The sequence below is a fragment of the Deltaproteobacteria bacterium IMCC39524 genome (assembly GCA_029667085.1).
Classification (GTDB): Bacteria; Desulfobacterota; Desulfuromonadia; order Desulfuromonadales; family BM103; genus M0040.
The window spans coordinates 57,672-114,784 of sequence record JARUHJ010000006.1 but is presented as its reverse complement, the minus strand read 5'-3'; the positions used below and the strand labels follow the sequence as shown (position 1 = coordinate 114,784).

The window sequence follows — 57,113 nt, the reverse complement described above, 5'->3', positions numbered from 1 at the left end:
TCTGTACCTGGCGTTGACGGGGCCCATCGAATTCACAGAAGTAAATCCCCTGCCAGGTGCCGAGCCGTAGTTCGCCGTTATTGATGATCAAGGTTTCACTGGCACCAAAAAGGCTGCTTTTCAGGTGAGCGGCGCTGTTGCCTTCGAGGTGACGATAAGCATCCTGCATCGGCACGATCTTATTGATCGCCATCACCAGATCGTGGCAAACCGCCGGGTCGGCATTTTCGTTGATTGTGATAGCTGCGGTTGTATGGTGAGTGAAGATAACGGCCAGACCCTCAGTCACTCCGGTCTCGCGTATGACTTTACAAACGTCCGCCGAGATGTCGATCATCTCAACCTGCCGGTTGCTTCTTACCTGAAGGGTTTTCATTAAGCTTTGCTGCTCAAAGCTTCGATAACCGTTTGTAACGCACGGGGGTGGAAGAGCAGGGCGGTATGCCCCATGCCATCGAGTTCAAAATGACGGGCACCCTCCATTTTGGCTGATTCCACGGGGAGGACAATATTGTCGTAGCGGGTAAAAATCGAAGTCGCAGGCGTTGCCTCGGGCCATGGGACGCTGTTGAACCTAGTGAGGAACTCGCATCCGGGCAAGAGGCTCTTTCCCATCGTCGAGAGAGCAAAAGGGGCCAGCTTCGAACCGTGATGAGGTGAACCGAGAGTCACCATCGCTTGTACATGAGCAGAGCCGCCACGGCTCTGTACGTAGTTGCGTGCGATCAGCCCTCCCATTGAGTGGCCGATCAGGATGACTTTTTCGACTTTAAGGTGGATGCGAAGTTCATCGACCTTTTTTGCCAACTGCTCTGACAAAGCCTCTATGTCGCGCCATGGGGGCGTATTAATGCTGATGACCTGCTGATATCCGGCCGCTTTTAGCCGGTGTTGCAGCCAGAGAAGACAACTACGGTTCTGAAACAGACCATGCAGGAGAATGACAGGCGGTTTCTCAGAATCTTTCGAATCGGGAATTTGTGGTTGTCGCCAACCGAGAGGCCGAAGCAGGATCGTCAGTAGCAGACAGCCTGTCTCCTGAATGAGCAACCAGAATGCGATACCGATTCCGCGCGTTGTAAAGCGTCGGTCAATCAGCGCTGGGCTTGAGTTCGCGCGCTCATACCAGGCAACGGTATAACTCAGCAGAACCGTCAGGGCCACCACGCAGATAGTTGTCTTCATCAAATAGAGCAGTAGAGAGAGTAATATTGTCATGGTGAAAAGATTATCTCACGCGGATATAGGACCGTCAATATGGATATAGCTATTAAGTATTAAGCTCAAGGGCTGTAAGCCTGTTAACTTTAGAGAGGATTGTCCTTACAGCTTTTTTTCTGAACACCACTGTTGTATTCTGACAGGAAAAAGGGTGTATCCACCGATGCAAAAGCTGATAGACAGTTTCACCACATATATATCTGATGAAAGAAACCTCTCGCCCCATACAAGAGCTGCTTACTTGCGTGATCTTGGCGAGTTTCGTGTTTTTCTAGAAGAGCATGGTGGCTCTGATCTGCAATCTCTGGCCCGGCTCGATAGCTTCCTCTTGCGGCGCTATCTCGCTGAGTTGCATAAACGCAACCAGCGGACTTCGATCGCCAGGAAACTTTCCACCTTGCGAACTTTTTTTCGTTATCTGGTCCGTGAGGGACGTCTGGCCAGCAATCCTGCCGAAGGTTTGTCGTCTCCCAAGTTGAATCGTTATCTGCCAAAAACCCTCTCGGTCGATGAAGCCACGGCTCTGATGGAGCGTGGTTATGGCAATACGCTTCTGGATTTGCGTGACCGGGCCATTGTTGAACTCTTTTACTCAAGTGGCTTACGTGTCAGTGAGTTGACCGGCCTGGATATCGGAGCTCTTGATTTGCGCGAGAAGCTTGTGCGTGTGCTGGGTAAAGGTCGCAAGGAACGGATCGTGCCGATCGGCCGTAAATCTCATGAGGCTCTGCTGGCTTACCTTGAAGCGCGAAACATGCCCGACACGGAGGAGCCGCTGTTCCTCAATGCACGGGGAGGTCGATTGACGCCGCGTAGTGTTCAGCGCAACCTGAAAACCCGCCTGATCAAAGCAGGTGTCATTAAAGACATCAGCCCACACGCTTTGCGACATTCTTTTGCCACGCACCTTCTGGATGGCGGAGCAGATCTTCGCGCCATACAGGAGTTGCTGGGTCACGCTTCTCTTTCAACCACGCAAAAATATACCCAGGTCAGCGTCGATCAACTGATGTCTGTCTACGATAAGGCTCACCCCCGCAGTAAGAAGAAATAGTCGGACTGGAAAAACACAGGAACTGTTCCAACCCTGTAAGTAGATGCCAAACTGGTTGTCTATGAAGCCAGTTTTTTTCTTTTTTGCATAAATGACCAGATTGGTCAGAATTGTCTTGACTGTTTGCACAGTCCGAGTAAAATAATCCCCAAATTGATGTTTGCCAATAATTCAATAACCTAAGGAGATAAACTGATGAGTGTTCTTGTGGGAAAACAAGCCCCTGATTTTACAGCAGCAGCTGTTCTGGCTGATGGTTCGATAAAAGCCGATTTCTCTCTTTCTGATTACGCGGGGAAATATGTTGTTTTGTTCTTTTATCCGCTTGATTTTACTTTTGTCTGTCCGACAGAATTGATTGCTTTCAGTAAGAGAATCAAAGAGTTTGAAGACCGTGACGTGCAGGTCATCGGTTGCTCAATCGACTCACAGTTCACACACGTAGCCTGGCGCAACACTCCGGTTGATGAGGGTGGTATCGGCGAGGTTAATTATCCTTTGGTTGCCGACATCAAGCACGAGATATGCCGGGCCTATGATGTCGAATTTACGGACGCCGGGGTCGCTTATCGTGGTTCCTTTTTGATCGACAAGGAAGGAAAAGTCCATCACCAGGTTGTCAATGATCTACCGCTTGGTCGTAACGTCGATGAGATGCTGCGCATGATTGATGCTCTGCAGTTTACTGAAAAGTATGGTGAAGTCTGCCCCGCTGGTTGGAACAAGGGTGATGATGGGATGAAGGCAGATAAGGACGGTGTTGCTTCTTATCTTAAAGACAAGGCTGTAAACCTTTAAATGTCCAGGACGTTTAAAGCGAAAAGAATAAAAGCAAAGGCCAAATGCATTTCGCATTTGGCCTTTGCTTTGTTTGCAGTATTAACTCTTCCGAGCCTGACTATCTATTGATCCACTTTGCTGCGTCCTTGACCGACTGTTGGTCATACTTGGCCCGGAAACGCATATACGCTCCCTGGGCGGTGTAGTGCGCTGCCGAGAAGTCTTCATCTTCAAAACCAACAAGATTGTAGCCTAGGCTGACCCAGGTGTTGGTGATCGGCGAGTAGCCAACATCTGCCCCCAGACTGTAGTCATACTGGTTGCTGTTCCATGAGTGAAGCATGCTGCCGTGCAGACCAATGTCCCATCGCTTGTTGATATTGTATCGAGTTTCGAATGCGATCAGGTCAGTGTAGCCGCTGTAGCTTCTGCCGTTATAGCTGTCGCGCACGTATTTTAAACCATAGTAGAAGGACATCTGTAGTTTGCGGTTAAGTCGGAAGTTAGCGTGTAGATTGTTGACGATACGCCAGTTGTCGTAATCACTGTCGCTGTCGTCCATTTTGTCGAAGTAGAAGTCGAGCCTGTTGAGGAGAATCCAGCGGCTCGAGGAAGGCCGATACGCGGCTCCCAGTCTGATGTTGCCATCGGTATGGCGTGCGCCTCCAGAGACTTTAGAAATAAAGGCAAGGGCCTTGGCTGAGACAGCCACGCCGTCTTTAGGCTCGCCGACAACACTGGTGCTGATGCCGTACTTGTCTTCGCTCTGCGCCTGACGGGTTTCGAGACGGTTCCACCAGGTCCACTTTGCCTTGCGATAGGTTGAGCCGACCGACACTGAGGTGAAATCGTCGTCTGCACCATGGGCGGGTGGTACATTGTTGTTGACTCTCTCGGAGTCCGGCGTCTTGATCGTGTAACCGCGATCGAGGCTGGCATCAAAACCCCACCGTTCATTCACCTGCCAACTCTGCCCGAGACCAAAGATGGCAAAGACCCTTTGGCCATTCTCGTTGGTCTGTTGTTCCACTGCCGTACGCAGGTCGCCACCCTTCCAGGGGGTCGACTTGAATCCGGCACGTGTTCCGTCTGTGTTCGCCTCGTCTCCCCAGGAAAATTCCTGCTCGGCAAAAAGGCTGATCTTCTCGGTAAGTTTGTAATCCGCACCAAGGGTAAGCAGGGTCGGGAAGTCGCTATTCTCGTTGTTATTACCGAGCGACTGCTCGTAATCACTTCGCAGATTCAACTTGCGATCTGCGGTCATCCAGTTACCACCTATCAACCATTGGTTACTCTGTTGAGTTTCACCATCCTCAAACTTATCACGGGCTCCACGTAGGCCCGTGTGTACGCCGAAACGATCTCTATCATAACGGCTCCCGAATTCGGCGACGTCTCGTTTAGCATCTGTTGAGAGGTTGTCTTCATGGTAGGCCTGACCAGACACTGATACTTGCGGAGAGAGTTGGTAAGAGCCATCTACGCCGTATTTGCGGGTGCTGGTTTCACTGTCATTCTGCTGACCAAGGCCAAAGGACCCCTGCTGTTCACGGTAGTAGGTGTTTCCTGTGATGCGGTTCGAGCTGTGTCTGACTTCTGCAAGGTAAGATTGACCATCGCGGTCAAGGTCGTAATTTTGAGTTTCGGTTGCGGCCATCTCGGCATGCAAAGTGGTCTGCGGGCTCAGTTCGACCGTGACATCAGTGCCGTAAAGGTCGCCGTCACCAGAGCCTTTATCCTCATGGATATAGGTTGCTCCGACCTCAATTTTCTTGTTGAGCAGTTTGACTGCGGCACGGCCACCGTAGTTAAAGTTCTCATCAGCAGAATCTAGGGTCTCGTAGCGGACAACAATAAAGTTCGGGTTAAAGCTCTGATCCTTGCTCGCTATCGGGCTCTTGAAGAAGAGGCTGCCATCGTCATAATCGATATCATAATCGGTGTGACGAGCCAGAGTTTGTAACTCGATTATCTGTTCACTGTGGAAGCGATCGCGGGTCTCGATGGTCACCGTCTCAGAATTTATGACGATATCTTGTTCTGAGAGGTAGTAACGACCTGAAGTGCCGTCGCCTTGAATCTCATCCTTAGCGAAAGCCTGCTTGGTGTCAGCAGCAAAGAGCGTGTAGCTAAAATTATTCGCCTGCATCTCGGACTTGAATCCACTCATGGTGCGGTTGTAGCGGGACAGTTCTGTTTGGCTGAGCCCTGTGCTCATGTCGCCAAAGAGGGCGTAGAACTGCTCACGTTCGATCTTGAGATAAATACCGTGCGCGCTTGAAGCTTCATAACCCTGCCTGGTTCCGTCGCCGTAGAGTGGGTAGTAAGTATCCGGGTCAATGATCTGGTACAGGCTGTCACCATCACGATTCGGTTTGTCGGAATCGTAGGCCATGGTCAAGAGCCACTCGCCCTTGATCGCGCCCTTGGCGAAGAACTTCACCTGACCGTCATCGTAGAAGTGCTCGTCAATTCCCGCTTCGTCGAGGCTGACCTGGTTGCCGGAGAAGGTATTGTAGCCAGCGGTGCCCTCGGCAAAACCGACCAGGATCCAGTCGCGCATGTGTGGGCGGACCCAAACACGCAGTTCTTCTTCACTTTCAGGCAGTTTGACCGAGAAGATAGCTTCGCTGGTTGTGGTGGTCGGCTCAAGTGTCAACAGGGCGATGCCATCGCGACCGACGAAATATTTCGGCTTCTGCGAGCTGAGGCTGTCATCTTCGCGCTCCAGTTCGGTATCAAAACGATCGGTATAGAATGGCGGGTGTACCTGAAATTCTCCTGTACTGCCAGTGCGTACGGGGTGACCGTCTTGATCCCGTAAGCGGATAGCCAGGCGTGGCTTGGTGACGCCGTCGGCGATCAGGTGGGTGTACTGATCAACGACTTCGATGGTGGTCGGCTCCGTAGAGAGGTGGATGTTGCGGGAGATTCGCTCGACCGGCTTGCCTGCGGCGTCCTGTACAATGACTTCAAACTGGTTGTCGCCGTCATCGAGGCCGAGGCCGCGCCACAGGCTGATCGCGACCTTGCCATCATCGCGGACCTGAATGCCCTCGAAGGTCAATGGATGAACGTCTTGGCCATCCTTGCGCAGTTGGAGCTTTTGTTTAGGATCGTGCTTGATCGCCACCTTGGTGGTGCCGATATCCGGGTAATGACCTTTTGTTGGCCAGATCCAAGCCAGGCCCGGTTCTGCAGTGGATAACCACTCCTTGTCGAGGGCCGGCATGGTCTCAGGCTTCATCGGTGGCGCTGGTATGCCAGCGTTGCCCGAACCTGTCGGGGCCAGCCCCCTGGTTTCGACAGACTGTCGACCACTCTCCGTCTTGACCGGCTCCAGACTGGCAGAACGTTCTTCCTTGATGGAATGAACCTGCAACTCGGCACGACGGTTGTTGGTCCGGCCCTCAGCTGTGAGGTTGTCGGCCACAGGTTCATCCTGGCTCCTGCCTGCGGTTTCAACGACGGCCTCAGAAACTTTCAGCTGGTCGGAGAGATATTCTGCGGCACGTTTGGCCCTCGCTTCCGAGAGCGCTTGGTTGTCGGCATGGATATGCTGGCTGTGCTTGCCGATCGGCACATTGTCAGTGTGACCAACCACCTTGATGCTGATGATGTTTTGTCCGGAAAGATTCTCCGCCAGTTTGCTGATTTCGGCCTTGTCTTGCTCCTGGATTTCCGCCGCGAAGGTCGGGTAGTGGGCCGTCAGGTTAACTTTGCTGGCCTCGGTAATTACCTCCTCTTCGATCCTGACCACTGTCTCGGCCAGAGGCGTCTTCTGGTTACTGGAGGCAGGTGAATCAAACAGGACCATCGCTTTGGTGGTTTTCTCACCGACCTGCTGGTCGACATCGGAATCGGCCTGGAAGCTGACGTTCACTCGCTTGTCTGCCGGGAGGTTGCCGAGGCGGAAGACGGCCGCCGGACCGGATACTGAAGGATCGGTCAGTGGCTGGCCGTCGATCTTGGCGCTGCCGGGTAGATACGTGCTGCCCTGGGGCAGGATGACCGTCAACCGTAGGTTGTCTGCCGGCACTGCTGCCGTGGCGATATCGATGCTGTGCGTGATGAGATGACCGTCAACTTGGCTGTTCATGCTCAGATCAACGGTGCCCACCGCAGGCGGTTTCGGGGCCACGTAGAAGTCAGAAACCCAGAGGGTCCCACCCTGGAGATCAACAAATTGCGAGAAGCTGCGGCCACTGAATTGTGTGTTTTGCTCGCAGGAGAGTGATTCATAGCCTGCCGGCAGGGTGTTGAGATCTAGTTGCACCACATGGACCCCCGGGGTGACGCCTTCGAAATGGTACATGCCGTTACTGTCAGTGACTGCGTAGGTTCCGTCTTCCAGGTATATCCGCGTCTGGCCGAGGCCGTCCTTGGCGGTGTCATCAATCTCGCAGGAACCCACCTTGACCCGGCCCATGATGAAGGCGTTGTTGCGGAAGAAATCGTCCCGGACCATGACCCGGGCGGTGGCCTGATTCGATTGTGTGGCCTGGGCGTCGCTGGCCATGGCGCGGTTGACCGCGTAGCCGAGTTGGGCGCCGGCACCGACTTCAACCACGTAGTTGAGGCTTACTTTCGCGGCAGCGGGAACTTCGCCCACGATGAGCTGCATCTGGCGGCCGTTCCGGGCTATGGCCGGATCTGCCACCTCGCGACCGGCAACCCTCAGCGAACCGCTCTGGTAGCGGAAGCCGAGTGGCAGGCGATCATCGATGACGACATCGTATGCGGCAACACTTTCGCTCAGGTTCTCGACCGTCAGCGTGTACATCAAGAAGTCGCCGACGGCGACGACATCATCGAGAGCTTCCTTCTGTAACCACAGGCCAACCGGAGCCGGGTCAACCGGAATGTCGATTTTGATGGCCGGTCCCAATTTGATAAAGAAAACTTCACCGTATGAGGCCAGATCGTCAATGGTGAACTGGTCGAATTGATCCCGCAGGATGTCTGGTTGGACGGATGACGGAGAGCCATAACCTGCAGGAGGGATGATGTCGAGGCGGTACTCGCTACCGGGCTCAATCAGCGGGAAGCGGAAGCCGCCAGATGGAAAGTTGAGATCCGGATCGCCGGTGGTCACCGTAGAGGGATACCCCGGCTGGCCGAAATCGTCAAAGACCTCGGCGGGAGCGCCCGCGGTCACGTCGAAGAGGGTCACCCGTGCCCCATCTAGAAGCTCACCGGTGACCGTGTCGAAGACGAAACCGTATGGATCGATCAGGGCGGCGTCCACGGACACATCCTGGCCATCGAAGGCGTCGGTGTAGCTGGCGGTCAGTGAACAGTCGGCGATTACTGACAGAATACCATTGCGGTTTGTGTCGCTGCTCGAAGCCGTAATCACATAACCATAGAAGAACCCGCTATTGTTACCGTCTTCGGTCAGTTGGAGGAGTTCATCGTCTCCGGTGTCCGGGCAGGTGATTCGCACATAGACAGTTTCAGCAACAGCGTTGTCGACATTTTGGTCCTTATCCTCAAGGCGAATGATAAGAGGTTGTCCACCATGGAAGATCTGTGCGGCGACGACCGGGATGGTGCCCGGCAGTTGGTAAGCGTCGTTGTAGCCATCGATCGGACCGAATGGTGCCGGGCTGGCTAGGTCTCCCGTGGTGCTGTAAGTCGTTGCCGGAATGGTGGCGGTATATGAGCCCTCCGGATTGGTCGGTGCATATTGCAGGAACGTGATTTCGGAAGGCGTTCGGCGAATCTCCGTGATGATGTCCACAGGGTTTGAATCCCGGGTGCCCGGTGAGCCGTTTGGAAGATCGTAGGTCGCCGAAGCAGTATTGCTGATCAAGGTGCCGGGAGGAACAGCGTCAGCTGTTGCTGCGATACCCAGCACCAGACAGCCTAAGACGCACACCTGCCTCAACATGCGATGACCCACCCAGCTGGCATTCGTATGCTCAGGCAGGCGGGTGGACCAACCCGCAAACGGACCGGTCCACCTGCCTGATTTCAAGCTCTGTTGTTGAAACAGAGGAAAAAGTTTATGAAATAGCTTTGCTGCCTTCTGTCTATTTCTGCCTAGTGTAACAAATTTCCCCGGCAGGAAAATCGACAGGAGTGACAGCAATTGCTGCCACAACGTCACTTGTCAGATAATTAAGGAATTGATGTTGATGTCGTAGAGACGTCAATTCCACTGATTTGGACGTTGTAGGTTATGATTATTGATTCGCCTTGCTTAAGCTCGCCTTCTAAATATCCAGCCTCAGTAGGAAGGAGAATAGTTGATGGGCCTGCGTCGAAGTCAACAGTCAGTGTGCTATTAGGGTCGCCGGCAGTAAGGCTTGCCGCATCACCATCGGAACTGTTGCCAGTTAGCCAATGACCTGCTGCCGATCTGCCAGTGCCACTCAGGTCCACGTAAATGGATTCTCCGGCATTATGCCCAACAATGTTCTTGCTACTGTCCACGTGATCAGGGTCAAACACAAAAGCATCTGTCGCCGATTGAGTTATGACATCATTGATGCTGGTCAAGAAAGCTGAAGTGGCACCCAAGGAGGTGTTTTCAATAGTTATCTCGTACTGTACATAGACGCCCGGAAGGTAGTAACTGAGACCATACGGATCATACAAAATGCTTTCTGTTTTGGATACGGTTACAGCTACGTTACGGAAATTGTAGGTGCCTTGGTCAGAGTGAATGCCGTCTGGATCAGAAGGAGTATTGTCTATGCCGCCAGTGTCGCTAACCGCCGTTCCTGCGTCATCAGCAAAGACAACATCTTGAAGGGTGGGGGTATTACTACCCGTCTCACTTAAGGCTGCAGCACCACTCCATGCCTGTGCCAGAAGGTCAAAGTTTTGTTTGTCCCCTTCCGTCAACAGAGACGTGTCGGCCACAGTGTTAGCAACAATGAATACAGTATAGGTCAAGTCTCGAGGAATGCTCAAAACATCACCTGCTGGCATTGCTAGCTCTGAGCCATCGTACACTGCGTTTGCGCTTGTCTTATAGACCATTGTTACGCTCGTAGAGTCGATGATATTGTTAGCAAGGGCTACTTGGTTGTAAGTGATTTTGAAATCACCATCTTTGTTACCATCATTCTTCACGTTGAAAGAAATGACTTGGACTGTCCCACCAGCAAAAACATCTGTAGGTGATGCCGGAGAGCCTGTTGCTACTTGGACATAAGGCCGAACCTTATGGTCAACAGTAAATGATGTGCTAGCGCCAGGACCAGTTGGATCGGAGTTCCCACCTGGGCTACTTTTAAGGTCAAAAGAGCCTCCTCCACTTAAGGTGTAGCTCAATGTTGCAATGTTGCTGACGGTTGTGCCAGCAGTGGTGTCTGTTGTGTCTGCCAGAGCGGATTGCGCTCCAGCCAACAAGACAGTCGCAGTCAGCAGCAAACTTAAAGCACTGACAATAAATCTTGACTTCATGGTTTTTGTCTCCTTTCGACGTTCAATTAATCGGGTTATTGAGTTTCTGGTTATGTTTGGTTTTTCCTTTGTTTTCATTGTGGTCTCCTTAAGTTTCTATGAGTTGAGTTTCGGTTTATATATTCACAAAAACGGTCTTCGTTTAAACATTCGAACCATTCGTTTTCTTTTCTCCACCCTTGCTATGTCGGTTCTCGAAATAATTTGCTTCATCTTCTTGATTTGTTTTTCTAGGTTTTTCTCATCCATGTCTTAACTCCTTTCGTAAAGCGTTTATTAAGTGAAAATGTGTCATTCAAGTTGAACACTGAATCCCGCATGAGCCTCCTCTCCTGGTTGAAGGGGGGCCGCTCGGACCCAGCGAATATGGGTATAGTCAGCAGCCGTTGCCGGTCGGGGCTTTCCATCCGGTCCGGGAACGGTTAGATTCTTCGGGTTTTCGAACAATTGGCCGCCATCGACAGAAAAGGTGATCTCGGTGTCTTCACCAAAGGCACTTCCGGCGACATAGACAGTGTGCTCGGGAATCGGATTGTCGAGCCGTATGTTCTCGGCCGGTTCTGCACCGATATTACTGAAGGTGTTGGTGTAGATTACCTCGGTGTCGGGCAGGACCTTGGTCGCCGGTTTGCGCACGATGATCTCCTTGCCGTCCGGGTCCTTGGTGGTCATTTCCACCTCGGCGGTCGATTTGAGCAGCACGTTGCCTTGGTTTTCAGCTAGCGCAGGGTTTGCGGCGATGCCGATCAGCAAGAGCAGGGTGGTTATCAGGGGGATAAATCGCATAGTCGAGCTCCTTTCGTTATGGCTCAGTCAATCGAGACCTGGAATTCAATCGTTTGGCTAGGGGACGCTGCGCTCATGTCTCCCAGCGAAACTGTAATGGTGTTTGCATCGGTGATGTTGAAATCACCGGCATCATCTGCAGGGGCATCGGTCAAAGTATTGCTGTTGAGTTTCATAGATTTGGCCACGTAAGTGGTGTTAGCTGGCACTAGATCTGTGACGAAGATGTTACTGAGGGTGCCGACTCCGATTACGTTGGCTTGGATTCGATAGGTAATCACTGCACCGGGAACCGGGTCGTTGGTGCCGTCCGGGTCAATGATCGTATACGACTTGTTCAGGTCAAGATGAAGGCCAGTTGCCTGGTAGCTGCCGCTGTCCTGAGCCAGTCCTCCTGAGTTGCCGAGGATAGCCGTGGTGTTGCCGTCACCCGTATTGGCTGCGAGCACAGTCCACGCCGCACCACTTCCCGTGGTTGATTTGGCTGTGAGCTGACTGCTGCCAGTCACTCCGGCGTTGATTGCAGCCGGTATGTCGTTCAGTACGAAAATGACCTGGTTGGCATCAGCAACCAGTGCCGGATCGTTCACGCCAAGGGTGTAAGCTGTATCCAAAGCGTCATCGAAGTTTTCATCGCCGTCGTCCAGATAGATTCCCACCGGAGTGCCCGGTAGCGGGTTGAAGTCGTTTCCGACAAGCAGGTTATCTATCGTCAGTTCGAAGGTTTCTGTGCCGTTGCCGGTATTGGTTAGCCGGAAGGCAATAGGAACATCAGATTCGCCCGGAAGCACACTGACTGGAGCCAGGTCGAGAGAGGCCAGGTCCAGGTCGATCAGTTCATCGATCTGGAAATTGGCAGTTGCCGATTGCTGCAGAGCCGGTCCGCCCATGTGATAACTTAAGGTTGCCAGGTTCGTGATGGTTGCACCGGCCGGAGCGCCGAGGGCGTGACTTTTTCCGGGAGTAACCACGGCCAAGCCACTTGCCAGGATGCTGAAGAACAGCAACTGGCAGAGTGGTTTTGCGAATTGGATTTTTAGACTCCTCGTTCTCATCGCTCTATTGCACCCTCACACTGAACTTCACTTCGAAGGTTGGAGTGTTGCCGCCACTCGCCCCGTTGATGGCGTTGCCAAAGTTGATGCGGAACGATTGGATATTGTTGTCGTAGCCGTCCGTATCTGGAGAGGGGACATAGTTCCAGGTCGTACCGTTGTAGAACTCGAGATCGTCCGACAGGCTCTCAAGATCGATAAAGTTGTAAGCGAGGCCACTGTCGGCTAAGGCCGGTGTCAGACTGTTGCCGTCACTAAAAGTCACTGGAGAGGTTGTGCCTCCGGCTGGCCCGACATAGATCGCAGTGTTCGCTGGAACCGGGTCAGACAGGGTTACGCTATTGCTGGCGGTGCCGGCAGAGCCCGTGTTGGTGGCCGTGATGGTGTACTCAACCAATGCACCTGGGATCGCATAGGGATTCAGACTACCGTTGACCGGATCGTAAGTGGTCTGCACGGTTTTGCGAAGATTGATGATCGGGGCCAGGACTGGGGTTATGTCGACACTGGAAATGTCGTTGGTGCTGTCGGTATCAATCTGGTCGAGAGCTGTGATCTCCGCAGTGTTGGTAATGGTTGTACTTGCTGTGCCGGGGTTGACAACGGCGGTGATTGTCAGCGTTGCCGATGAATTCCCGGCAATGTCACCGATCAGCCAGAGGCCGGCAGAATAGGCTCCTTGGCTGGGTGCCGATGTGACCAGGGTCAAACCTGCAGGCAGGATGTCATCGACTTCAACATTGCTTGCATCGTTGGTGCTATTGTTCGTGGTGGTTAGTGTGTAAGTTATCAGTGTGCCTTCATTCGGGACGTTGTTGTCGACGGTTTTGGTGATACTGAGGTCTGTTGCGTTCACAGTGATGTCAATAGCGGCAATGTTGTTACTGGTGTCTTGATCGGCTTCGGTGGCAGAGACTTCTGCCGTGTTGGTGATCTCTAGATTGTCGTCTTCGTTGAGGACAGTTGCAGTGATATCGAGAGTTGTGCTGCTGCCATTGTTTAGACTGCCGATGTCCCAAACACCTGTGGCGCTGTTGTAGTTGGTCGCAGTCGGGGTGTGTGAAACGTAATCTAACTCTGGGGGTAAAAGGTCGTTGACGATGACGTTGCTGGCATCCGATGGGCCGTTGTTGGTGACGGTCAGTGTGTAGACGATGTCTTGGCCAACGTTTGGTGTGATGTCGTTGACGGTTTTGGTGATTCCCAGGTCCGTACCGCCAACGGCAATGTATTCGCTGGCCACGTTGTTGGAGTCCTCTGGGTCGGCCTGGTCTGCTCCGGTGATAAAGGCGTTGTTGACAATTGTCTCCCCGGTTGTGCCAGTGTCAACCGTTGTGTCAAAAGTCAAGGTTGCGCTGTATGGAGTTGTCGGGGGCGTCTCGAGTGTGCCGACATCCCAGGTGCCAGCCGAATCATTAAACGTCCCCTGGGTGACAGTATGAACAACTTTCCCTTTTGAGGTGACATAGGTCACTCCGTCAGGCAGCAGGTCTGTTACCACGACACTTGTTGCCTGGTTGGGTCCGTTGTTCTGAATCGTGATCGTCCAGGTGATGGTGTCGCCGACATTCGGGGTCTGGTCACTCACTGACTTGGAGATTTTCAGGTCAGTGCCATCAACGGTCACCGACGCCGTATCGTATTCGTCACCGGGGGTGCTGTCCGGTTGATCGACGTCCGTGATCTCGGCTTCGTTGACCAGGGTTTGCCCTTCAGTACCTGTATCGACAGTCGCCTGGAAGACCAGGGTTGCGTCGTCCTTGTCGTTGAGGTTGCCTAACGTCCAGAGACCGGTCGCGCTGTTATAGATGCCGGTGCTGACACTGGCAGATGTGGCAACATATGTCAGGCCAACCGGGATGGTGTCCGTGACTTCAATACCAGTCGCATCGTGTGGGCCGTTATTGTTGACGGTGATGAGGAACTCGACGGTGTTATTGACGTCTGCTGCGACGCTGTCGCCGAAAGAGGAGGTCGTGGGCGAATACCTGCGAACCTCTTTCTCGAGAGTCAGATCGAGATATTCCACCTTGATCGAGGCGCTGTCGCTGTCGTTGGCAGAGTTCGTATCCGGTTGGTCGGTTACCGTCAAATTTGCTGTGTTGGTGATAACCTGACCTACGGTGCCCAAATCGACGGTTGCAGTGATTCGGAGCAAAGCACCGGCCCCGCTGTTGAGACTGCCGACATCCCATAAACCTGTTCCGCTCACGTAAGTACCCTGATTGGCAGTGTAGCTCACATAGGACACACCCGGTGGCAGTTGATCTGTCACCTGCACACCTGTTGTATTCGCCGGACCGAGGTTGAGAACTCGGACGGTGTAGACAATTGTGTCTCCTTCCAGAGGTAAAGGGTCATCGACGGATTTCGTGATGCGAAGATCGGTCCCTCCGACACGCACAGAGGCGCTGTCGGTGTTGTTCTCAGCGAAACCATCGTTCGGTGTGCTGGCTGTAAGGGTGGCGTTATTGGTCAGGGTTTTCCCATTGGTTCCGGGATCGACCGTGGCGCTGAGGCTTAGGGTTGCTGTCGCGCCATCTGCCAAGCTGGAAGAAATCGCCCAGACGCCGGTAGTGTCATCATAACTTTCCAGGCTGGGAGTGTGGCTACTGTAGGTGAGGCCAGTCGGTAGAACATCAGAGATAGTCAGGCTTGTGGCGTTACTGGGGCCGTTATTTGTTACTGAAATTGTGAATGTTATGATTTCATTCTCGATTGGGGCTTCGTTGTCAACTGTCTTGAGCACCTCAAGGTCAGTGCCGTTCGAAGCAAAGAGGATTGTAGCTGTATTGTCCCCACCGGTTACATTTTGATTCAGGTTGGCATCAATGGCTTCTTCGTAGACGACAGTAGCCGTTTGTCCGTCGAGGATATGCAGAGTGCCGTCGCTGTCAGTTGTGTTCGTAGAGAGCGAGCCTGTGTATTTGCCCTGGATACCTGTTGAGTAGAGGGTGACACGTTCCGTATCTCCAGTTGGGGAGGTTACGGTCACAACGATCTCGCCAATTGGAAGCGTATCGATGTTGAGGTCTAGATCGTCAACGCGGATATAAAGCGTGTCTCCGGGGGTGGCAAGGTTCATGTCGAAGGCACCGTTAAGGTCATCAACGAGGCGAACCTTGCCGTTGTAGAACGTCAAGCTTTGAGGTAGGGCCCCTGAAAGGGTTATGAAGTCGGACAGACCTGTGTACAGATCAGATCCTCCAACGAGATCAGCACCACTCTCCGTGAGGTTGTTGTCCGCGCTGGTGCTGCCAACAAAATAGCGGATTAAATTGTCGTCGGTGATGCCTGTAGCTGCCTTTAACACGGCCGTTGGCAACTTCCAGTCAAGGAAATAGTCAAGGTCATCGTTGTCAACGTTGCAGCTACCGTCAGGGTTGGGGCCGTTGTAGCAGCTTCCAGCAGGGACTATGCGATGATTTCCGGCTACCGGGTACCAAGCGGCAAGATATTCAGCTTTGTCAGAAGGGTCACCCAGCTGGCTTCGGACAGTATTCTGACGAAGTTCAATGACTTCGTTTGAAACTAAGCCGTTGATGATGATCAGCCATTCGTAATCATCTGCATTTTGATCAGTATCTATTTCGAAGCCCCAACTGAAAGGCCTGAGATAACCTTGTCCGCCTGACCCTTCTGCGCTGTCATCCAAGCGGATACGATAAAAGGCATTAACTCCATCATTGTAGACGTAGGCTGCAGCAAGGGAACCGTCTTCAGGGACAACATTACGTTCCCCTCCTGCATCACCAAGAGGGTCATGTATTGGCGCGTAGCCTTGAGTCAAGGGAAACCACTGGCTGTCCATCGGCCATGCCCATGCAGAGGTGATCGAGCAGAGCAGTATCAGAGTTGCCAAACAAAAAGATGAGACTAGGCTCTTCTGTGAAGAGCTTGTTGTCGGCCTAAATATTTTTTTCAAAAAAGTTGCCATAAGCTTAAGTTTGTTAGCATTTTCTGTTACCACCCCCTATAGGGGTGGTGAAAAAACTACACCAAATGACCAGATACACCACAACGATGCCAAATTTGGTCATCCAAATCGGAAAAGAAACGCCCGGCTTCATTAATCCGAAGCCGGGCGTCACCTGGTTTTGTGGAGGATCGTTATCCCCTTCAAATGGTCAACACCTTCCCTTCGGCGGCTAGGCTGGCCGGAAAAAACATGTAATTCCGGCTCCTTGGCTCTGCGTCACCAGGTTGCCCTGGTTTTGCTATTATCGGAGAAGCAATAAAAAAATATATGTCTTAGCTATGTACTTAATGAGAAAAAGTTAGCCCCCCCCCCTACTTTAGTAGTGGAATTATAACAGTTGAAAGTAGTATGAATTTTTTTTATGCACAGTTAGTGCCACTATTTCAACGGTTTAGCTGTCGATAGGTCTGTTGCAAAGCGAGGAATTTTTAGCGAGGTGGGTCGGCCGCATTTTGTGGAGGATGGTTGTGAAATGAAAAGCCCCGCCGGATAACCGGCGGGGCTTTGATGTAGCTGCTTTGAGACAGTCGAAATCTATTCGCAGAGGTCGATTTTGATGTCCCAGTTCTTGATGCGCATGGTGCCGTTCTCGGCCATGTTCTGCTGCATCTTGAAGGCACGGTCAAAGAGCTGAGGCTCGTGACCAACACCGCGAGCGATACAATCCTTGGTTGCCATCTCCAGGTAATCGGAGAGAATTGGCTTGTACTCAGGATGAGCACACTTCTCGATGATCAGCTTGGCGCGCTCTTTAGGAGCAACACCGCGGAGGTCGGCCAGACCCTGCTCGGTAACCAACACGTCGAGGTCGTGCTCAGTGTGGTCGATATGCGGAGCCTTCGGTACAACGCAAGTGATGCCGAGTGGATCGGTCTTGCTCGGACGCGTTGAAGGTGAATGCATGATCTTCAGGAAGCCGTTACGCAGGTAGTCACCGGAACCGCCGAGGCCGTTGATCATTCGAGTACCGCCAACCAACGTGGAGTTGGCGTGGGCATACATGTCGAATTCGACCGGAGTGTTCATGGCGATAACGCCGAGACGACGAATCGGCTCAGGAGCGTTGGCTATTGACAGGGGGCGCATGACGACTTTGTCCGCATACTTGTCCCAGTTGTCGAAGAAGCGAGGGAAGCCCTCGGTCTCTGAAAGCGACAGGGAGCAGGCCGAAGCAAAGTTCAGGTTGCCGCCGTCGATAAAGTCGAGCATGGTGTCCTGGAGAACCTCGGTGTAAACCGACAGGTTCGAGAAAGGACCTTTGGCGAGGCCACCAACAACTGCGTTAGCGATGGAGCCGACGCCGGATTGCAAAGGCAGCAGGTTCTCAGGCAGACGACCGCGCTTCACTTCATGTGCAAAGAACTCCATGATGTGACCGGCGATCGCTTCTGAGGTGTCGTCCATATCTGCAAATGCGCGACCTTTGTCACGGTTCTTGGACTCGACTACGGCAATGACTTTTTCCATGTCGCAAGGAACGTATGGAGTACCGATGCGGCTATCAGCGCTGGTGATCAGGAAAGGTGCACGATTGGGTGGCTTCTGCTGCATGTGAATGTCGTGCATACCTTCGAAAGAAGGCTGGCCGGTGTTGACTTCGAGGATGATCTTGTCGCAGAGGCCGATCGCTTCAGCAACGATACCGCAGGAAGAGGTCAGGGCCAGGCCACCGTCTTCGGTGATGGCAGAAACTTCAAAGATACCGATGTCATAACGGCCGTTTTCTGTGTAAAAACCGTAGCTGATATCCTGAGCAAAGTGACCGAGGTGCTTGTCGCCCATACGGATCTTGCCAGCGTTGATCCCTTTGGCGATGTTCTTGCCGGTCTGGTAAGGCCAGCGGCGGTCGATCATGTCGAGGGTTGCCCAACGATCTTCAGTTTCAGCACCGACAGAGGCACCGATGAAGAGGTTGAACTTCAACTGACCTTGCAGGTTGTTGGCTTCAACGTGGTCAGCCAATGCGATTGGTACCGCTTTAGGGTAACCGGCCGGGGTGAAACCGGACCATACCAGGTTCTGTCCAGAGCTGAAGAACTTGATCGTATCTTCAGGCTTCATAACCTTGTTGAGCAGGGACTTGCGACGAACGCGACTTTCTAAGGTTCCGTAATCGGACATGCTCTCTCCTCCATGATGGAATTTATCCGGGATATCACCCGGACTTAGAAGTGTTTGCCGAGAATAAGATTAAAATTAGAACGCTGTCCTTTTCTCTCGGCGATGACTTTCTCTTAAATTGCGGTTTCTTCGGTATTCCAGAGTAAACTCGACAAGGCCAGGTCACGATGAGTAGGGCTCGAGGGTTGCTCCGGCAGAACGGATTTTTTTCTTTCCGTATACAAAATAGAACATTTTTATAGTATGGGGCAAGCCTTTAGTCAAGGGAAAATATACAGTATGCAGAAGGTCTTCATTGGTTCGCAAATGCCTGACCTGAAAAGCAAAAAGCCCATCCTTGCAGATGGGCTTTTTAATCATTCTGGTTGTGCGGGGATCAGTAATTCGTTTCCATATATTTCTGTGCGTCAAGGATGTATTCGCTGCCGACGTAGTCATTGAAAAGAGTGTTGAAAGAGGCAACGGCCTCTTCTTTCTCACCGTTCATCAGGTAAGCCTGACCCAGCAGATAGTATGCCTTGTCGCGTTGATAGTAGTTCGGGTACTTTTTAAGGACTCCCGTCAGGCGATTGATTGAGGCCGCGTAAGACTTGGTGCGCAGGTAGAACTGTCCCACTTGCACTTCACTGGACGCCAACTGGTTGAGGCAGCGATCAATATAAATCTGGACCTCTTCCATACGGCGATCTTCCGGAAAACGCTCCTTCAAGGTTTGGAAGGCGTTAAGCGCATAAATTGTCGCACTCTGATCCTGGTCGACGTTAAGCATCTGGTAGACATAAGAGAGTCCAAGTTGATAGAGGACATCAGCGACGCGCGGATGGTCGGGGTGGTTTCTAAGGAATTCTTCGTAGGCAACACCGGCCTCGAGATATTCTTCAGCAAGGAAATGTGCCTCGGCGATCTTCAGCTCTGCGAGGGTGTTCATCTCTGGTGAATAGTAGCTGTCGCGGACCTTCTCCCATGAAGCAATGGCGTCGGCATAGAGCCCTTTTTCGAAGAAATCTTCACCTTCCTGGAAGTAAACGCCGGCGTTCTTTGCCGGTGGCACGACTGTGCTGGGTGCGCAGGCAGCAAGGAGAAAGAGACCTAAAATAAAAACAAAAGTGACCGATTTATGCATTACTGAACCGCCCTGTCTTGGTTAAATTTGTTGAAGCTTTAAGTGAGAAGAATGAAGATCCTAGATAACGGCAAAATGGCTCGTTTGTCAATTGATTCCTCAGGCTGCAAACAGATTGCGTTCTTATGAGGGGTCTTCAGTCATGACATTGCGTAATTTGCTCAAGGCATTCCGCTCGATCTGCCTGACGCGTTCGCGGCTGATGCCGTATTCGTTGGCCAGGTCCTGAAGAGTGCTGGGTGTTTCAGCCAGAATCCGCTCTTCGATGATGTGCCGCTCCCGGGGCTTCAACACTGACAAAGCCGCTGACGTTTTCTGTGTGTTGAGCTGCTGCTCTTCGTGGGCGAGGAGCAGATCCTCCTGGTTGTCGCCATCGTCTTTTAACGTGCTGAGGAGGGTGTAACCTTCTCCTTCGGTTAACTCAACGTCAAGGGATGTATCACGGCCACCCATGCGCTGCGTCATTTCGACAACGGCGTCTTCAGTAACATCAAGCTCTCTTGCGATATCTTCAATCTCTTCGGTGCCCGTCATGTTACGCAGAGCTTTGCGGGTCTGGGACAATTTGAAAAAGAGTTTCTTTTGCATCTGCGTCGTGCCGATTTTGACCATCGACCAGCTACGCATGATGTAGCTCTGGATGTAAGCACGGATCCACCAGACCGCATAGGTAATCAGTCGCGTTCCGCGCTGCGGGTCAAACTTCCTGACGGCCATCATGAGGCCGATATTGCCTTCCTGAACAAGGTCGAGAAGACGAAGACCGTAGCTACGATATTCGTTGGCAATCTTAACGACGAAACGCAGGTTGGCACAAACCAGCTTATGTGCTGCTTCCATGTCTCCTTCCTGCAGATGCCTGGTTGCCAGCTCGTATTCCTCTTCAGGGCTCAAAAGGTCGAAGCGGTTGACCTGAACCATGTAGTGTTCAAAGGTATCTGTTGTGACCGGCAGATTTAATGCGCTCATGTTCTTATCCCTCTAAAATAGACGGTTTGGCACTCTGTTGTTGTGAGTGCTAAATATATATACCAAAGTGAATGTTATAATGCAAGAGGGTGTGTAAGGCAAAATGTGAAAAGTTGACACTTTCTTGTCTCCACTCCATAATGAAAATTCTTTCAGTCTCTGCAATATCGGGTTAGGGAGGTAATGAACATGCACACGATTCGTGGTTTAGTTCTCTGTCTTTTCCTGGCAATGTTTTTGACTGCATGTGTCCCTGCTTCTGAAAAGGGCAAGGCAAAAGTCCATTGCCCTGCTTGTGGTACAGACTTTGATGCCCTCTACCAGACGCGATTTTAACGATCTTTCTTTCTGGACTTCCTGGGTACTGTTTTCGTGAAAATACTCTATTTGGGCCTCTTCGGTGGCATGGGCTGCATCGCCCGGTATATGGTCTCCGGATGGGTCTACAACCTTGCCGGGAAAACCCTGCCTTATGGGACCCTGGCCGTTAATGTCATCGGCTCTCTGCTCCTCGGTCTGATCATGGAAGGCAGCCTGCGCAGCACACTCTTGAGTCCCGAACTTCGTTTCGGTCTTACGGTTGGTTTTCTTGGCGGCTTTACCACGTTTTCCACCTTCTCCTACGAAACAGTCAGACTTATGGAAGAGGGCAGCATGCTTGCAGCCGGAGCCAATGTTCTCCTGAATGCAACCGTTTGTGTGGTTGCTGCTCTGGTCGGCATTTATCTGGCCCGGCAAATGTAGTCTACCTCTGTAAAAGCGAGGATAACATGATGAAACAGGAAGAGCTGGTCCTGATGAGAATCTTTGTCGGTGAGAGTGACCGTTTCGAGAAGAAACCTCTTTACGAAGCATTGGTCGAGCTGTTTCATGCAGAAGGGGTGGCCGGAGCAACCGTTATCAAGGGGGCGATGGGCTTCGGCGGCAACAGCCAGGTGCATTCAGATCGTCTGTTGTGTTTGAGCAGTGATCTCCCCGTGATAATCGAGGTGGTTGATGCTGAAAAGAAGATTAACGAAGTGCTGCCATTGATCGAGGGCATGTTTCGGGGAGGATTGATTACCCTGGAGAAGGCCCGCGTCATTCAATTCAAGGATAACTGATAAATATGTTCAGTCGAATTTTAACCCTGCTGCAAGGTGAAGGCGCTGTCGCCGAAGAAAATCGTTTCGAGAGAGTTCAGGTTGCGACTTGTGCTCTTTTGATGGAGGTCGCCCATAGCGACGGTCACTACCAGGCCGCTGAAGCGAAAGTGGTTCATGACCTGTTGGCCAAAAAATTCGACCTCTCGGCAGCATCTGTTGCCGAGCTAATCGATTATTCACACGACCATCGTGAAGAGAGCCTCGACCTGTTCCAGTTCGCCCGTGAAATCAATGCCCATTTCAGCCGGGCAGAAAAGCTCGATGTGATGGAGGGTATTTGGAGGGTGATTTACGCTGATGGCACCCTTGATAAATATGAAGATGCCCTGGCACGGCAGCTCGCCACCTTGCTGCGTCTTGATCATAAGGACGTGATTGATCGTAAAATGCTGGTTCTGGACGAAGTTAAGGGCAGGGGCTAGAGGCTAGGGACTGGCAGGTTCGGAATTGTTTCAGCCCCTAATATTGTCTCAGGCTCAGAAGCCTAGCGGTTCACACGAATATGAAAAATACCAGTCCCCAGCCTCCAGTTCGCAAACCCCGAGGTTCATCCCTAACCCGCATCGTTACCTGGAGTCAGCAACTCCTCTGCGAAGTTCTTGAGCATGGTGACCTGGTTGTCGATCTGACCGCTGGTACAGGCCAAGACACCCATGTCCTGGCCGAAGCCGTCGGTAGCGAAGGGCAGGTTGTTGCCTTTGATCTGCAATCCGAGGCTCTTGAACAGACGACGCAGCGGTTGCAACAGCATGACTTTATCGTCAAAAGTGTGCCTGATGATACTGAGATCCCGCGAGCCTTCGGAGTCTACCTGGTTCATGCTTGCCACAGCTCTCTTAACAAAATCATCACCCATCCCGTTAAAGCGATTATTGCCAACCTGGGCTATATGCCGGGTGGAGATAAAGCTCTGGTCACCCGGTCCGACTCAACCTTGGCTGCACTCAGTCAATCGCTCGAATTATTGATCCCCGGTGGTCGCCTTGCTGTCACGGTTTATCCGGCACACCCGGGGGGCGAGGAAGAAGGGAGGGCTGTTTATGATTTCTTCTGCAGCCTGCCTCGTGAGAGTTGGCTAGTTCTTTCGCTTCGTGCTGCTAATCGGAGTGAGGCGCCTTTCCTGTTGGTTGCCGAACGTATACTTTAGGGCAGTACATTAAGCTTTTCTCCATCATCACTTTACACCTAACTTTAGGTGCATACAGAAACTACAATTAAAGGCGTTTCCTTTGTTTTCTTTTTCTAATGTAGCTAATGAGGTTAAGTTTTTTTTAATAAATAGAGGCACTGAGCAAAAGAAAACCCCGTATTTGCAAATACGGGGTTTTTGAGTGTGTCAACGGGAAAGATTGAATCGATGCAGAGTTTCCCTTCTTGCTGCGTAAAATGCCCAAGCCACTATGCGCAGGCAAAACCCTCCATCAGGGACTCAACTATTTTACGGGCTTCCTTAGAGGTTACCTGGTAAAAGACTTCAACGCCATCACGCTTACCTACAATGATGCCCTTGTTTTTGAGCAAGGCAAGATGTTGCGATACGGTTGCCTGTGGTAACTCCAGGCACTCCCAGATTTTTTTGACGTTACAGGATTGCGACATAAGGCCGGCAACGATCTTCAGTCGCACCGGGTGACCGAGGACTTTCAGAATTTCGGCTTCGCGATCGAAACAGATGGATTTGTCAAATTCTACTTCTGCCATAGCTTGATCCCTTTATTGTTAAATTGAATATATAGATATTAATCCTCGGAGATTAAGAAAGTCAAGATTTTCGTGGCAGAAGCGTCTTATCCTCGACACCGGAGGATGCAGGCATTAAACTGATAACCTCGATCGTTCTGAACTTTAGCCTTCGCTGATTGTGGCGACAGATAATAGAAAAAGGTTTCTTGAATGTTACTTGGAAGCATACTCGTGTTGGCCGGGCTGTTACTTCTTTACTACGGAGCTGAGTACCTGGTTACGGGCAGCTCTCATCTGGCCCTTTCCTTCGGTGTCAGGCCCTTGATTGTTGGGCTTACGGTGGTCGCCTTTGCGACCAGTATGCCGGAGCTCATGGTCTCTCTCTTTGCCGCCTATCGAGGCTCTTCGTCTATGGCGGCCGGCAATATTATTGGTTCCAATATAGCTAATATCGGTTTGATCCTGGGCGTCGCAGCCTTGATCACACCCGTGCTTGTTGCCCGTTCCACGCTGGTTCGTGAAGTTCCGATCATGGTGGCTGCTTCCCTTGGCCTTTACCTGGTCGCCCTGGATGGCGAACTTGCCTTTGGTAATGGTCTGGTCCTTTTCTTCTGCCTGTTGATTTTTCTGGTTTATTGCCTGGTGAATGCACGTCAGCCCTCTATACCCCAAGATGGAGATGTCGAGAAGGCTATTTCTGAAGCCTCTGGACATCGGGGGCGGAATGTTGTGCTGGTCCTGATCGGAATGGCCGGCTTGGGCCTTGGCGCCGAGTTGATGGTGCGGGGTGCCGTTATGGTCGCTACTCTTCTGGGTGTGTCGGAGCTGGTGATAGGGCTCTCTATTGTTGCCCTGGGAACCAGTCTTCCAGAACTTGCAGCGTCGGTGATGAGCGCATGGAAGGGTGAGATGGATATCAGTGTCGGTAACGTGATCGGCAGCAATATTTTCAATGTCCTCTTTGTTCTGGGGATCTGTCCGATGATCCAGACGATTACCATTGAACCCAGGGTTATCACTGTTGATTTTCCGGTCATGTTGGCTTTTTGTGGCTTGTTGATTGGCCTCTTGACCATGATGCCGCCCCGGCTTGTTCTGGACCGCAAGCGTGGCGCCATTTTGCTGGGGGCTTATCTCCTCTTTGTGGGCAGTCTTTTCCTATGATTTACAGGGTTGTTTTGCTGGGAGTGTTTGCATTGACGCTCTTTTCTTTTGCGCCATTCTGTAGCGAGGCTCAAGAGTTTGGGGCAGAAAAAGAAATTCAGCAAATGGTGGGAGAGAACTACCTTTACGCCATTGATTTTCTATTCTTTAAAAGGTTGGCAGAAGGGGAGTTGCGTTTTTCTGAGACCGATCAACCTAATATTTATCGTGCAGAATTGATCGGGCGAACCCTGGGGGTCGCCTCATGGCTGTCCGGAGATCGCACCCAGACTTACACGTCGGTGATGAAACTAACCCCGGATGGCTCTCTGCGTAGTATCGAACACACGTCCAGAATCGTTAAGCGCAAGTGGGGGAAGTGGAGAGATCGCGGTCGTCATCATCGCTATGACTATACTCAGGGCATCGTCTTCGAGGAAAAATCTAAAGAAGGTGTCGTTAGCTCGAGGAAAGAACGTAAGATTCCTGAGGGTCAACAGCCCGTGGATATGTTGACGGCATTTTACAATTTAAGGGCCGGTGTTTACGGCCCCTTGGCCCGTGGTTCCCAATTCCTGATCCCCACCTACTCTGGTAAGGGCTTCTCCACTATTACTGTAACCGTCTTGACTGTTGCACAACAGGCGAAACAAAAGTTCTTCCCCACGCATGGATTGCTGCTGTCGGTGACATTGGACCCGGAGGTCTTTGATACCAACAGCGGTAACCTGTATTTCTGGTTGAGTGATGCAGGGTTTCCGGAACGCGGTATCGTTGAAGATATCATAGGCATGGGAGACGTTAGAGGGTCTCTGGTTAAGGAGGATTTATGAGCCGGATGGAAAGAGTTTTCGTTGCCGGGCATCGTAATCCGGATACAGACTCTGTCTGTAGCGCTATCGCCTATGCCCGTTTATGCCAGCGACAGGGGCGTGACAATGTTTTCCCAAGGAGGGTTGGCCACATCAACCGGCAGACGGAATTTGTCCTCGATACCCTGGGACAACAGGCTCCTCTCCTTCTGACCGACGTTTACCCGCGTTTGCGCGATACGATGGATGGTGAGCCTGCCGTGATCGCTGCTGATGCACCGCTTATGCAGGCCCTGGATTTAATGCGTCATCGCGACATTCGCATGTTGCCTGTCGTGGATAGCGACAATCGGCCCGTCGGAGCACTTATTCTGAAGCGTCTCACCGAGCATGTTTTTCTGCCGCGAGCTGGTCGCCCGGTTCGTCAGGTTCTTTCTTCCCCTGAATCGATACGGGTTTGTCTGCAGGCTGAAGCTGTCAATCTCGTTGACGAAAACTGCACCGAAGAGCTTGATCTCTTTGTTGGCGCCATGTCTCTCAAAATTTTTCACGAGCGTCTGGCTGAGGTTGAGCCTCGACGCATCGTAGTTTTTGTTGGTGATCGGCAGGATATCCAGCGGGACGCCATAGAGCTGGGGGTTCGCCTCCTGGTTGTGACGGGAGATCAGGAGGTTGATGCTGAGCTCCTCGCCCTGGCCAGTGTAAAGGGGGTCTCCGTTTTGCGTACACCTTTTGATACGGCCACCAGCGCCATGCTGGCACGAATGTCAACTCCGGTTCACCTCCTTGTGGAGTCAGATATCCCCACGGCGCATCCGAATGACCGTCTTGATGAAATTCGTAAAGTCATGATGCGAAGCACGGCTCCTGGTGTCATGGTTCTTGATGACGAGGGGATAATAAGCGGTGTCGCGACAAAGTCCAATCTGTTGCGATCGTCATCCATTAAACTGATTCTGGTTGACCATAACGAATTGTCCCAGGCGGTGCCTGGTGCTGATCAGGTCGACATCCTTGAAGTTATTGATCATCACAGGCTGGGCAACTTCCACACCGATGCTCCGATTCGTTTTATCAACCAACCCCTCGGCAGCACCTGCTCTGTGGTGGCGACCCTTTATCGTCAGGCGGGACTCGAGCCGGAAAAGGATGTTGCGTCTCTTCTGCTGGCTGGTCTCCTTTCTGATACCGTGCTTCTGAAGTCACCGACGACAACGGCTGTGGACCGTGAGTTGGTTGTCTGGTTGGAAAAGTGCTCCGGTCTGGATGCAATGGCCTTTGGCCGGCAGATGTTTCAGGCGGGTAGCACGCTGGCCGCTTATCCAAGTATCAAAGCTTTACTTACGGCAGACTTCAAGGAGTACGAAGTTGAAGGCCGAAGTTTTGGCGTCGGACAGGTTGAGGTTGTCACCTTCCAGGAGTTTGAAGAGCAGAAAGACGCAATTATGCAAGGTTTGCAGGCTCTGGTTGCCGAACGTGCCCTTGGTTTGGCCGGCTTGCTGGTGACAGATATTGTCCAACAAAACAGCCAGTTTGTGGTGCAGGGCGACAGGGATTTGATCGCCGCGATAGGCTACCCTCAGCTGGAGACCGGGCGTTTTGAGCTGAAGGGGGTGCTTTCACGCAAAAAGCAGTTGATGCCTCACATGTTGCGGGCACTTAAGTCAGTTTGATCTGTTAAGTCGATGAGGTTTTACAGAAAAAAGATAAAAAAAGACCCCGCGTAAGGAGGGGGGGGATACGCGGGGTCCATAAAGCTCTTCGGCTTGCAGGCAATCGAAGAGTTGATCTGAATATAACAAAGACCAAACTGGTTGACAACTTAAATTTTGAGAAATTTGTGAGAAAAAGATGCGAATAAGTGGATTTCTCACAAAAGCAGTTTCGGCAGCTCCTCAATACTGGATAATATTTTGTCTGCACCTCTGAATTCGTGCTCTGAGGTGTGCTGCCCGGGAATGACCCAGCAGGTGAGCCCGGCGGCTTTGGCTGCTGCCAGGCCTCGTGGCGAATCCTCTATGACCAAGGACCTGTGAGGCTCGTGTCCACTCCTGCTCAGTGCCAGAAGGTAGGGTTCAGCACTGGGCTTGCTATTGGTATAATCTCCCCGTGTTAAACAGAAATCGAAAAATGTCAGTAGGCCGGTACGCTTGTGGATGATCTCAAAGTGGCTTTTGGAAGAACTTGTAACAATAGCCATCTTTAGTCTGCCGTGCAGTGTGTTTAGTGTCTCGCGTACCCCTGGCAAGGTCATGTCTTCCAAGTCAAGCAGTTGAGCATAGCGGTTGTTCCGCCACTCTTTAAGTTCCTCTATCGTATCGTCTGCATGTCCCCGGGCTGTGGCTAGGTCTAGCAGGCTCTTTCCCCGGGTCAGTGAAATTTCGACAAACAGTTCATCGCTCAGGGTGATCTCCAGCTTGGCCAGAGCTTCACGGTTGGCTAGCAGGTAGTAACGTTCGGTGTCAACCAGAACCCCATCATTATCCCAGAATATCTGTGTGAATTTCATCTTGGTCGCTTCGTCGGAAGGTTGCGGTTGATGATTTGATAAGATGGCTGACCTCTACTGAATAACAAAAAGGGCGCTGGAAATCCAGCGCCCTTTAAGATTGTAGTAAGTTGAGAAACTTACTTCTTGTGGCAATCGTTACACTTGGTTGGCCCGCCCATCTCTTTGTGGCAAGATTTACATGTGCCATGACCGAAGTCTTTGTCAACTTCAATCTTGGCAGGCTCGCCTTCGTGGCATTTGGCGCAGTCGCCAAGTTTATCCTGGTGATCTTTGTGGTTGAAAGTTACGGTGCCTTTTTTGTTGTCATAGGTGTAGCTGTCAGCAGCGATAGCAACGGTGGCACCTACGAATGTGAGAAGCATCATCATAATTACAAGTTTCTTCATTTTCTTCCTCCATGGTTTGCGTTTAATTATGCTGGGCGTTATTGCCTCAAATCTTGTGTAAAGTTTATATCGGAAGCTTTATTAGAAATCATTAGACATCGAGCCGAATGTCGATAGATGTCGATTCTTAACTGAATAATTACAGTTATTTGCGGAAACAAAAATCGTGTTTGTCGACATTGCCTGTTTTGCTCTTTACTTGATATCTACACCCTTGGTAGACTCACTGGCATGAGCCAGAACATTTATGAAGATAAATCATCAACCCTCTGTCTGGATGCCTCTGAGATTAGACGTATCCGGGAGAGCCAACAGCTGACTCAGCTTTATGTCAGCAAGGTTGTCGGCGTTACGACGGACACCATCTCGCGCTGGGAAAATAACCGCTATCCGACCATTCGACGTGAAAATGCCTTGAAGTTGGCAGAGGCTCTGGAAGTTCCGCTTGAAGACATTCTTTTAAAGCCTGTAGAGGCCTTGCAAGAGGAACCTGAGGAGCTAAAGAAGTCGGCGATTCCATGGCTTATCGCCGGTAGTCTGACAATCGTTGCGTTGGTCATTCTTGCCACACTATTTTCTCAATCGCCTCCGGCCCCCGCCTCGGTTACTGCAGATCGGATTCTGCCTGATTTTGCAGGCCCGGCCAGCTCGATTCCTGTCCAGATCCATCTGACGCACAGGTCACAGCGTGGGGGTGTTATTATTCGTGAGTACTTCCCAAAAGGTTGGAAAATTGTTCAGGCACACCCGCCGGCGTCAAGCCTGGATAACGTAAACGGCGTCGCGCGCTGGATTATCAAGGCCGGAGACGACCGGGAGCGAGTCGTATACCTGGTTCATGTCGATACTGCGGCTCGATTAAACTCGGAAGGAAGTTTTCAGGGCGAGATTGTTGGCAGTAACGAAGGTGGTAAATCTGCGGTGCCTATTCAGGGGGAGAGTAAGATCACTGTTGCCGAAGTTCACTGGGCTGATGCCAATGGTGACGGGCAGATCGATGATACAGAGATGCTTGAAGCCTCTTTTACCATTGAAGATATGGCTGGTGTGCATATTGATTGGCATGATCTGGAACAACTCTGGAATGCCGGGCGTTATGCCTGGGACAAAAAGACGGTTAAATTTCTTCCGCAGCCCAAAATGCCATAATGCCTTTTACGCTTGTCTTGATCTGTCCTGTTTTCTTTTCAGCGGGGATGACCTGATAGGGCTTTGATATAAAGCAGCGCACTCCGGAATACGAGTGCGCTGCTTTTTTTGTCAGGTGGTCAGATAGGTTTGGGGCTGCATAGATTTTCTTCTCTGTTGACCTTGACGCCGCAGTTGGTGCAGACAAACTTGGGGTTTTCATACAGCTTGTTGATTTCTGCGCTGGTTTCGGTCGACTTCATTTGACACATATGCAACTCGCAATGTTCCTCGGGATTTAAACAATCATTTTCTGACATAAAGTATTCTCCTTCGTTATTTTAATATGAACACGCAAACGAACATCGGGATCCGTTTGTTTAAAGTTAACGCACTGATTTCATTAGTCAACCTGACATTGATGTTTGTTCCGCAGTCGAAACACGTAAAAGTAGATGAGCAGGTTCACGATCAGAAGGATACCTCCCAGAAGCCATTGTATCGAAACCGTCAGTTGTTCGGGATAGATGATCGAAACCAGGTAATGCTCGATAAAGCTCTCAGGATATTCGGGACTCGACGCTCTTCGCCGAAAATAATTCTCCAAGGGTGTCAATGGGCAAAGCCATCCGGCGCATTCAACCCACAGCCCCCAGAGCACTGCCGGAATGTGAAGCCAGATCCAGAATCTTTTGCGTAGAGCAAGCAGCCCACCAAAAAGAATAAAGGTGATAAAGAGCAGGTGTAAGATCAGTGTCAATTCGGCTGCCAGTCGGTAGCCCATCTATCACTCCTGCAGTGAGTTGAGGAACTCAGTGATAAGTGAAAAGTACCTCGGCCCGTTAACAAACATGATGTCGTTGTGGCTACCCTGCTCGAAAATCTCAAGCTGGACTGGACCTCCACACCACTTTGCGAGGCGTTCAGCGTGACTGACGTCGATCAACCCGTCGTGACGGGTGTGCAGAATTAACGTAGGCTTTGTGAAATTTTCCATGCCTGACTGCGTATTCATGGCCGCCATGACGTCTTCCTTCAATCCCTCTACTGTTGTGCCTATCTCTTCCGGGTCTAGCCTCAGTAAAAGCCTCTCCAGTGGATCAGCTATGGCGCTCTCCAGGATCAGCCCCGCGATATCAGGAAACAGTTCTGCGGCTTTTATCGCGAAGAGCGTGCCAACGGAGCGACCAAAGATCACCAGTTTTCCGACTGGTTGACCGATTGACTCAATCGTCTGTTTCACATCTTCAAGCATCCTGCCGAGTTGTGGGGTTCCTGTAGAGCCACCATAGCCGCGAAATTCGGCGAGGAAGCAGTTGCATCCCATGCGACCGATTAATTCCGGAAAACCGTCAAGGTAATCGGCCACAACCTCACCGTTGCCATGGAAATGTACAATGGTATGCGCTTGGGGGGATATCTCATGGTAGTAGCAGGCCAGCCGTGCTTCTGGACAATCGACCCAGAATGTGTCCGGCACAGAGGCCCGGCGTGGGAAGAAATAACGTTGGCTGATGATTGGGTGATCAAGTAATGAAGGCTCTGACATCATTCCTCTTTCTCCCAGAATTTTTTCAGGAACTGGTCACGACCGGAGTTGTAGCGATAAGCTTTATATTGCTCCGGGCTCTTCTGGTAATAATCATGATGGTAGTCTTCAGCGGGATAAAAAGTTTCCAGTGGAACGATCTCTATCGCCAGAGGACTTTTAAATCGACCTGACGCGGCCAGCTCTTCTTGTGACTTCTCGGCGAGTTGTTGCTGCTCCTGGTCATGATAGAAGATGGCCGGACGATATTGGGAGCCGCGGTCGACGAACTGCCCGTCTGGGTCCGCCGGGTTGATGTTGCGCCAGAAGACGTCCAGTAATTCTGGGTAGCTGACTTTTTGTGGGTTGAAAAACACCTGTAGCGCCTCCGTGTGCCCGGATATTCCACTACAAACCTCTTCGTAGGTGGGGTTTTCCTTGTGCCCACCTGTGTAGCCCGGGATCGTAGAGATTACACCTTCCAGATTATCGAATGGAGGCTGCATGCACCAGAAACAGCCTCCGGCAAAAGTTGCCTTGGCCAAGCTTTCAGAATCCACTGACATCGAGTTTCTCCTATGTTTTGGTGTGCCAGGGGGCTGTATCCTCCTGACGTCTGGCAAACTATTTTTTGGTTACCACAAGCCAGAGGGCGTGAACCATTCCGGGGAGTCCGCCGAGCAGTGTTAAGACAATGTTGGCCCAGAAGTGAAGAGTGGGGCCAACCTGCATGAAGGCTGCAACGGGGGGAAGGAAAATAGCGAGAAGAATTTTGACGATGTCCATGGCAGTACCCCTTGAATTTAACAATTTCAGGTTATTATAACAGGTTGCCGATCATCATAAAGAGTTAGTGAGAAATCTGCAGATCATTTGATTTTCTGATGTCTGAATGTGTCAGAGTTGTGACAGATGATGTGACAATCTTGAGCTCTGGCAAAGTGGCGCTATTTTTTAAAGAGCTTTTGTCTGTTTTAGTAACCTGCGGAATTTAAAAGGGGTCTTTCTTGGATGTCTGCTTCGGTGTTGATTTTTTCTGTTTTCGCAGGGATCAATTCGATAAAGAGATATGAAGTTTTTAGTGCTGCTGGATATAGTTTTGTATAAATCAAGATGCTTGGAGTCGTTTTGAGGTATAATTTCTCAAACACACTCTTGTATTAACCCTCAAGCGTCAGTGGAATAATCATGCTTAAAATCACAACAGCTATTGCTTCTTTATTTAGTCTTTTTCTCTGTTTATTCAGTGCACCCTCTCTTGCCCAGCCTGCTGACAAGGTTCTTGTCACGTTAGATTCTCTGGACCCGGCGGTTACATCGGTTCTCGGCAATGAAGACAGCCTCTACATCAAGCTTCGATACGAGAGCGAGGTTCCGCTTCGTTTTCAGGCGATCGGCATGCACTCCGGAGTTCCTCTGGAAGTCGGTGCCATTAAAAACCCGGCGGCTCTGCACGCTCCCGGCAATGGCGAGGCGCTGGTCTGGGTCAGTTATAACAACCCGACCCGGGTGGACGCTGTCGGCGTGATTGTCATGGATGAGCAATGGCAAAAACTATACACTCTCACGAAAGCCGCCGAGATGAAGTGGCAGGGCTTCTCTGCTGACCAACCGAGGACTCCTGCAAAGTGGGTCGATACGTTACTCCGTTCTGAGCAGCGCAAGATCGATTATTTCTACGATCCCTCGCCCAATAAATACGGCATGCTCTATGACGTTGTGTTTTTCCTGACCATGATTTCGATCCCCGCTTATATTCTATTACAACTGCACATGTTGTGGCGTTATCAGTATCGTTGGCGAGAACTTGCCATGATTCCTATCTTTCCTTATCTGATCCTGGCGTTCTATATGCTTGTTGGACTGGAAATTGACGAGTCGTTAAGGGTGACCTTCCTGTTCCGCTACACTTCACTGGCGTTTCTCTACCTTGTTGCCTTATTGTTGGCGAAACGCTTCTGGCAGAACAAGCTGGGGCCGCCAAAGTTATACAAGCCTCCAAAAGCCTGACATGCCCAGGGCCAGCCTTCTTAGAAGGCTGGCCCTTTTTTATGACGAACTATTCACGCTTTGATGCTGCGGTTCCTGAAGTATCAAGAAAACCAACCCATCATGCGCATATGCTTGATCAGGTTGATGACGCCCATGCTCGCAACCACCAGCCCTGCTAATCTCAGCATCCAGGTTCGTGCCCGACCACTCAACCAGTGAGCGGCACCACCGAATAGCAGGAGGGAAGGGGCAGTCCCCAGGCCGAAGGCAAACAACATTAAAGCACCGGTCGCAACACTCGCGCTTTGAGCGGCTGTAATCGCCACCGCATAGAGATAGCCACAGGGGATAAAACCGAAGAGGAGTCCCAAAGAGAGGGCTGAAATGGCCGGAGGGAGGCGACGAAGGCCAGCTACGGCAAGCGTCATTGCTTTCATCGGCCCGGGGAAGTCGAGCTTGGAGACATTCAGCCAAGTAAACAGTCCTGCTGTGCCGAGACCAACCAGGATAACGAAGACGTCAGATCCAATCAGCAGGGATCTTGTCACCATTTTAAAACGATCGGTATAAGCCAGAGCAGAACCAAGCCAGCCAACCACAGCGCCGATAAAAGTGTAGGTGCTGATTCGCCCCAGGTTATAGAGTAGATGAAAAAACCAACCGCCCTGGCGTCCCGCCTCTGACAGTGACAGGGCGCTGACAAGGCCTCCGCACATGCCTATACAATGGCCCGTGCCGAGCAGGCCCGTGACAAAGGCCATGTAAATGAGCGAGTCACTCATTTCATGATGACCATTTCGATATCAAAAATAATTTTTTCTGTTTCAGCCTCTGGACGATTGACTTCAACGTTGACCTGCCAGGCTCCCGCCATGGTAAAGATCGCCGTGCCACGATAAGCGTTGTCCTGCCACACGGCTTTTGGATTGTTAGGCGGCATCGGCATGAAGGGCATCGTCAGGTCCAGAGCCAGTTCGGCATCTTTGATCATCTCACCGGCGTTGTTCTTCAGCTCAATCGTAAAGGGGATTTCAGTCATGGCCTGGAGCGGGTTGCTGGCAAAAACGATGACAGCTTTGCAGTCATCGGTCATTTCGGTTTCAATCGGTGTTTCAGCAGCCGTTGCACCGATGACCGTGCAGCAGAGCAGGATCAGGGTGAGGACCTGGGCTTTGATGATAATCAGACTATTCTTCATGTTTCTCTCCTTGGGAGTCCTGATCATCGTCGTCATCCAGCATACGATATTTGGGCCCTTCGATATCATCAAAGTCGCCGCGCTTGACGGTCCAGATAAAGAACAGCCAGGCACCTGTTCCGATGCAGAGTGAGAGGATAATCAGGATAATAATCGATTTTGACATTGGAGGATATTAATCTCTCGTTCAGGCTTTGGCAACTGAAAAAGTGCGACGAATTACGCGACCGAGTCGCAGTGAATTGCTAACCACGATCACTGAACTGCTGGCCATGGTCAGCGCTGCCCAAACCGGTGCCAGGTTACCGCTGGCTGCCAGGGGAATGGTGATCAGGTTATAGGCGAAAGCCCAGAAGAGGTTCTGCTTGATCACCAACAGGGTTTTTCGTGCGATGGAGATCGCTTCGTACAGACGTCCGAGGTTGGCCCTTGTGAGAACCAGGTCCGAGGTTTCCAGAGCGATGTCGGTTCCACCGGCCATGGCACAGCCGACGTCAGCCAATGAGAGCGCCGGTGCGTCATTGATGCCGTCACCAACCATCATGATTTTTTCTCCGGCTTCCTGATGGGTACGGATCCATTCCGTTTTGTCAGCAGGGTTGAGGTTGGAGTGAAAGTCGGAGATGGCCAGCTTGCTGCTGACCTCCTGTGCCGTTGCGAGGCGATCTCCGGTCAGCAGGACGGTTCTCAAGCCTATCTGCTGGAGCTGTTTTACAGCAGAAGCGGCTTCTTCACGCAGGGGATCCACTATCAGCAGAGTCCCCATCCAGAGTCCTGCAAGGCTTACATAGACTTCCGTCAGTGACCCTGATTCAACAGCAGGGATTTCAACGTTACACTCTTCAAGGAAGGCGAGGCTGCCGACCAGGATCTCCCCTTCCGGGCTCACCATACGCAGGCCGCGACCCAAGACAGTATCGACCGACCTCGTTGGGCCTATATGAACTCCGGCTGCCTTTGCCCGGTCGATAATGCCCCGGGCGATCGGGTGGCTTGAACCGTTCTCGACCTGGCTGGCGAGTCTCAGGAGAGACGCTTCACTTTGACCGGGGGCGGGAATGATCTTCTCAACGGTCGGCTTGCCGAGGGTCAGGGTTCCGGTTTTGTCGAAGGCAATTGTGCCGATCCTGGCGGTCATTTCCAGAATGTCTCCACCACGGAAAAGAATACCACGGGTTGCGGCATTCCCGGAGGCCACCAGGACGGCGGTTGGTGTTGCCAGCCCGAGTGCGCAGGGGCAGGCAACAATAAGAACCGAGACAGCGTTGAGAAGTGCCGCTGAGGATTGGACATCATGCAAGAACCAGAACAACCAGGTCCCTGCAGCGGTCAAGGTGACGAAAGGGACAAAGAGTGTGGCCACCTTGTCTGCCAACGATTGTATTGGCGCTTTGCGATTCTGCGCTTCTTCAACCATGAGCGCCATACGGGCAATGAAAGATTCAGCTGCAACCCTTTCCACCTGCAGCTGGAATGAGGAAGAGAGGTTCAATGTTCCGGCAAGTACGGTGTCACCCTGCTGTCTCAGAACCGGCATCGGTTCACCGCTGATGGTTGCTTCGTCAAGCTCTGTCTTACCCCTGTGAATCAAACCGTCAACGGGAATGCGCTCGCCTGGACGGACCAGAGTCAGGTCGCCTGGCTTGAGGCTTGTGCAGGCGACAACCTGAAGGTCCTCCCCTTCTATGAGATTGGCGGATTCAGGGGCCAGTCGAAGAAGCTTATCGATACCGGAGATAGAGCGATTGCGGGCCGATCCTTCAAAAAGCCGACCTAGCAGGATCAATGTGATAATCATGGCGGCCGTGTCAAAGTAGACTTCACCGCCTGCGAGCATGGAGTAAATACTATAGCTGTAAGCTGTCGTGACACCAAGGGTGATCAAGAGATCCATGCTGGGTGCTTTGTTCCTGATACTACGCCATGCGCCGGCAAAAAACGGCCAGCCGGAGTAGAAGACAACGGGTGTGGCGACAGCTGCGGCAAAGTATTGAATCGTCTCACGGATTGACGGATCGATGCCGTGGAAGTAGCCTCCGTAGAGCGCGAAAGAGAATCCCATAACCTGCATGGAAAGGAAGGCGGCTGTGCCGAAGCGGATCAGGAGTGAGCGCTGTTCTTTTGCGGCCGCCTGCTGCGCAGCACCAGACGTGTAGGGATGGGGCAGGTAGCCGAGACGGCTGATGCTGGTGAAAATTTCTTTCGGCGTTGTCTCTTTGGGGTTGAAACTGATTTGCGCGCGGTGCGTTCCGTAATTAACCCTGATCGTCTCGACGCCCTGAACCTTGTGGATCAGTTTTTCCAGCAGCCAGACGCAGGAGGCACAACGAATGCCCTCGATAATCAGGGCTATTTCGGCAGATGTTTCGTTGCGGGTGACGACGTGCCCGGCGAGAAGCGCTTCATCGAAAGCTGTATCAAAAACCCCTTGCGGAACGCCTTCCTGATGCCAGTCTCTCTGCTGGTAAAACTTGCCGAGACCCGCGCCATTGATGACCCTGTAAACACCCTGGCAGCCGTGACAACAAAAATGCAGCTCTTTGCCGTCAATTTCATCAACGACCAGGTCTCCTCGAGGGATTGGCAGCTTGCAGTGAATGCATGTGTCGGTTGTGACCATAAGTTTACAGATTGAGAAGCAGTTGTCTGTTAATCCGTGCGCCCTGATGCTCGAATTCCAGCCGTGCGTTCATTTCACCTGTCATACCGGCAGTCAGGTTGAAAATGTAGACCCCCGGTTCAGTCTCCTGTAAGGGATGCTGCTTGCTTGCTGTTGACCCGGCCAGGTAGAGAAAAATATCGCCGTTGGCTGTTTCGACCGGGTTTCCCTCTTTATCACTCAAACGAAATTCAAGGGTGCGCCCGATCAGTTGCGTTTCAACCTTCCAGCCAAGCACCGCTGCAGCTCTTTTTTCCAGTACGGTTGAACTGTACTTCAGGCCTTTGCTGTAATAGTCGGCGTCGGTGACCTCGGGCCCCGCGTCAATGGCCCGCATGGCCGACCAAGCGGAAAAGCCGAGAAAGCAGCAGATCAAGAGGACTATGAAAAGAGGGTAGGAGTTTTTCTTTGTCGTCATTACGCTTATTATTCCTCGATGTAAGCCTGGCTGACAGCCAATTCTTGTCCGTTTTGATCCAATAGGATGAATTCTACATCTAATCGGGTTTTGGGAACAGCTGTTACCAGTACAAAGTCAACACGCAGGTTCTCGCCTGCCTGCATACTGAGTTGACTGGTCCGCCCCTTCAGAGTCAATGCCGTTCCACTATCTGCCTGTCTTGCTTTGATAGCATAGGTCGCCGAGCTGTTGCTGCGATTGTTGACCCAGGCATTGAAAAAGGTGGCGCGCTTACCATCTTTCAACGTCCGACTTGATGCCATATGAGAGACTGCTATCTTGAGCGAGGCCTCTGGACGTTGATGGGCGGCAAAAAAGAGTATGGCCACAAGCGTCAGGGTGACCATGCTTAACAGCAGGGTGCGCAGGTTTAAGAGTGCTTTTACGCCTTTGCCCTCGGTGCCAAAGGTATAGCTGATCAGGCCCGGTTGGTTGCGCTTGGCCATGACCTGACAGCAAGCGTCAAGGCAGCGGCCGCAGTTAATACATTCAACCTGGTAGCCATCACGAATGTCAATCTGCATAGGACAGACCCGCACGCAGGAATGGCATTTGATACAACGCTCCAACTCAGTCGTTGGCAGGTGCAGGGCCAGGGTCGAGTCGTCAGCGAGGACTGTCTGGAAGCGACCGTAGGGGCAGAATTCACTGCACATCAGGCGTCGGATCAATGCCAGGTCCAGATAGATGATCATTGCTACAGTTAGCAGGCATATCCAGGTGGCGTAATGTAACTCCAGTGTCATCAGCTTGGCAAAGAAGTCCATTGGTTTGATAAAGTACCAGAGCAGGTTCGACGAAACGAGGAAGGCCAGGGCAAGGTAGAAAGAGTGCAGAGCAAGCTTTTTGGCAAAACTTTTTTCGTTGTGTCCTCTCTTCCCCTTCAAGCCCAGTCGGGTTGCTAGCCATTCTGCAAGATCTGTCAAGGTTGTTTGCGGGCAAAACCATCCACACCAGACTCTGCCCAGCAACATGGTGGTCAGAAGAAAGCCGAGAGTCATCGCCAGGCTGAAAATCAAGACTAAATAAAGCTCCTCAATGCGGAGCGTCTGGCCGAAAAAATAGAGGGTCAGTTCTGGGATATCTATACGAATCAAGCTGTTGCCTGCGATCTCTACCCAGGGGGTCAGTAGCAATAACAGGGTCACGGCCCACTGGCAGCGGCGGCGCCAAGGTGATAGCAATCTGGGTTGTGCCTGGTGGCTGGTTTCTTCTGGCATTGAGGGGCTTGTCCCGGGGCTCGCGGGGTGTCCCCGGAGTTGCAAAGCTAGGAGCGGGTCTTTCACTAGGGGAATCAGTTCTGAAAAAACAAAAAGCGGCAGAAGATCTCCCCCCTGCCGCTTTTTAAGTTCTAAAGGCTGAGGATAAACTCAGTCAACGCGTCAATCTCTTCCCGGGAGAGCTTTTGCTCGAACCCGGGCATGTTCTTGGGGCGCCCGAAGGCGATACTTTCATGCACTGCCATGGTGGTCTTGCCGTACTTGTATTCGCCAGACAGGTCAGGTCCGAAGGCCCCCTTGCCGTTGGCACCATGGCAGCCGGCGCAATGCTTCTTGAAGAGCGTCTGGCCGTCTGCGGCTACAGCTTCAGCAGGAGCCTGGACCGCTGCCGGGACAGGCGCCGGTGCTGCGGCTTCTTGCGGTACCGGTTGCTCTCCCTTGTGAATCGCCATCTTCTCTTTGAGCTCAGCGTCCGAGCTCCATCCAGAGAGGAGGTAGAAGGACATGAAGGCGACGCCCCAGATGATCAGCCCATAAAAGAGAACGTTAAAGTAGACCGGTGGGGCTTTTTCTCGATCTTCGACAATACCGTCTGCATGTTCTTCGTTGTGAGGATCCGTTGTGCTCATGTGAATATCCTTTAGTCAAAAGTCAGTGAGTTTGACAGGCAATGTTTAATCGTCATCCAGCATGTTGTACTTGGCGACTTCCCCTTTATCTTTGTTCTTTTTGTTGTAGGTCCGTATCACGATCAGGGCAAAAATAACAAAGAGGCCGAAAGTAACGCCAAGGTAGACAATGGAAGCCAGATCCATATTATTGGTCCCCGTCGGCTTTGTAGTTCCTGATGAAGTTGGTCAGTTTCCAGACCTTGTCGGTGCCAAGACTTGAGAAGCTCGGCATGCCGCCATCCGTGATGCCGGAGTAGATGAGTTCGAACAGGATTTCATCATCATAATCCTCGCCGATTAACTCCGGACCGATATCGCCTTCCATTCGTGACCCGTGACAGGCTGCACAATTGTCAGAGAATAATGGTGCCCAGCTGGAGATGGTTGCTTGGTCTGCCTCTGCGTATGGGTTGACCAGCTCGCCGACAATGGTTGTTTCCGTAGCTTCACGCCAGGGTATGTCCGAACCCAGCTTTTGCATGTAGGCCACGATAGCATCCATTTCGTTTTTGCCTTCGAGGGCCTTGATCTCGTCCGCCGTATAGGGGAAATCAAGCGTCTCCATCTTGCGTTGGATCATCTGTGGATCGAGGGGATAATTCCGAATCCACTCGTAGTCAGGCATGTTGGTCATCGGCACCATGGCACGAGGTGAGTCCATGTGCTTGTAGTGCCATTCATCGGGGTACTTGCCGCCGAGTCGAGCCAGATCCGGACCGGTGCGTTTGGAGCCCCAGAGGAACGGGCGGTCGTAAACAAATTCTCCCGATTTGGAGTACTCACCGTAGCGCAGGACATCTGAGACCAGGGGGCGAACGGTCTGGGTGTGGCAGTTGTTGCAGCCTTCGCGGATGTAGACGTCGCGGCCTTCCTGCTGCAGGGCCGTATAAGGAGTCACTCCCTCAATGCGGTCCGCTTCGGTGTTGACCCAGGCAAAGGGCAGTACCATGGTGACGATAGTGCCGACGAGAATGGCGCAAGTCGCCAGAACGATAAGGAGGACAGGTTTCTTTTCCCACATGATTTAGGCCCTCCCTTCTGCAGTTGCAGTCGTTACGGCCGTTGGCTCGCCTTTTTTGACCGTCATGTAGATGTTGTAGATAAAGATAATCAGGCCGACCAGGTAGATTATTCCACCGAAGGCGCGCGCCCACCAATAGGGGTACATTTCAACCATGGTCTCCATGAAGGTGTAAGTCAGGCTGCCGTCAGAGTTCATGGCATTCCACATTCCTGCTTGCAGAACACCGGCAACCCAGAGGGAGATCGACCAGATCAATTGCCCGACCAGGATCAGCCAGAACTGCAGGTTGGCCAATGGGATGCTATAGACTTCGCGATCCCAGATACGTGGGACCATGAAATAGATGCTGGCGAAGCTGATCATCGAGACCCAGCCCATGGTGCCCATGTGAATGTGTGCCGGGACCCAGTCAGTGTAATGAATGAACGCCGAGAAGGTTCTGATTGCCTGCATCGGCCCTTGCAGAGTCTGTAAGCCGTAGAAGGTGATGCCGAGAATCAGGAACTTGACCAGGTAATTCTCGCGCATCTGGTGCCACTGCCCTCCCATTGACAGGTAGCCGTTGAATACACTGCCCCAGGAGGGGGCAATCAACATGACCGAAAAGCCCATGGCCAAAGTCTGAATCCAGTCCGGAACCGGGGTCCAGAGCAGGTGGTGGGCGCCGGTCCAGAGGTACATGAAGATCAAACTCCAGAAGGCAATAATCGAGAGACGATGGCTGTAGATCGGCACACCGGTCGATTTCGGCAGGAAGTAGTAAAACATTGCCAGTGGCGGGGCGGTTAAGGCCATGGCCACGGCATTATGGCCGAACCACCATTCGACATTGGCATCGTTGGTGCCGGCATAGGCTGAATAAGATTTAAAGAGGGAGACCGGCTCTGCCGCTGAATTGACCAAAAAGAGGATAGCCACGCCAACGATTGATGCCATCATGTACCAGAGCGAGATGTACATCTGCTCGTCTTTGCGTTTGAGAATGGTCATGATGATGTTGAGACCAAAGGCGACCCAGAGTATGACGATCATGACATCGATCGGCCATTCCATCTCGTGGTATTCCTTGGAGGTGGTGTAGCCCAGCAGGAGTGTGACCGCAGAAGCAATGATCGTGGCGTTGAAGAAGTAGAGCTGGAATTTCGCCAGTTTGTCACTCCAGAGCGGAGTCTTGCAGAGCCTTTGGACAATATAAAGGAAGGTGGCGAAGATGACGCCGACTCCCCAGCCATAGATCCCTGCATTGGTGTGAATCGGACGGAGCCTGCCGAAGGTCAGATACGGCGGGAAATTAAGGTCCGGTTCGACCATCTGGAAGGAGACAATGACTCCAACCAGTACCGCAACCAGTCCCCAGATCAAGCTCCAGATGACAAAGCTGCGCACAATGGCGTAGTTGTAGTTCTGCTTCTCCATAGCACCTCCTGAAATCAAATTAATGTGTTGCAAAGTTTAAGGTTCAGCGTGTGATTGTCAAGGTTTAATTAAATATAACAAAAACGGTACTGTTTATACGGCAGGGCCGGATTTTTGTCAACTCCTGTCTGTACTTTTATTACATGTCAGATAAATGGCTAGATTGGGCTTCCATTTATGCGAGTAAAGTATGATTATGATAGTCAAATTTATGCTTGAGGGTTTTTGCTTTGCGAACTGGTTTAGCTAAAAAATTACTTTTTTACACGGGTGGCATCCTTGCCTTGTTGTTGCTGCTCACGTTCATGCTTCTGGAGCGCAACCAGGCGCAAGCGTGGGAGGACTATCTTTTTAGTCAGAGCCTCTCTTTCTCCAGGTTGGCAACTCCAGAACTGTTGAAGCGCTTCCGTGGTTCATTTCCGCCGGACGAGCCCGCTGACATTGCGAACATGCATGAATTCCTCGGTCTGAATCGAGACCTGGTCCAGTTCTCCCTGGTTTCGGCAACCGGCCGTCGTCTCTATGTGTCGAGCGCGTTTGAAGATTTCCCTGATCTCGATCTGCATTTATTTGATCAGGATGATATCTCTGCCCGCCTTGCCGCCGAGCGCACGACAATGCTCACCCATACACTTTCTGAGGGCAGGCGGCTGCTTGACCTCATTGAGCCAGCATTCGGACCGACCGGCCAACAGGTCATTTCGGTTCGCTACCTGATCTCATACGACTCGATTGATGCACGACTTCTGGAAGCACGCAGTTACTTTGTCATGATTGCCATTGCGGCTCTCTTTGCCTGCCTGCTGATGGTCAGCCTTGTCGCGAGACGGATCACCCGACCAATTGCCCACCTGACCGATGGCGCCCGCTCCCTGACCCGCGGAGAATTGGGGACTCGTATTGAGGTGGAGAGCCGTGATGAAATCGGGACCCTGGCTCAAGCCTTTAATGATATGGCAGAGAGCCTGGCTGCGAATCGGGCAGAGTTGACCCGTAAGAACGATGCTTTGAGCACTGCCAACGAAGAGATGCAGACCATGCAGGCGCAATTGCTGCGCAGTGAGCGGCTTGCCGCGATTGGGCAGTTGGCGGCGGGAGTCTCCCATGAAATCGACAATCCTGTCGGTATTATTCTTGGCCATGCCGAGCTCCTGCTCGAAGATTTGGAGGTTGAAGACCCTTTGCGCGAGGATGTTGCTGCCATCATCGATGAGTGCCGACGTTGTAAACGCATCACCGGTGGTTTGCTCGGTTTTGCGCGTTCTCCGGACAGCTATCGGGAGCGTGTTGAATTGAATCAGCTGGTCGAAGAGGTGGTGTCGTCACTTCGGCCGCAGAAGCTTTTTAAAGACCTCGATCTGAAGATCGTTGGTGTCAACGAGGATTTATTCGTAACTGCGGACGCCGATCAGTTTCGCCAGGTGATGATCAACCTGTTGTTGAATGCCGCACAGGCGTTGCAGGGAAGAGGTCGTCTTGAAGTGACGCTTTCCAAAGTGTCTGGCTCTGCCCGAATCCATGTTGATGATAGTGGCCCGGGAATCTCACTTGAAGATCAGGAGAGAGTTTTTCAGCCCTTCTTTTCCACCAAGGCCCATGGCGAAGGAACCGGGTTGGGCTTGCCTCTCTGTCGTAAACTGGTCGAAGGTCAGGATGGAGAAATCTCAATACAAAAATCACTTCTGGGTGGTGCGCGTCTAACCGTTTCTTTGCCCCTCTCAGGGTAGCGCTCTTCGTGAGTTATATTTCCTTTGCGCTTTAAGGAAAAAAGCTTTGACATGCTTCGTGAGGATTCATTAGGATAAGCGATAATTTTCCCTTCGGATTACCAATAACTATGAACTTTGTGCTCAATCTTTTAAATGACGAGATCCTGCGCGTCGAGGAACAGTTCCGCAAGGATCTGGAGTCGCGCGTTCCTCTGATTCGCAAGGTTGGCGAGTATGTCCTCGCCAGCGGCGGCAAACGTGTGCGTCCGATGATGCTGTTGTTAAGCGCAAAGCTTGCCGGTTACCAGGGTGAATCTCATGTTGGCCTGGCCAGTGTCGTTGAGTTTATTCACACGGCAACCCTGCTGCATGATGATGTCGTCGACAGCGCAGTCCTCAGGCGTGGCCAGGATTCCGCAAACGCTGTGTGGGGGAATGAGGCCAGTGTGCTGGTCGGTGACTTCCTCTTTGCAAAGTCTTTCTCTATCATGGTTCGCGAAGGGAATCTGGAGATTCTTAAAACTCTCTCCGATGCGACCACGCAGATGGCAGAGGGCGAGGTCCTGCAGTTGATCAGTACCTGTGACGTTGAGCTTGACGAAGAACGCTATATCGAAGTGGTTCGCAACAAAACGGCGGTGCTCCTTTCCGCGGCGAGTCGCTGTGGCGCGCTCCTCGGCGCCTGTCCTCCTGAGCAGGAAGAAGCTTTGTCTGCTTATGGTATGGATCTCGGTATTGCCTTCCAGTTTATGGACGATGCCCTGGATTATGTCGCCGATCAGGACGCGTTTGGCAAAGAGTGTGGGCACGACCTCCTCGAAGGCAAGGTGACCTTGCCCTTGATTCATACCCTGAAGCGCTGCAACGCAGAAGAACGTAAGAGAATAGCTGGAATTATCGAACAGGAAACACTCCCTGAAGAAGACTTGAAGTACATCGTCGGTCTGATTCACTCCTATGATGGGATCGATTACACCCGTGATCGTGCCAAACTCCTTATTGAGTCAGCCAAGGGTCATCTCGCATTATTTGCAGATTGCCCGGCCAAAGAGGCGATGCTTCGCCTGGCTGACTATGTTGTCAGTCGCAACCTTTAGGCCTGACTTTTCGCCATCTCCCATGCTAAGCCCCCGTCTTTTAGCGACTATTTTCCTTTGAGCTGATTGTTCTTGCGATAAAGGCCATGTTTTCCCGTTGGCTCGATGTTTGCTTTTACCTTGTGATATGTACCGACTTTATTGATTCAGGAGTTTGGCTGTCGCATGAAACAGATTGAGCTTGTCCAAGAATATAGGTGTGTTTACGAAGGCGAAGAATACCTGATTGAGATCTTTGTGCGCCCGGACGGTAGCCATTTCGCCCGGACCATCTTTAGCCCCAGAGATGTGATCATCAGTGACGGGATCAATCTTGATGAAGTGCTCCTTAAGCATCAGGACCTGTTGCCACTCGCAATTCACTCCAGACAGATGCATTTCCCTTCTCGTTCACTGAACTGATTTCCCGCGTGCTTGTCAAACGGGCTCACGAACGATTGGACCCCCGTGTTATACTCCCCTAATGCCTCGTTTGTCTTTTCATAAAAAAGTCCTCTACGTCTTTTGCGGGTTGACCTTGCTGCCTCTTGTGCTCCTGGCCACCTTTGCCGGGCAGAGCCTGGACACAGTTGAACAGATGCTTCGGGCCAGCGCCATCAGCGCGCTCGATGAGCAGGCCGCTGAAACGCTTGAGTTGCGAGCTGTCATGGTGGCTGATGAGGTGCGTACCTTTTTGCGTAGAATCGAGAGTGATCTGGGTGCGCTGTCTCAACTCCCGGCAGACAGTGCCAGTTACCTCTGGTTCAGTCAGAATCACCGTCGTCTCATCTGGTTCCGTTCCGGTACCAACGAAAATCCCCGTGAGGAAAGACTCTCTGCGCGACTCTACAAGGAACTCGCTTTCATCGGCCCTGATGGTGTGGAACGATTGCGGGTTATTGATGGTTTATTGTCTGATGATCTCCGTGATGTTTCCAAGCCTGCGAATACGACCTATCTCACCGAGACCTACTTTAGCGCAGCCAAGGATCTCCCCGAGGGGAGGGTTTATGTCTCCCATCTCACCGGTTGGCATGTCAGCAAGCAGGACCAGCTCGGTGAAGCGGAGAACCCCGGGGAGGCGATTGAAGGTGCCCGTTATGAAGGCGTAGTACGTTTCGCCCGCCCGGTATTCTCTGATAAAGGAGAGCTACAGGGTGTCGTCGTCCTGTCTCTGGATCACCGGCACCTGATGGAGTTCACTCAGCATATTACGCCGACCGATGAAAGGTATGTGGTTTTCCCTTCGTACCAGAGCGGCAACTATGCGTTTATGTTCGACAATGAAGGCTGGATTATTACCCATCCCAAGTTCTGGGATATCAGGGGCCTGGACAAGGAGGGTCACCTGGTCCCGCCTTACTCCAAGAGTTCCAGCCCGGAATCGATCGCCAGCGGGAACATCCCTTATAACCTGCGAGAAGCGAGCTTCATCCACCCCAACTACCCGGAAGTCCACCAGTCGGTGCTTGGTGGGCGCTCCGGAGTCCTTGATGTTACCAACGTTGGTGGCTCACGTAAGATTATGGCTTTTGCGCCGATTTTTTTCGATTCAGGACCCTATGCTGAGACTGGTGTCTTTGGCGGCATAACGATTGGTGCAGAAGTAAAGCAGTTCCATAGTATGGCCGAGTCAGCTGCAGAGAATATTCGCCTTCTCTACCAGGCCTTCCTGACCGGGGCCTGGGTCATGATCGGTGTTACGGCTCTGTTGGTTGTTTTTGTCGCTTTTCGTCTCTCGCATAACATCACCGGTCCTCTTTCGACGTTAATTTCAGGGACCAAAGAGATGGCAAGAGGAAAGCTTGGCACCCAGGTCGATGTCTCCAGCCCGGTCGAGGTCGCTGATCTGGCAACAGCCTTCAACACCATGGCCCGGCAGCTCTATGAACGACGGGAACGTTTACTAAAGACGCTGGCTGTTCTGCGTCGTTCCCGCAAGGAGATGAAGCGGGAGAGGGACTTCAAACAGACGATCGTTGAGAATGTTGCGGTCGGAATCCTTACTCTGGACAATGACGAGCAGGTCACTTCGCTCAATGGCGTGGCACGCACAATATTGAATATAGAAGATGAGTCGGGCGGTGACATCCCACTTGCGAAGGCGCTACATGGTCTTCCGGAAATCTATCGATCCGTCTCCGCGAATATGAATGTTGACCGCTGGAGTGAATACGTTTCACTGGAAAAGAACGGCCGCTCTCTTACCTACCGGCTGGCGCTTCATCCTCTCTCTTCAGGCAGTGAAGATGGTCGTATCCTGACTATGGAGGATTTGACCGAACGAGTGAGTCTCCGCCAGCAAATGGCACGTTTTGAGAGGCTTGCTTCCCTGGGCCGTCTTTCAGCAGGTATCGCTCACGAAGTACGTAATCCTTTGACTGGCATCAGTCTTTTGCTTGATGAGTTGCACGACCGCATGCTCTCAAGCCCGGACGATCAACGTTTGATCCAACGCGCCTTGCAGGAGATAGAACGTCTGGAAGGTCTTGTGAATGAGCTTTTGAATTTTGCCTCCTTGCCTGACACCCGGTTGGCCCCGGGAGATCTGTCTGCGATTCTGCGCGATACGCTTTTTTTGGTGAGCAAGCAATTCCAGAAGCAGAAGGTTGTCCTGCATGAGGCGATCCCGGAGGAACTGCACCACCCGAATATGGACAGAGATCGGCTGAAACAGGCGATTCTGAATCTGCTTACAAATGCAATGGATGCCATGCCTGATGGCGGTGAAATGTGGGTGTCTGCACAACGCGAGGATAAGGGCCTGAGCATGACGATCCGCGATAGCGGCCAAGGGGTTCCTGCTGATCGTCTGTCGCTGATCTTCGAGCCCTTCTACACGACCAAGGGCGAGGGCACCGGACTGGGCCTCTCTATTACCCACACCATTATTGCCAGCCATGGCGGTCGCGTAGAAGTTGACAGCCATGAAGGGGAAGGTACGGAGTTCCGTATTTTTCTTCCCGACTCTGGCCAAAATTAGCCACGATATCTTCTTTTCCCAATTGGGAACCGTTGCTCCTTGTTTTTGTGGCTGAGGTTGGCCATTTTCTGTTGATCCCGATGCCGCCCCCAGTTAAGATGACCGACACTGAATTTTTCCGCGAGTTCGGGGAGGTTAAAAGATGGAACGTATTCTGATTGTTGATGATGAGGCTTTTATTCGCGAGAACCTGGAAAGGATTCTCGGGGAGGACGGCTATCATCCATATTCTACTGACAATGGTGATGACGCAGTCAAGGAAGTCGGTGAGGCTGATGTCGACCTGGTTTTTCTGGATCTCAATCTTGGCGCAGAAAGTGGTCTGGAAGTCTTGCGCGCTATGCGCGAGGTTGATCCCGAGGTTCTGGTGATCATTATTACCGGCTACGGGACCGTCGAAAGCGCCGTTGAGGCTTTGAAGATGGGGGCCTACGACTACATCAAGAAGCCATTTAAGGCTGATGCCATTCGACTGATCGTCAAGTTGGCCCTGGAGACCCAGAACCTGCGTCGGGAAGTTCGTCAGTTGAGACGCGGAAGCCAGTCTCGTGAAGCTTCTGGTGATAACCTTATGGTTGGCTCAAGTGAACAACTGACACAGGTGTACCGTCAGATTCGCGAGGTCGCCAAGCATGAAACGTCGACTGTCCTGATTACCGGTGAATCCGGAACCGGCAAGGAGTTGGTCGCAAGAGCTATTCATCAGTTGTCCCCCCGAAAGTCGAAACCCTTTGTTGAGATCAACTGTGGTTCGCTTCCTTTCAACCTGCTGGAAACAGAACTGTTCGGACATGAACGGGGAGCTTTTACCGATGCCAAGACCCGCAAGATTGGTCTTTTCGAAGAGGCCAACGGCGGTACGATCTTCCTTGATGAAATCGGTGAAATGGATATGAACCTTCAGGTTAAGCTGCTCAGGGTTCTTGAAGACCGCAAGATCAGGCGTCTGGGCGGCAACCGCAATATAGATATCGATGTCCGGGTTGTCGCAGCAACCAACCTTGAAATCAAGGAGGCTATCGAACAGAAGGGGTTTCGGGAGGACCTTTATTATCGGCTCAATGTCTTTCCCATTCATGTTGCCCCCTTGCGGCAGCGGCGCGAAGACATTCCCCCTTTGTTGGAATTTTTCCTCAAACATTTCAGCAAGGAGTTTCACAAGAACGTTAATGAAATATCGCGTGCTGCTCTTGACCTGCTGATGCGCTATCACTGGCCTGGTAATGTTCGTGAGTTGCGTAACGTCATGGAGCGAGTCTGTATCATGCACAATCAGGAGACGATCACCCCGGAATGCCTGCCCCGAGAGATTTGGGGAGAAAAACCTCAGGACGAAGCCTCTTTTGACTATAGGATTCCGCCGGAAGGAATCTTGTTCGAGGAGATTGTCGGCCGGCTGGAAAGGGATCTGATTGCTCAAGCCGTCGGTATCACCGGTGGTAATATCGCAAAGACCGCACGTTTGCTCAATTTGCCTCGTGGGACCCTGCGTTACAAGATGGAAAAATATGAATTGGGTGAAGCGAGCTGAAGTGGGTTGGTTTTCAAATAGGGGTTGTTTCTCCGGGGACATGCCTCTCAGTTGAATCCTTTTCTTAAGGGGCCAGGTTTGCTTTTACGTGATCAGAAAATAACTGAATTTTACAGGCTGTTTTTCTTGCCAAAGAGAAGGTGACAACACTTAGGAATTTAGTATCTATTCAACAGTATCAGTGGCTTACTAAGGAATGTTGTTCTTGTAAGGTTCGAAGCCTTTGTCTGATGATCTAGTGTCGTGTCTTAAAGGTAGAACAGTTCAACCAAAAACGGCCGTTATTGGCCGTTTTTTCTTTTTTAAAGGAGGCTGTTGAGACACTGTTTTGCCACTCTGCAAGTTGACGCGTATACGGTAGTACAAAAATAGTAGTGTCGTTTCGGTGGCTTGCGGTAGGCTCGATCTCTTCTTTCGTCATCTCCCTTGAGGTTGGCACTGTGGTTGCTCAATAGGCTCGGCTGAATGATGCAACCGTTAAGTCGTCACAATAACCTGCAAGGGAGGCAATACATGGCCAGTTCAGTTTGGAATCGTCTTTGGGACATGCATGATGAAACGAAGGGCCTGGTACTTTTCAGGCCTTTACAATGGCTTCAGAAGAACAAGAAGGACTCGCTCCAACTCAAGGAATCGCAGATTGAGCACGATGTTGATCTTGCTGATGAAATGGATGAAGCGCCGGCTGAACACGCCAACCGGGTTAAGTCAGGTCCTGGTGGTGTCGAAGAAGGTGAGCCGCGTGAGTACACACAGCGTCAGCTTATAGGGCTTTTTCTAGGGCCAATCCTGTTTCTTCTCATGATTTTATCTCCTGCTCCAGCAGGGATGGCGCCTGCAGCACAGAAAATGGCGGCCGTTGCTTTGTTGATGGCAACCTGGTGGATGTGCGAATCCATTCCGATCCCGGCGACCAGTCTCTTGCCGATCGCGCTTTTCCCGCTGCTGGGAATCATGCATACCAAAGCGGCGACGGCTCCTTATGCCAGTCACCTGATCTTTCTCTTTATGGGCGGATTTATTATTGCTCTTTCCATGCAGCGCTGGAATCTGCACAGGCGCATTGCCATGAATATTGTCAAGGCTGTTGGATTCTCTCCTGGCCGCCTGATCTTCGGTTTCATGGCTGCGACTGCGGTCTTGTCTGCGTTCGTTTCCAATACGGCGACGACGGTTATGATGATGCCGATCGGATTGGCTATCATCACCCACGTTGTTGATGAGGGTAAAAAAGAAGGCCTTGATAAAACCATCGATTTTTCACCTGAAAAATTTGCCTTTGGTCTGAACCTGATGCTGGGTATTGCTTATTCTGCTTCGATCGGTGGTATGGCCACTTTGATCGGTACCCCACCTAACACGGTCCTGGCCGGCTACCTGCAGAAAACCTACGGTTATGAAATCACTTTTGCGGCCTGGATGAAAGTTGGCGTGCCTCTGGTTCTTCTCCTGCTGCCGATCTGCTGGATCTGGCTGACCAAGATTGCCAACCCCATGAAGCTGAAAAAAGTTCCGGGCGGCCGCGACCTGATCCACAAAGAGTTGCGCGAGATGGGACCTATGAATGCCGGCGAGCGCTGGACCTCCCTGGTCTTTGCTTTGACTGCGCTGGGCTGGATCTTTCGTAAGCAGCTCGGTTTTATGTTCAGCGACCCGACTTTGATCACTGATGCAACGATTGCCATGACCGGCGCTATCCTGCTCTTCCTGATTCCAATCAGTCTGAAGCGCAACAAGTTCGTGATGGATTGGCATTGGGCGACCAAGATGCCCTGGGGCGTCTTGATCCTCTTTGGTGGCGGTCTGGCGATGGCCGCTGGCTTCAAACAGACCAAGTTGGCCGACTGGATCGGTAGCCAGGTTGGTCTACTCGATCAGGCTCCTGTTCTGGTGCTTATCATTGCTGTTGCTACTTTGATCATCTTCCTCACAGAATTGACATCAAATACGGCAACCTCGGCGATGGTTATGCCGATTCTGGCTGCCGTTGCCATCGGCCTTGGGCAAAACCCGCTGTTGCTGGTTGTTCCTGCTGCCATTGCGGCTTCCTGTGCTTTCATGCTGCCGGTGGCGACACCTCCCAATGCAATTGTTTTTGGCTCCGGCTATGTCACTATCCCGCAGATGGCCAAAAGTGGTTTTGGTCTGAATATCATCGGTATCGTGGTGACTGTAGTTGTGACCTACTTGCTGGTGCTTCCGATGTTTGGTGTCGTAATTAACGAATTGCCGGTCTGGGCACAAAACATTCCAAAGTAATTTATGCCTTGAAAAAAATGATTTGCCCCGTTTCTGCATGTAGACAGAAACGGGGCATTTTTCGTTCAGGACTCAAAAAAAGTTTTCTGGTTGTCCCTTTTACTCAACTTAGGCTCTGATTGGTTGGTTAGATTTTTTAACGCAGGCAAGCACCGAAAGCTGCTAGACAAAAGCTAAGTCTGACTCACGGCCGTTCGCAATGCTCACTTGAGACGCGGAGATCGCAGAGCAAACCAAAATTCAGAAAGCCAGGATGTGACTGGTCTTCCTCCGCGAGCTCTGCGCTTTTGCATTAATCAATGGTTTAAATTTGCCTCCTTCTTTGGCCGGGCATTAAGCTTTTTTCAATCTCTACCAACTTTATATGCAAATGTGACAAATTTTTGAGGTTGATGTGCTATGGTTTCACTCAACAACATTATCTCACCGATAATGGCAAACTCGGGGTAACCCGGGGACGCAAAGCCACGGGTCCTCTTTTTAAGATCTTTGATCACGAGGATAGCCGGGTTACCGAAGAGGGGTAGTCAAGCATGTAAGCCCGTCTTCGCTGGTCAAAGATGGGTTTTTTTATTGATGAATTTGTTGGGGTTTTCATGGAAACACGACCGATAGCCGTTGTCGTTGATGACAGCAAACCATTCCTTATGTACCTTTCCCTTCTGCTTAACCGCATGAATCTCGAGGTCCTGCCGGTTAACAATACTGCTGAAGCCATTGAAATTTCGCGGGTGACCCGTCCCAGCCTGATTACAATGGATATGATGATGCCTGATATGGATGGCCTTGAGGCCTTGCATGTCATTCGTGGTGATAGCGAACTGGCAGACCTTCCAGTCATCATGATTTCCAGTTACCAGAATAAGAACAAGCAGTGGGAGGCTTTAAGTCTCGGCTGTATTGATGTGCTGGACAAACCGGTGGATCTGCGGCGACTGCACAAGGCCATCCAGCGCTGTGATCTGTATTCTGGAGGCCGTCGTCGCTATCTGCGCGCGCCATTTGCAGAGACAGTCGGTTTGCATCATCAGGGCAATCTTTACGCCGTTTCTAGTGTTACACTTTCGGAGCGCGGTATCTTTCTGTGCATGCGAGAGCAATTTGCGAAGGGTTCCCATGTCGAGATTGATCTGCCGTTGCCTTCCGGTGAAACAATGCAGGTCGGTGGCACGGTGATCTATGGCAAAACTCAAAATGGTGGCGGACCTGTGGCGTCTCAGGGAATGGCTATCAAGTTTGATCGCTTGACAGTAGCGACCCTTCAAGTCGTGTCGGAACTTGTCGCTAATCTGTTGATTGGTGATATCATCGCGGAACAGACGGAACCGATTATCGAGCCTGTCTGAGGTTAAAAATAGTCCTGCCTTTTTTACGCTCTCAGCTTTATAAACATGGTTGGCTGGTTGGCGATAATCTCGTTATTTATGGCCGCCCCATGTTATTTGTCAGGCTTGAAATCCTTAACTTTTTTTTGTGCTTCCGCGATCAAATAAGGATGGAGTTGCCCTTCTAACTTTTTGAGATTTTCTCTGGCGAACTGTAACCCTTGTTTTGCGGCCAAAGCGGTCCAATAGTAGGCTTCAAAGAGGTTTTTTTTGAGCTTCTCTCCGCAACCTTTACTGTACATCATGCCCAGATGGCTCTGTGCAAGTGTATGTCCTTGCAGGGCGGCCTTTTCTGTCCATTTCAAGGCCTTGTCGCAATCGGGAGAGACACCCGATCCTGTTTGGTACATCGTTCCTAGGAAGTAGGCCGCATTCTCGTCACCTTGTGCAGCGTCATTCATGACTTGCGCCGTTTCCAGTCCCCACACCGACTGAGTCAAGACCGCCACACTGATAAAAACAAGCAATAAGTTTCTATATAGCCATATATGATGCTTCGGTGCTTTTTTCTTTTCAGGCTTCATTGCATTCATTTGTTTGGAACATCTTTGCGTGATTCAATGACAAAAATAAAAATTGATTTCGATTTCATGAGTCTTTTTAGATAAATCTTACGGGGTGTCGCTTCCAGGCCCTCAATGACAGGCTGAAGTTTGTCGCATCTCTCCACGAGGGCTTGAAGAGTCTCAGTTGAGAGGGCCATGGAGTTGACAGTCTTTGAGCTTATATCTGAAAATTCGTCTTTCCAGGCCTCGCTGGAAGGGATCTCTTCAGCGTGAAGGTTGAATGTCAGGCGACCGGCAACACAGTCGAATGAAATGAAATGACTGAATAAAAATATAAATAGACACGCACGGACAAAGATTCTGCGTTTGCTCATTTTAATAAGCCCTCACCCCTGGATGACACCGGTTGCAGTCGTCGATGGGGAAGGCTACGTTGAGATGACAGCCACCGCAGAACCTGCCCTTCAAAATCTCTCTCATGCTGAAATTCTCAGTCCCCTTTTTCTTGATGTTGAACACTTCCGGGTGGCACATGTCACAACCCATCCAGTCAAGATGAGATTTGTGGGAGAAGTATGCAGGGGGGATTCTCCTCATCTCGGCTGTCAGTTCAATCGTCCTGTCAAAATCCATGACAGTGGGCTCCTCCCTCAAGTATCGGCGTGGCGATATCAGCCCTCGTTGGAGCGACTGCGTCCAGTCAATAGTATTTCCATACTCGGTTGTCGGGAATGGTTTTTTTCCGAAGTAGACGAACTGATCTTTGACGTAGGAATTGTCGTTATTATGACATTTGATGCAGTCCTGCTGATGGCTGAAGGCGGTTGTGCCGTTATGGCATGCTCCACAATAGCGGCCATTCTTCAATTCTTCATGGCTTATCTCGGTAGTGTTGACTTTCATGCTGAACTCGAGCTCTGTATGGCACACTTCGCAGGTGTACCTCAGCCGATGTGTCCAGTGAGAGAATGACGCCGGAAGGACTTTCTCTTGCTCTGAGGTCCGGTTGATGAGAATATTCCCATACTCTTCAGGTGGCAACATCGGCAGGAGGGCATAAAACCCTCGCGACCAAACAGGTTGGGTAAGGAGAACCGCACTTGCGATTAAAATGAAAAGAACCAGTTTTAAAGTTTTGTGTGACATCTTTTACAATCAGATTGCGGGAACGCGACTGTGTCATGACAGACGCCGCAATATTTCCCCTGGAAAAGATCAATCATAGTGTAGGTCGTTGCCCCTTGACGTACGCCCATGAAGATGTCTGGATGACAAACTTCACAGCCGTTCCAGACCGTGTGTTTGGCATGCGAGAAAATAATGTCAGGCATACCCTCAATCTTTGATGTGATTGCAAAGTCGTCAACAATGGCAAGGTCCATACCTTCTGCTGAAAGCCCTTCGATGTAATCAATCGGTGAGATATGCCCCTTGGCTTCAGCCTGCTCCCAGTTAATACCATTGCCTTTGCGCTCTTTGGGGAGTTTGGCCGAAAATTTATAAAACTTCTCTTCGAGGTCCGGAGTTTCACCATTGTTATGACAGCGTTGACATTCTTCGATTTTCAGATTTGATGATTCCTCTGAGCAAGCGCTAAAAAGAGACTTGCCATCATACTGGACCTTGCCGTTATGACAGGTGCCGCAGAAAAACCCGCGGATGTTGTCAGAAGCAGTAATCTCAGTGCCATTCGCTTCCATAGCAAAACCGATGTCTACGTGACATAATCGACAGGTCGCATTGGCACGGTGTAGCCAATGGTCAAAAGCTACTGGGGCAAGCCCTATGTTGGTGGAGTAATTGTCAATAATGACTCGACCATAGAGGTGTGGTCTAACCCGCTTTTTTTTCATCCCGTCTTTTGCTTGAACTAGTCCCGTGAAAATAAGTGCCAACAAGAGAGCTAGAACGAGGGTGCATATCTTTTTCATGGAGAACCCCTGTGTGAAAAGTTGACATTAAAAGAATTCACAAAATGATGTAATTTTTCAATTATCTATAGGCAACTTGGAACGTATATTTTAATCATAGCTTAGATTCAATTGTTAGCATACATTTATTTTTCAACAAAGTGCCTTGGATATCGAACGCCAAACGGGTTATTCTTCAGCTGTTATCGAGTATGATTACTGCGTATACTAATTGTTTCCTCTTTAAACAATAATGAATTGTCTGGAAGAACTCACTTGCAAAGACAAAAGATCGTCATCGAAGGAATTGTGCAGGGTGTTGGTTTCCGCCCGTTTATCTACCAGTTGGCTGAGCGGTTTGCTCTGGCAGGCTCTGTATGCAACGACACTCGCGGTGTGACGATCGAAGTTGAGGGCGAGCCTGAAGTCCTTGACCTTTTTCTTGCCGCAATCCAGAACGAAAAGCCGCCTTTAGCAGTTATTCAAAATATTTATACCGAAACTGTTGCGCTCAAGGGCTGTGTCGGTTTTTCCATTTTGCAGAGCGCCGTAGATGAAACACGTCGCGCCCAGATCTCGCCGGACACCTTTGTTTGCGACGACTGCTTGCAAGAGCTCTTTGATGTTGAGGACCGTCGCTATGGCTACCCTTTTATCAATTGCACGAACTGTGGTCCGCGCTACACCATAGTGACCGGCATCCCCTACGATCGCCCTTTAACGACCATGGCCGATTTCCCCCTCTGCACGGCCTGTCAAAGTGAATACGAAAACCCCGCGTCGCGGCGCTTTCATGCGCAACCGAACGCTTGTCCTGAATGTGGCCCGCAGCTGCAGTTGCTTGATGCAAAGGGTCAATCTTTAAAAGTTCAAGATCCACTTGATGAGACCATCCGTCGCCTTGGAAATGGCCAGATAGTCGCTGTCAAGAGTTTGGGTGGCTACCATCTCGCTGTTGACGCGACTAACCCTGATGCGGTTCAGGAACTTCGGCGACGCAAACAACGCGACGAAAAGCCCTTTGCCCTGATGGCTCGAAGCCTTGAAGTGGCTGAACGACTGGCTCTGATCGGTGATGACGAAGCTCGCTTGTTGCTGGGCATTGAACGGCCGATCGTTTTGCTGCAGAAGAGGGAAGATCACAATCTCGCCGAAAACATTGCTCCTGACAACCGTTACTTCGGGGTCATGCTTCCTTACACGCCGTTACATTATCTCCTGTTGCAGGATGAATTTGAGGTGCTGGTTATGACCAGCGCCAACCTCTCCGATGAACCGATTGCCTTTGAGGATCATGAGGCCTGTCGGCGCCTGAAGACAATTGCAGATGCCTTTCTGGTCCATAACCGTCGCATCCACACCCGCACCGATGATTCGATCGCCCGGGTGATGGCTGACAGGCCGCTGCTTTTGCGTCGTTCGCGGGGTTTTGTGCCGCGTGCAATCGCTTTGCCCCGTGAGGCCCCATCGGTCCTTGCCGTCGGCGCAGAGTTGAAGAACACCCTCTGCCTGACCCGTGGTGACCGGGCTTTTTTGAGTCAGCACGTCGGCGATCTCAAGAACCTGGACGTTTACGAATCTTTCAAACAGACGATTTCTCATCTGCAGTCGATCCTCGAAGTGCAACCGGAAAAGATCGCCCATGATCTGCACCCTGATTATTATTCGACCCGTTATGCCCTGGAAGAGAGTGGTCTGGAGCCTGTTGCCGTTCAGCATCACCATGCTCATCTCACCAGCTGCCTGGCTGAACATGGCGTTGAAGAGCCGGCTATCGGTATCATCTTTGATGGTGTCGGCTACGGTGACGACGGCCATATCTGGGGCGGTGAATTTCTGGTTGGCGATCTTGGCCATTATGAAAGGGCCGGGCATTTTCGCTACCAACCGATGCCGGGAGGCGATCTGGCCACCAAAGAGCCCTGGCGAATGGCTTTGAGTTACCTGCTTGCAGCTTACGGTGAAATCCCTGAAGAAGTGAATGCTTTCGAAGGTGTTTCCGACAATGAGTTGCGTCTGGTTGGCCAGGCTACGCTGAAGGGGATCAATGCGCCGCTGACCTCGAGTTGTGGCCGGCTCTTCGACGCGGTCGCCGCTCTGCTGGGCTTGAGACAGAAAGTTTCCTTCGAAGGGCAGGCGGCGATGCAACTGGAGATGATCTCTGACCCGTTCCAGTCAAAACCTTATCCCTACTTGTTGTCTGACCATGAAGAGCGATTGATCTTTGATCCTTTGCTGATGATTGATGCGATCGTAAAAGACTGTTCAGAGGG

At 51.4% G+C, this 57,113-nt stretch carries 50 protein-coding genes and 2 riboswitches (2 of these 52 cut by a window edge); of the genes, 19 read left to right on the top strand and 31 right to left on the bottom strand.

Annotated features, from left to right (window positions below; all coding sequences use genetic code 11):
* Together P9J64_14840 and P9J64_14835 are read right to left on the bottom strand one after the other, a co-directional pair.
* Positions 1-376, bottom strand: the 5' portion of a protein-coding gene (locus P9J64_14840) for a secondary thiamine-phosphate synthase enzyme YjbQ (protein MDG5469606.1). The gene continues 20 nt to the left of window position 1, outside the view; the window shows 376 of its 396 coding nt (coding positions 1-376); it begins with the start codon at positions 374-376; its stop codon lies beyond the left edge, outside the window.
* A complete protein-coding gene (locus P9J64_14835; GenBank protein MDG5469605.1) occupies positions 376-1,218 on the bottom strand; it encodes an alpha/beta fold hydrolase in 843 nt (280 codons plus the stop codon). Before P9J64_14835 ends, P9J64_14840 begins: the two co-directional genes overlap by 1 nt.
* Positions 1,219-1,384: 166 nt before the next feature.
* Between P9J64_14835 and xerC the strand changes: the two genes are divergently transcribed.
* A complete protein-coding gene (gene xerC / locus P9J64_14830) occupies positions 1,385-2,275 on the top strand; it encodes a tyrosine recombinase XerC (GenBank protein ID MDG5469604.1) in 891 nt (296 codons plus the stop codon).
* A gap of 195 nt (positions 2,276-2,470) precedes the next feature.
* Positions 2,471-3,073: a peroxiredoxin gene (locus tag P9J64_14825; GenBank protein MDG5469603.1), complete on the top strand. Its 603-nt coding sequence runs from the start codon at positions 2,471-2,473 to the stop codon at positions 3,071-3,073.
* Positions 3,074-3,173: 100 nt separating this feature from the next.
* Here P9J64_14825 and P9J64_14820 read toward each other — a convergent pair whose 3' ends face one another.
* The 8 genes from P9J64_14820 to rpoH all read right to left on the bottom strand — a co-directional run bounded on the left by P9J64_14820 (position 3,174) and on the right by rpoH (position 20,504).
* A complete protein-coding gene (locus P9J64_14820) occupies positions 3,174-8,948 on the bottom strand; it encodes an OmpA family protein (GenBank protein ID MDG5469602.1) in 5,775 nt (1,924 codons plus the stop codon).
* Positions 8,949-9,178: 230 nt separating this feature from the next.
* Positions 9,179-10,549: a hypothetical protein gene (locus tag P9J64_14815; GenBank protein ID MDG5469601.1), complete on the bottom strand. Its 1,371-nt coding sequence runs from the start codon at positions 10,547-10,549 to the stop codon at positions 9,179-9,181.
* Between the two features lie 213 nt (positions 10,550-10,762).
* Positions 10,763-11,257 (bottom strand): hypothetical protein, encoded by a 495-nt coding sequence (locus P9J64_14810; GenBank protein ID MDG5469600.1) that lies wholly within the window; start codon positions 11,255-11,257, stop codon positions 10,763-10,765.
* A gap of 23 nt (positions 11,258-11,280) precedes the next feature.
* The gene (locus tag P9J64_14805) at positions 11,281-12,312 is read right to left on the bottom strand and encodes a hypothetical protein (protein MDG5469599.1); all 1,032 of its coding nucleotides are present in this window, start codon (positions 12,310-12,312) and stop codon (positions 11,281-11,283) included.
* A gap of 4 nt (positions 12,313-12,316) precedes the next feature.
* Complete coding sequence (locus P9J64_14800; protein MDG5469598.1) at positions 12,317-16,174, bottom strand: DUF11 domain-containing protein; 3,858 nt, start codon at positions 16,172-16,174, stop codon at positions 12,317-12,319.
* Positions 16,175-16,452: 278 nt separating this feature from the next.
* A riboswitch (cyclic di-GMP riboswitch) is annotated at positions 16,453-16,541 on the bottom strand.
* A 284-nt stretch (positions 16,542-16,825) separates the two neighbouring features.
* Positions 16,826-18,412 (bottom strand): acetyl-CoA hydrolase/transferase C-terminal domain-containing protein, encoded by a 1,587-nt coding sequence (locus P9J64_14795; protein ID MDG5469597.1) that lies wholly within the window; start codon positions 18,410-18,412, stop codon positions 16,826-16,828.
* Between the two features lie 376 nt (positions 18,413-18,788).
* A complete protein-coding gene (bamD, locus tag P9J64_14790) occupies positions 18,789-19,535 on the bottom strand; it encodes an outer membrane protein assembly factor BamD (GenBank protein MDG5469596.1) in 747 nt (248 codons plus the stop codon).
* 123 nt (positions 19,536-19,658) lie between these two features.
* Positions 19,659-20,504, bottom strand: coding sequence for an RNA polymerase sigma factor RpoH (gene rpoH / locus P9J64_14785; GenBank protein MDG5469595.1), 846 nt, complete (start codon positions 20,502-20,504; stop codon positions 19,659-19,661).
* 372 nt (positions 20,505-20,876) lie between these two features.
* On the opposite strand from rpoH, the gene crcB reads away from it, so the two are divergent.
* The 4 genes from crcB (at position 20,877) to P9J64_14765 (ending at position 22,796) form a co-directional block, all read left to right on the top strand.
* A complete protein-coding gene (gene crcB / locus P9J64_14780; protein ID MDG5469594.1) occupies positions 20,877-21,248 on the top strand; it encodes a fluoride efflux transporter CrcB in 372 nt (123 codons plus the stop codon).
* Between the two features lie 26 nt (positions 21,249-21,274).
* Positions 21,275-21,607, top strand: a complete 333-nt coding sequence (locus tag P9J64_14775; protein MDG5469593.1) for a DUF190 domain-containing protein — start codon at positions 21,275-21,277, stop codon at positions 21,605-21,607.
* 5 nt (positions 21,608-21,612) lie between these two features.
* A complete protein-coding gene (locus P9J64_14770) occupies positions 21,613-22,071 on the top strand; it encodes a TerB family tellurite resistance protein (GenBank protein ID MDG5469592.1) in 459 nt (152 codons plus the stop codon).
* Between the two features lie 80 nt (positions 22,072-22,151).
* Entirely contained in the window at positions 22,152-22,796 is a 645-nt protein-coding gene (locus tag P9J64_14765; GenBank protein MDG5469591.1) for a class I SAM-dependent methyltransferase, read from the top strand.
* A 251-nt stretch (positions 22,797-23,047) separates the two neighbouring features.
* Here the strand turns inward: P9J64_14765 and P9J64_14760 are convergent, their stop codons facing one another.
* Positions 23,048-23,350: a metalloregulator ArsR/SmtB family transcription factor gene (locus tag P9J64_14760; GenBank protein MDG5469590.1), complete on the bottom strand. Its 303-nt coding sequence runs from the start codon at positions 23,348-23,350 to the stop codon at positions 23,048-23,050.
* A 192-nt stretch (positions 23,351-23,542) separates the two neighbouring features.
* Here P9J64_14760 and P9J64_14755 point away from each other — a divergent pair, with 192 nt between their 5' ends.
* From P9J64_14755 to P9J64_14745, 3 genes are read left to right on the top strand one after another with little or no spacing between them, the layout of a single operon-like run.
* Entirely contained in the window at positions 23,543-24,496 is a 954-nt protein-coding gene (locus tag P9J64_14755) for a calcium/sodium antiporter (GenBank protein MDG5469589.1), read from the top strand.
* Entirely contained in the window at positions 24,493-25,308 is an 816-nt protein-coding gene (locus P9J64_14750; GenBank protein MDG5469588.1) for a DUF3108 domain-containing protein, read from the top strand. The genes P9J64_14755 and P9J64_14750 overlap by 4 nt, the downstream gene beginning before the upstream one ends.
* Complete coding sequence (locus P9J64_14745; protein ID MDG5469587.1) at positions 25,305-26,960, top strand: putative manganese-dependent inorganic diphosphatase; 1,656 nt, start codon at positions 25,305-25,307, stop codon at positions 26,958-26,960. Before P9J64_14750 ends, P9J64_14745 begins: the two co-directional genes overlap by 4 nt.
* Positions 26,961-27,157: 197 nt before the next feature.
* Here P9J64_14745 and P9J64_14740 read toward each other — a convergent pair whose 3' ends face one another.
* Together P9J64_14740 and P9J64_14735 are read right to left on the bottom strand one after the other, a co-directional pair.
* The gene (locus tag P9J64_14740; protein ID MDG5469586.1) at positions 27,158-27,796 is read right to left on the bottom strand and encodes an HAD family phosphatase; all 639 of its coding nucleotides are present in this window, start codon (positions 27,794-27,796) and stop codon (positions 27,158-27,160) included.
* Positions 27,797-27,915: 119 nt separating this feature from the next.
* Positions 27,916-28,185, bottom strand: coding sequence for a cytochrome c3 family protein (locus P9J64_14735; GenBank protein MDG5469585.1), 270 nt, complete (start codon positions 28,183-28,185; stop codon positions 27,916-27,918).
* Between the two features lie 231 nt (positions 28,186-28,416).
* Here P9J64_14735 and P9J64_14730 point away from each other — a divergent pair, with 231 nt between their 5' ends.
* Positions 28,417-29,334, top strand: coding sequence for a helix-turn-helix transcriptional regulator (locus P9J64_14730; GenBank protein MDG5469584.1), 918 nt, complete (start codon positions 28,417-28,419; stop codon positions 29,332-29,334).
* Positions 29,335-29,453: 119 nt separating this feature from the next.
* Here P9J64_14730 and P9J64_14725 read toward each other — a convergent pair whose 3' ends face one another.
* The 5 genes from P9J64_14725 to P9J64_14705 all read right to left on the bottom strand — a co-directional run bounded on the left by P9J64_14725 (position 29,454) and on the right by P9J64_14705 (position 31,627).
* Positions 29,454-29,633 (bottom strand): hypothetical protein, encoded by a 180-nt coding sequence (locus P9J64_14725; GenBank protein ID MDG5469583.1) that lies wholly within the window; start codon positions 29,631-29,633, stop codon positions 29,454-29,456.
* Positions 29,634-29,716: 83 nt separating this feature from the next.
* Positions 29,717-30,097: a DUF2784 domain-containing protein gene (locus P9J64_14720; protein MDG5469582.1), complete on the bottom strand. Its 381-nt coding sequence runs from the start codon at positions 30,095-30,097 to the stop codon at positions 29,717-29,719.
* 3 nt (positions 30,098-30,100) lie between these two features.
* Positions 30,101-30,865, bottom strand: a complete 765-nt coding sequence (locus tag P9J64_14715) for an alpha/beta hydrolase (protein ID MDG5469581.1) — start codon at positions 30,863-30,865, stop codon at positions 30,101-30,103.
* A complete protein-coding gene (gene msrA, locus P9J64_14710; GenBank protein MDG5469580.1) occupies positions 30,862-31,407 on the bottom strand; it encodes a peptide-methionine (S)-S-oxide reductase MsrA in 546 nt (181 codons plus the stop codon). The genes P9J64_14715 and msrA overlap by 4 nt, the downstream gene beginning before the upstream one ends.
* A gap of 58 nt (positions 31,408-31,465) precedes the next feature.
* Positions 31,466-31,627, bottom strand: a complete 162-nt coding sequence (locus P9J64_14705) for a YqaE/Pmp3 family membrane protein (protein ID MDG5469579.1) — start codon at positions 31,625-31,627, stop codon at positions 31,466-31,468.
* Between the two features lie 402 nt (positions 31,628-32,029).
* Here P9J64_14705 and P9J64_14700 point away from each other — a divergent pair, with 402 nt between their 5' ends.
* Positions 32,030-32,851: a hypothetical protein gene (locus tag P9J64_14700; GenBank protein MDG5469578.1), complete on the top strand. Its 822-nt coding sequence runs from the start codon at positions 32,030-32,032 to the stop codon at positions 32,849-32,851.
* Positions 32,852-32,934: 83 nt separating this feature from the next.
* Here the strand turns inward: P9J64_14700 and P9J64_14695 are convergent, their stop codons facing one another.
* From P9J64_14695 to P9J64_14650, 10 genes are all read right to left on the bottom strand, one after another.
* Entirely contained in the window at positions 32,935-33,615 is a 681-nt protein-coding gene (locus P9J64_14695) for a sulfite exporter TauE/SafE family protein (protein ID MDG5469577.1), read from the bottom strand.
* Positions 33,612-34,031, bottom strand: a complete 420-nt coding sequence (locus P9J64_14690; protein ID MDG5469576.1) for a FixH family protein — start codon at positions 34,029-34,031, stop codon at positions 33,612-33,614. The genes P9J64_14695 and P9J64_14690 overlap by 4 nt, the downstream gene beginning before the upstream one ends.
* A complete protein-coding gene (gene ccoS / locus P9J64_14685; protein MDG5469575.1) occupies positions 34,021-34,197 on the bottom strand; it encodes a cbb3-type cytochrome oxidase assembly protein CcoS in 177 nt (58 codons plus the stop codon). Before ccoS ends, P9J64_14690 begins: the two co-directional genes overlap by 11 nt.
* A 21-nt stretch (positions 34,198-34,218) precedes the next feature.
* Entirely contained in the window at positions 34,219-36,651 is a 2,433-nt protein-coding gene (locus tag P9J64_14680; GenBank protein ID MDG5469574.1) for a heavy metal translocating P-type ATPase, read from the bottom strand.
* 4 nt (positions 36,652-36,655) lie between these two features.
* A complete protein-coding gene (locus P9J64_14675) occupies positions 36,656-37,108 on the bottom strand; it encodes a FixH family protein (protein ID MDG5469573.1) in 453 nt (150 codons plus the stop codon).
* Between the two features lie 8 nt (positions 37,109-37,116).
* Positions 37,117-38,370, bottom strand: a complete 1,254-nt coding sequence (locus tag P9J64_14670) for a 4Fe-4S binding protein (GenBank protein MDG5469572.1) — start codon at positions 38,368-38,370, stop codon at positions 37,117-37,119.
* Positions 38,371-38,501: 131 nt separating this feature from the next.
* Positions 38,502-38,999, bottom strand: coding sequence for a c-type cytochrome (locus tag P9J64_14665; protein ID MDG5469571.1), 498 nt, complete (start codon positions 38,997-38,999; stop codon positions 38,502-38,504).
* A 45-nt stretch (positions 39,000-39,044) separates the two neighbouring features.
* On the bottom strand, positions 39,045-39,185 hold the full coding sequence (locus P9J64_14660; protein ID MDG5469570.1) for a cbb3-type cytochrome c oxidase subunit 3: 141 nt from the start codon (positions 39,183-39,185) through the stop codon (positions 39,045-39,047).
* 1 nt (position 39,186) lies between these two features.
* Entirely contained in the window at positions 39,187-40,062 is an 876-nt protein-coding gene (locus P9J64_14655; protein MDG5469569.1) for a cbb3-type cytochrome c oxidase subunit II, read from the bottom strand.
* A 3-nt stretch (positions 40,063-40,065) separates the two neighbouring features.
* Positions 40,066-41,481, bottom strand: a complete 1,416-nt coding sequence (locus P9J64_14650) for a cbb3-type cytochrome c oxidase subunit I (protein MDG5469568.1) — start codon at positions 41,479-41,481, stop codon at positions 40,066-40,068.
* A gap of 230 nt (positions 41,482-41,711) precedes the next feature.
* Between P9J64_14650 and P9J64_14645 the strand changes: the two genes are divergently transcribed.
* The 7 genes from P9J64_14645 to P9J64_14615 all read left to right on the top strand — a co-directional run bounded on the left by P9J64_14645 (position 41,712) and on the right by P9J64_14615 (position 52,385).
* Positions 41,712-43,208, top strand: coding sequence for a HAMP domain-containing sensor histidine kinase (locus tag P9J64_14645; GenBank protein MDG5469567.1), 1,497 nt, complete (start codon positions 41,712-41,714; stop codon positions 43,206-43,208).
* 110 nt (positions 43,209-43,318) lie between these two features.
* The gene (locus tag P9J64_14640; protein MDG5469566.1) at positions 43,319-44,287 is read left to right on the top strand and encodes a polyprenyl synthetase family protein; all 969 of its coding nucleotides are present in this window, start codon (positions 43,319-43,321) and stop codon (positions 44,285-44,287) included.
* A 165-nt stretch (positions 44,288-44,452) separates the two neighbouring features.
* Positions 44,453-44,689 (top strand): hypothetical protein, encoded by a 237-nt coding sequence (locus tag P9J64_14635; GenBank protein ID MDG5469565.1) that lies wholly within the window; start codon positions 44,453-44,455, stop codon positions 44,687-44,689.
* Positions 44,690-44,750: 61 nt separating this feature from the next.
* A complete protein-coding gene (locus tag P9J64_14630) occupies positions 44,751-47,249 on the top strand; it encodes an ATP-binding protein (GenBank protein ID MDG5469564.1) in 2,499 nt (832 codons plus the stop codon).
* 142 nt (positions 47,250-47,391) lie between these two features.
* Positions 47,392-48,780: a sigma-54 dependent transcriptional regulator gene (locus tag P9J64_14625; protein MDG5469563.1), complete on the top strand. Its 1,389-nt coding sequence runs from the start codon at positions 47,392-47,394 to the stop codon at positions 48,778-48,780.
* Between the two features lie 513 nt (positions 48,781-49,293).
* Positions 49,294-51,039 (top strand): DASS family sodium-coupled anion symporter, encoded by a 1,746-nt coding sequence (locus tag P9J64_14620; protein ID MDG5469562.1) that lies wholly within the window; start codon positions 49,294-49,296, stop codon positions 51,037-51,039.
* 424 nt (positions 51,040-51,463) lie between these two features.
* Positions 51,464-51,557: riboswitch (cyclic di-GMP riboswitch) on the top strand.
* Positions 51,558-51,599: 42 nt separating this feature from the next.
* Entirely contained in the window at positions 51,600-52,385 is a 786-nt protein-coding gene (locus tag P9J64_14615) for a response regulator (protein MDG5469561.1), read from the top strand.
* 92 nt (positions 52,386-52,477) lie between these two features.
* On the opposite strand, the gene P9J64_14610 is transcribed toward P9J64_14615, so the two are convergent.
* The 3 genes from P9J64_14610 to P9J64_14600 all read right to left on the bottom strand — a co-directional run bounded on the left by P9J64_14610 (position 52,478) and on the right by P9J64_14600 (position 54,783).
* Complete coding sequence (locus tag P9J64_14610; protein MDG5469560.1) at positions 52,478-52,957, bottom strand: tetratricopeptide repeat protein; 480 nt, start codon at positions 52,955-52,957, stop codon at positions 52,478-52,480.
* A 348-nt stretch (positions 52,958-53,305) separates the two neighbouring features.
* Positions 53,306-54,076 (bottom strand): cytochrome c3 family protein, encoded by a 771-nt coding sequence (locus P9J64_14605; GenBank protein MDG5469559.1) that lies wholly within the window; start codon positions 54,074-54,076, stop codon positions 53,306-53,308.
* On the bottom strand, positions 54,058-54,783 hold the full coding sequence (locus P9J64_14600; protein ID MDG5469558.1) for a cytochrome c3 family protein: 726 nt from the start codon (positions 54,781-54,783) through the stop codon (positions 54,058-54,060). The genes P9J64_14605 and P9J64_14600 overlap by 19 nt, the downstream gene beginning before the upstream one ends.
* A gap of 333 nt (positions 54,784-55,116) precedes the next feature.
* Between P9J64_14600 and hypF the strand changes: the two genes are divergently transcribed.
* Positions 55,117-57,113 carry the 5' portion of a carbamoyltransferase HypF gene (gene hypF, locus P9J64_14595; protein MDG5469557.1) on the top strand. It continues 256 nt past the right edge of the window, so 1,997 of the gene's 2,253 nt are visible here — the first part of the coding sequence; its start codon is at positions 55,117-55,119; its stop codon lies off the right edge, out of view.

What these genes read in the sequence shown, in the direction of transcription:
- P9J64_14835 (MDG5469605.1), bottom strand. Translation starts at nt 1,218, where the DNA reads ATGACAATATTACTCTCTCTACTGCTCTATTTGATGAAGACAACTATC.
- xerC (MDG5469604.1), top strand. Translation starts at nt 1,385, where the DNA reads ATGCAAAAGCTGATAGACAGTTTCACCACATATATATCTGATGAAAGA.
- P9J64_14825 (MDG5469603.1), top strand. Translation starts at nt 2,471, where the DNA reads ATGAGTGTTCTTGTGGGAAAACAAGCCCCTGATTTTACAGCAGCAGCT.
- P9J64_14820 (MDG5469602.1), bottom strand. Translation starts at nt 8,948, where the DNA reads ATGTTGAGGCAGGTGTGCGTCTTAGGCTGTCTGGTGCTGGGTATCGCA.
- P9J64_14815 (MDG5469601.1), bottom strand. Translation starts at nt 10,549, where the DNA reads ATGAAAACAAAGGAAAAACCAAACATAACCAGAAACTCAATAACCCGA.
- P9J64_14810 (MDG5469600.1), bottom strand. Translation starts at nt 11,257, where the DNA reads ATGCGATTTATCCCCCTGATAACCACCCTGCTCTTGCTGATCGGCATC.
- P9J64_14805 (MDG5469599.1), bottom strand. Translation starts at nt 12,312, where the DNA reads ATGAGAACGAGGAGTCTAAAAATCCAATTCGCAAAACCACTCTGCCAG.
- P9J64_14795 (MDG5469597.1), bottom strand. Translation starts at nt 18,412, where the DNA reads ATGTCCGATTACGGAACCTTAGAAAGTCGCGTTCGTCGCAAGTCCCTG.
- bamD (MDG5469596.1), bottom strand. Translation starts at nt 19,535, where the DNA reads ATGCATAAATCGGTCACTTTTGTTTTTATTTTAGGTCTCTTTCTCCTT.
- rpoH (MDG5469595.1), bottom strand. Translation starts at nt 20,504, where the DNA reads ATGAGCGCATTAAATCTGCCGGTCACAACAGATACCTTTGAACACTAC.
- P9J64_14775 (MDG5469593.1), top strand. Translation starts at nt 21,275, where the DNA reads ATGATGAAACAGGAAGAGCTGGTCCTGATGAGAATCTTTGTCGGTGAG.
- P9J64_14770 (MDG5469592.1), top strand. Translation starts at nt 21,613, where the DNA reads ATGTTCAGTCGAATTTTAACCCTGCTGCAAGGTGAAGGCGCTGTCGCC.
- P9J64_14765 (MDG5469591.1), top strand. Translation starts at nt 22,152, where the DNA reads ATGAAAAATACCAGTCCCCAGCCTCCAGTTCGCAAACCCCGAGGTTCA.
- P9J64_14760 (MDG5469590.1), bottom strand. Translation starts at nt 23,350, where the DNA reads ATGGCAGAAGTAGAATTTGACAAATCCATCTGTTTCGATCGCGAAGCC.
- P9J64_14755 (MDG5469589.1), top strand. Translation starts at nt 23,543, where the DNA reads ATGTTACTTGGAAGCATACTCGTGTTGGCCGGGCTGTTACTTCTTTAC.
- P9J64_14750 (MDG5469588.1), top strand. Translation starts at nt 24,493, where the DNA reads ATGATTTACAGGGTTGTTTTGCTGGGAGTGTTTGCATTGACGCTCTTT.
- P9J64_14745 (MDG5469587.1), top strand. Translation starts at nt 25,305, where the DNA reads ATGAGCCGGATGGAAAGAGTTTTCGTTGCCGGGCATCGTAATCCGGAT.
- P9J64_14740 (MDG5469586.1), bottom strand. Translation starts at nt 27,796, where the DNA reads ATGAAATTCACACAGATATTCTGGGATAATGATGGGGTTCTGGTTGAC.
- P9J64_14735 (MDG5469585.1), bottom strand. Translation starts at nt 28,185, where the DNA reads ATGAAGAAACTTGTAATTATGATGATGCTTCTCACATTCGTAGGTGCC.
- P9J64_14730 (MDG5469584.1), top strand. Translation starts at nt 28,417, where the DNA reads ATGAGCCAGAACATTTATGAAGATAAATCATCAACCCTCTGTCTGGAT.
- P9J64_14725 (MDG5469583.1), bottom strand. Translation starts at nt 29,633, where the DNA reads ATGTCAGAAAATGATTGTTTAAATCCCGAGGAACATTGCGAGTTGCAT.
- P9J64_14720 (MDG5469582.1), bottom strand. Translation starts at nt 30,097, where the DNA reads ATGGGCTACCGACTGGCAGCCGAATTGACACTGATCTTACACCTGCTC.
- P9J64_14715 (MDG5469581.1), bottom strand. Translation starts at nt 30,865, where the DNA reads ATGATGTCAGAGCCTTCATTACTTGATCACCCAATCATCAGCCAACGT.
- msrA (MDG5469580.1), bottom strand. Translation starts at nt 31,407, where the DNA reads ATGTCAGTGGATTCTGAAAGCTTGGCCAAGGCAACTTTTGCCGGAGGC.
- P9J64_14705 (MDG5469579.1), bottom strand. Translation starts at nt 31,627, where the DNA reads ATGGACATCGTCAAAATTCTTCTCGCTATTTTCCTTCCCCCCGTTGCA.
- P9J64_14700 (MDG5469578.1), top strand. Translation starts at nt 32,030, where the DNA reads ATGCTTAAAATCACAACAGCTATTGCTTCTTTATTTAGTCTTTTTCTC.
- P9J64_14695 (MDG5469577.1), bottom strand. Translation starts at nt 33,615, where the DNA reads ATGAGTGACTCGCTCATTTACATGGCCTTTGTCACGGGCCTGCTCGGC.
- P9J64_14690 (MDG5469576.1), bottom strand. Translation starts at nt 34,031, where the DNA reads ATGAAGAATAGTCTGATTATCATCAAAGCCCAGGTCCTCACCCTGATC.
- ccoS (MDG5469575.1), bottom strand. Translation starts at nt 34,197, where the DNA reads ATGTCAAAATCGATTATTATCCTGATTATCCTCTCACTCTGCATCGGA.
- P9J64_14680 (MDG5469574.1), bottom strand. Translation starts at nt 36,651, where the DNA reads ATGGTCACAACCGACACATGCATTCACTGCAAGCTGCCAATCCCTCGA.
- P9J64_14675 (MDG5469573.1), bottom strand. Translation starts at nt 37,108, where the DNA reads ATGACGACAAAGAAAAACTCCTACCCTCTTTTCATAGTCCTCTTGATC.
- P9J64_14670 (MDG5469572.1), bottom strand. Translation starts at nt 38,370, where the DNA reads ATGCCAGAAGAAACCAGCCACCAGGCACAACCCAGATTGCTATCACCT.
- P9J64_14665 (MDG5469571.1), bottom strand. Translation starts at nt 38,999, where the DNA reads ATGAGCACAACGGATCCTCACAACGAAGAACATGCAGACGGTATTGTC.
- P9J64_14660 (MDG5469570.1), bottom strand. Translation starts at nt 39,185, where the DNA reads ATGGATCTGGCTTCCATTGTCTACCTTGGCGTTACTTTCGGCCTCTTT.
- P9J64_14655 (MDG5469569.1), bottom strand. Translation starts at nt 40,062, where the DNA reads ATGTGGGAAAAGAAACCTGTCCTCCTTATCGTTCTGGCGACTTGCGCC.
- P9J64_14650 (MDG5469568.1), bottom strand. Translation starts at nt 41,481, where the DNA reads ATGGAGAAGCAGAACTACAACTACGCCATTGTGCGCAGCTTTGTCATC.
- P9J64_14640 (MDG5469566.1), top strand. Translation starts at nt 43,319, where the DNA reads ATGAACTTTGTGCTCAATCTTTTAAATGACGAGATCCTGCGCGTCGAG.
- P9J64_14635 (MDG5469565.1), top strand. Translation starts at nt 44,453, where the DNA reads ATGAAACAGATTGAGCTTGTCCAAGAATATAGGTGTGTTTACGAAGGC.
- P9J64_14630 (MDG5469564.1), top strand. Translation starts at nt 44,751, where the DNA reads ATGCCTCGTTTGTCTTTTCATAAAAAAGTCCTCTACGTCTTTTGCGGG.
- P9J64_14625 (MDG5469563.1), top strand. Translation starts at nt 47,392, where the DNA reads ATGGAACGTATTCTGATTGTTGATGATGAGGCTTTTATTCGCGAGAAC.
- P9J64_14620 (MDG5469562.1), top strand. Translation starts at nt 49,294, where the DNA reads ATGGCCAGTTCAGTTTGGAATCGTCTTTGGGACATGCATGATGAAACG.
- P9J64_14615 (MDG5469561.1), top strand. Translation starts at nt 51,600, where the DNA reads ATGGGTTTTTTTATTGATGAATTTGTTGGGGTTTTCATGGAAACACGA.
- P9J64_14610 (MDG5469560.1), bottom strand. Translation starts at nt 52,957, where the DNA reads ATGAATGCAATGAAGCCTGAAAAGAAAAAAGCACCGAAGCATCATATA.
- P9J64_14605 (MDG5469559.1), bottom strand. Translation starts at nt 54,076, where the DNA reads ATGTCACACAAAACTTTAAAACTGGTTCTTTTCATTTTAATCGCAAGT.
- P9J64_14600 (MDG5469558.1), bottom strand. Translation starts at nt 54,783, where the DNA reads ATGAAAAAAAAGCGGGTTAGACCACACCTCTATGGTCGAGTCATTATT.